This window comes from Bartonella acomydis (genome assembly GCF_039543025.1).
GTDB classification, from domain to species: domain Bacteria; phylum Pseudomonadota; class Alphaproteobacteria; order Rhizobiales; family Rhizobiaceae; genus Bartonella; species Bartonella acomydis.
The window spans coordinates 57,672-115,342 of the sequence record NZ_BAABIY010000097.1; the positions used below are offsets into that span (position 1 = coordinate 57,672).

Sequence of the window (57,671 nt, forward strand, 5' to 3'; positions counted from 1 at the left end):
AAAAGAAACTGTAGGTGAGGGAGCATTCCTTTTGGCTGTTTACGCGTTAGGTCTTGGTGTGCCATTTATATTAGCAGCTTTATTTTCTAGCAGTTTTATGCGATTTTTAGGAGTTTTTCGTATTCATTTAGGAAAAGTTGAAAAAGTTATTGGTATTTTTTTGGTTATTACGGGTGTTTTATTTTTAACAGGCTCTATGCAGGATCTTTCCTTTTGGCTTTTGGAACATTATCCTTCGTTGAGTGATGTTGAAGCTATTCGTTGGCATAATATTGTGAATTTTTTTAGGTTTTCTCGTTAGTCTTATGTGTTTTTATGGTTAGAAATTGTCTTTCTATTGTTCTTGCAGCAGGTGAAGGGACGCGTATGAAATCGTCTCTTCCTAAAGTGCTGCATAAAATTGCTGGTTTGCCTTTTATATGCCATGTCATAAAACAAATAGAATCAGTGGGCACTTCGCAATTGGCAGTTGTTGTGGGATTTGCTGCTAAAGATGTTTGTGAAACTGTTCAATCCTTTGCAAAAAATGCGATGATTTTTGAGCAAAAAGAGCGTTTGGGAACTGCGCATGCTGCTCTTTCTGCGCGTGTAGCTTTGCAGAAAGAGATTGATGATGTGCTCATTGTTTTTGCTGATACTCCTTTGATTGAAAAGGATTCATTGCTACAAATTCGTGCACAACTTGCTGCTGGGGCAGATGTTGTTGTTGCTGGTTTTCGCACTCCAGATCCAACGGGTTATGGGCGTCTTCTTGAGAAAAATGGTAAACTGATAGGGATTGTAGAAGAAAAAGATGCAAGTGATGAAGAAAAGAAGCTTTCTTTTTGTAATGGTGGGATATTTGCTCTTAATGGAAAGTATGCGCTTTCTCTTTTAGAGAAGGTTAGTAATCATAATGTCAAGCGAGAATATTATCTCACAGATATTGTTTCTATTGCAGCACGTGAAGGATTAGATGTTCGTCTCGTTGAAGTGCCTTTTGAAAATATTATAGGGATTAATAACTGTTTTGAACTCTCTAGGGCTGATGCTTTATGGCAAAAGCGTAAAGCACGTGATTTGATGTTATCTGGTGTGACAATTCTTAAACCAGAAACGGTTTATTTTTCTTATGATACAGAGATTGAACCAGGGGTTGTCATTGAGCCAAATGTTTATTTTGGCTTGGGAGTGAAAGTGCAATCTGGTGCAATTATTCATGCATTTAGTTATTTAGAGGGGGCGGTGGTTGGTGTAGATGCACGGATTGGACCTTATGCACGTTTACGTCCTGGAACAGAGTTGGCACGATCCGTAAAGATTGGAAATTTTTGTGAAGTCAAAAAAGCTAAGGTGGGAGAAGCTTCTAAAATTAATCATTTGAGTTATATTGGCGATGCAGAAATTGGTGCACATACCAATATCGGAGCTGGAACGATTACTTGCAATTATGATGGCTTTCACAAATATAAAACGATGATTGGTGATTATGCTTTCATTGGATCTAATTCAGCGCTTGTTGCTCCATTGGTAATAGGGAATGGTTCTTATATTGCTTCAGGAAGTGTTATTACGAAAAATGCTCCTGTAAACAGTATGGTTTTTGGACGTGCACGACAAGTAATAAAAGAAGATTATGCAACAAAACTGCGTACGCGTTTATTAGAGGGTAAACAAAAAAAGTGATCATTTTCGATCTCTTCTATGCTTTATGATAAGCTACCAGTTGTCTTTGGGGCTTATTGTTAAGTATTTGCCGTGCTCTCCATTTGAGTTATTTGGTAGCTTAAAGTTTTACGTGAAGGGTATTTGTTGGTTTTGGTCTATAAATCTGGGATGTGAGTTGGAGCTTTTAAATGTGTGGGATTATCGGAATTCTCGGAAATCGATGTGTTACATCCTCTTTGATTGATGGTTTGAAACGTCTTGAGTACAGAGGCTATGATTCCTCTGGTATTGCAACAATCCATAACGGGTGTCTTTATCGTATGCGCGCTGAGGGGAAGCTTGTTCATTTAGAAGAAAAGTTAAAAAAAACGCCTCTACAAGGAAATTTAGGAATTGGTCATACGCGCTGGGCGACGCATGGAGTTGCTGTAGAACGGAATGCGCATCCTCATGTAACGGAAAAGCTTGCAATTGTTCATAATGGTATTATTGAAAATTTTATAGAATTGCAAAGGGAACTTATTGAAGATGGTTATTGCTTTGAAACAGAAACAGATACGGAGGTTATTGCACATTTAATTACGCGAGCTCTAAACAGTGGGCTCTCTCCGCTGGAAGCTGTGCGTGAAAGTTGGAAAAGATTGCAAGGTGCTTTTGCTATTGCTCTCATTTTCGAAGGTGAAGATAATCTTATGATTGCTGCACGTTCTGGGCCACCTTTGGCAATTGGCTATGGAACGGATGAAGTTTTTATTGGATCTGATGCTATTGCTTTGGCTCCCTTCGTAGATCGTGTTAGTTATATGGAGGATGGAGATTGGGCTGTTTTGACACGAGAGAGTGTCACAATTTACGATGTAAATAATCAATTTGTAAAACGTCCTATTACAACATTGTTTGGAGAAAATTTATTGGTTTCTAAAGGTAATCACCGTCATTTTATGCACAAGGAAATGTTTGAACAACCTGAGGTGATTTCTCATAATTTAGCGCATTATCTTGATCTTGGAAATCATACGGTTCGTTCACTTGAAAATTTGATTGATTGGAAAAATATTAATCGGATCGTTTTTGCAGGCTGTGGGACAGCTTACTATTCGACTTTAGTTGCACGTTACTGGTTTGAACAATTTGCTGCTTTAAGTATCGATAATGATGTTGCTTCGGAGTTTCGTTATCGTGAACCACCTCTTACTGGTGATGTGCTATCAATGTTTGTTTCTCAATCTGGTGAAACGGCTGATACATTGTCGTCTTTGCGTTATTGTCGTGAACATGGTGTGAAAACAGCGACAATTGTTAATGTTGAGCAATCGACAATGGCAAGAGAAGCGGATTTTGTTCTACCAATATTTGCTGGACCAGAAATTGGTGTTGCTTCCACAAAAGCTTTTACTTGTCAGTTATCAACACTTGCTGTCATGGCGCTTGGTGCTGCTAAGCAACGGGGGTATCTTTCAGAGGAAGAAGAGCATCAGTTTGTCCAGCAATTGGCAGAAGTTCCGCGTCTTTTAAATGAAGTTCTAAAGCTGGATGATAAAATTGAACATATTTGTCGTGATTTGGCGCATGCAAAAGGGGTTCTTTATCTTGGGCGTGGGACTTCGTATCCAATTGCTTTGGAGGGAGCACTTAAGCTGAAGGAGCTTTCTTATATTCATGCTGAAGGTTATGCGGCAGGTGAGTTAAAACATGGGCCAATTGCGTTGGTGGATGAGACTATTCCGGTAATTGTTGTAGCCCCTTATGATCGATGGTTTGAAAAAACTTTTTCTAATATGCAAGAGGTGGCAGCGCGAAATGGCCGTATTATTTTGATAACTGATAAAAGAGGGGCAGAAACCGTTCATTTTGAAACTTTATCAACGATTATTTTGCCTGATGTTCCAGAATTTATTACGCCCATTATTTATGCTTTACCTATTCAGTTAATTGCTTATCATACAGCTGTTTTATTAGGAACAGATGTTGATCAACCCCGCAATTTGGCAAAATCAGTTACTGTTGAGTAAAAATAATTTTATGTCTTTAAAATTTTGAAAGAGTAGAGATAACACATTAATGGGGATGCATAATTTATTTTTTACAGATTGGTTAAGGATATTGCATACGAATATTTTCTCATTTTTTCCATTTTGTTTCGGAATCAAAAAAACTTTTCTTGTATGTCAGAAAAGGAATCAGATATGTGAATAGACAAAATTGAAAAAAGCTAAATTTGCTTTTATGAACTGTTGTCATGCAAGGACTAACTAATATTGGAAGTGGGGGTGAAGTGCTAAGATTGGTTTGTTGTTGCTCCATAAGTTTGAAGGTAAAACTAGAGCTTTTAGATGAAATTATTTTTTGAGGGCGATTAATATACATTATAAGAACAAGAGAGTTTTTGATTGATTTCCTCTTTATTCTAAACGACAAAAGTTTTTAACAGTGCTGGTTTATAAACGGCATGGCTTTTCTCAATTTTTTGTTGCTGACCACTTGTATGGTTCACTTTATAGATTCTAAGGGTAAGTCTTGTTCCAAATATTTGTTACGCACTACTTAAAATATTTAATGTATGAAGTTTTACATATCTTATATCTCTATTTTAAATAACAGAATTTTACGGCTCAAAAAGATAAATTATAAGTTTTTTAAATTTATTTGAGTGCTTTTTATTATTATCCTGCTCGCAGTAAACGTGTAGCATCTTCGCGTCCAAAAAGATAAAGAAGTAAACGTAAAGCTTGTCCTTGTTCTGAGGAAAGGTGCGGATCACGTTGTAGGAATAGGCGTGCATTTCTTCTTGCCATTGATAAAAGATCACTATGTACAGCAAGATTTGCTATGTGGAACTCGGGCATGCCAGATTGTCGTGTGCCTAAAAGCTCTCCTTCTCCTCGCAGGCGCCAGTCCTCTTCAGCAATTTTAAAACCATCTTCTGTAGCACGTATAATATTAAGACGTGTTGCAGCCATTTTTGTTAGGGGATCTTTGTAGAGCAAAATACAAGAGGATTTTTTATCTCCCCGTCCTACACGACCACGCAGTTGATGTAGTTGTGAAAGACCAAAATGTTCCGCATGTTCAATGACAATGATCGAAGCATCGGGAATATCTACGCCTACTTCAATGACTGTGGTTGCAACTAAAATATTTATCTTTCCATCTTTAAAGGAAGCCATTGCTGCTGCTTTTTCATCTGTTGACATTTTGCCATGTATTATCCCAACACGCGCTCCAAATCGCTCTTGGAGAAGAGCAAAACGACTTTCAATTGAAGTGAGTTCAAGAGCTGTCGATTCTTCCACTAAAGGACAAATCCAATAGAGCTTTTCTCCTTTTTCTATTGCAAGGGTAATGCGTTCTATGAGTTCATCAATGCGTTTTAAAGAAAGTGTTGCTGTTGTAATGGGCTGTCGTCCCACGGGTTTTTCTGTAAGTTGAGAGACATCCATGTCGCCAAAAGCTGTTAAAACCAGTGTGCGCGGAATTGGAGTAGCAGTCATGACGAGCATATCAGGCTTATGACCTTTTGCTGTAAGGGCAAGACGTTGATGTACACCAAAACGGTGTTGTTCATCGATAATGGTGAGGGAAAGATTATGATAGGAAACATTTTCTTGTATGAGCGCATGGGTTCCGATAATAAGAGAAGCTTGACCTGAGTGAATAGCTTTCAAAATATTTGTACGTACTTTTCCTTTTTCTCTGCCTGTTAAAAGAACTGTTTGTAAGCCAATTTTTTCGGCAAACGAGGTAATTGTTGCAAAGTGTTGCCTAGCAAGAACTTCTGTTGGGGCCATTAAAGCGGATTGTCCTGAATTTTCAGCAATTTGTGCCATTGCCATGAGTGCCACGACGGTTTTTCCTGCTCCTACATCACCTTGAAGAAGTCTTAGCATTGGCTTTGCTGAAGCAAGATCATTGGCAATGTCATGTATTGCTTTTGTTTGTCCATTTGTCAGTTGAAAGGGAAGAACTTGCAGCAATTTTTTAGTGTAAACACCTGTTGGCGGTCGAGATGTTCCAACAAGAGATTTTGTTTGCAAACGCACCAGTCCAAGAGCCAATTGACAAGCAAGCAATTCATCATAGGCGAGACGTTTGCGTGCTGCACTCTCTAGAGTTAAATCATTGGGATCGATGGGGGCATGAATACGGCGTAAAGCAACGGGAAAAGAAGAAAAATTGTGCTGTTTTTTGACACTTTCTTCTATCCATTCTGGTAAAAGAGGAATATAATCAAGGGCATTTTGTATTGCACGTCTTAGGGTTTTTGTCGAAAGGCCAGCAGTAGAGGGGTAAATGGGTTCGACTAAGGGCATTTGGTGTGATTGTTCGCTTGCTATGATATGGTCGGGATGTACCATTGACAGCTGCCCGTTAAAACGTTCAGCTTTGCCTGATACAATGACTTTTTTTCCTTCCGGAAGTTGTTTTCTTAACCAAGTAGATTGAGCATGAAAGAAAACTAAATTTATTTTTCCTGTTAGATCATGTGCTGTGACCCGATAAGGTAATCGATTACGGCCCATTGGTGGTGGCTGATGCTGATCGATAACAATTTCAAGAGTAATGGTAACTCCTTCTTGTGCATCAGCAATAGTTGGACGTATTCTACGATCTATAACGGAATGGGGCATTAATTGAAGAAGATCAATAAGGGTGGGTTCGCGTTGCGTGAGATTTATGTTTAAGACTTTTGCTAACAAGCTATAAACTTTTGGTGTAATCCCAGAAAGGATACGAATAGAATGAAAAAGGGGGACAATAAGGCTTGGAAGCATAAGTAAATTTAGCTTGCTCTTTTTGTTTTTTCTAGTGCTTTGAAAGAGCTTTTTGGGGATAAGTCATAGCAGAAAAATCAAAATTTAAAGAATGCATAAAATAAAAAGTGCAAGAAAGAGTAGCAATATTCATAATATTCTCTATGATTTTCTCTTTTTGTTTTTATCTATTTATTTGCTGTGAATAGAGATATTTTCTTGATGAAAGTCTTTTATAAATAGCAATAAACTGAAACAGCTTGCTCATATGCAGGGGTGATAAACTTATAGATTAAAGGTGAGATAACTGAGCAAGTTCTCTCTTGTTAAGGCAGATAAGAGCTGCGATTTAAACAATTTATTTTGTAGTGGGGTATTGTGAGAGTGGTAGAAGATAAAAGAAAAATAGGAGATAAAAAGAATACCCTTCCTCGCTTTATTCATTTGAGGGTGCATTCTGCTTATTCACTGCTCGAGGGAGCTTTAAAGATTCCGCAAATTGTTCAGCATGCAATTTCAGATCATACACCAGCGATTGCTATTACTGATACAAATAATTTATTTGGTGCTTTAGAATTTTCGCAATATTGTTTCTCTTATGGAATACAACCGATTATTGGTTGCCAGCTTGCAATTGATTTTGCCGATGAAGGTGATAATTTGCTTCCTTCCCAAGGGCACCATCCTGCTGATTTCTGCTCTCTTGTTTTATTCGCTGCAAGTGAGATTGGTTATGCACATTTAGTGCGTCTTGTCAGCCGTGCTTACCTTGAAAAATCTAATACTGATCCGCCTCATATCAAAATCGATTGGCTGTCATCATGTAGTGAAGGAATCATTGCTTTAACAGGTGGTAAGGGAGGACCTATTAATTTTTCTTTAACAGAAGAGAAAAAAGAACGTGCTATTAAACGTTTAACCGATTTAAAAAAAGTTTTTGCCGATCGTCTCTATGTAGAATTACAGCGGCATGGTTCTTTTGATCGACAAATAGAAGCTGCACTTATTGAGTTGGCCTATAAATATGAAATTCCTCTTGTGGCAACCAATGAAGCTTTTTTTCTGAATAAAGAAGGGTATGAGGCTCATGATGCGCTTATGGCGGTTGCGGAAGGACAAATTGTCTCTAATCCAGAGCGTAAGCGTGTGACGCCAGATCATTATTTGAAATCACAAGATGAAATGGTGACATTGTTTTCTGATCTTCCAGAAGCTTTAGAAAACAGTGTTGAAATTGCATTGCGTTGTCATATTGCTACGCCAGTTCGAAAACCAATATTACCTCGTTTTATCGAGAAATCTGTTGATTCAAACTGTAGTTTAGAGGTAGAAGATAGTGAATTGTTAAATCAAGCAAAAGCTGGTTTGAAAATACGCCTCGAGACAATTGGATTGGCTGAAGGATATAGCATTGCAGATTATGAACAGCGGCTTGATTATGAAGTTTCTGTTATTACACGTATGCAATTTTCTGGCTACTTTCTTATCGTTTCAGATTTTATAAAATGGGCGAAAGCTCATGGTATTCCCGTTGGTCCAGGGCGTGGTTCTGGTGCTGGGTCACTTGTGGCTTATGCATTGACTATTACTGATGTTGATCCATTACGTTTTTCTCTTCTCTTTGAACGTTTTCTGAATCCAGATCGTGTATCGATGCCGGATTTTGATATCGACTTTTGTCAAGAGCGGCGCGAAGAAGTGATTCATTATGTGCAGAAAAAATATGGACGTGATCAAGTTGCGCAAATTATTACCTTCGGTAAATTACAAGCACGTGCGGTGTTGCGGGATGTTGGACGTGTTTTGGAAGTTCCTTATCGCCAGGTGGATTATCTTACAAAATTGGTTCCTGCTAAACCTGGTAGTCAAATTGAATTAGCGGATGCTATCAAAGATGAACCTAAATTTGAGGAAGAAAAGAAAAAAGATCCTCTCATTGGACGAACATTAGATATCGCACTTCAGTTGGAGGGGCTTTATCGTCATGCATCAACTCATGCAGCAGGAATTGTGATTGGTGATAGGCCGCTTTCAGAGCTTATCCCGATGTATCGTGATCCGCGTTCCGATATGCCTGTGACACAATTTAACATGAAATATGTGGAACAAGCAGGGCTGGTCAAATTTGATTTTCTTGGATTAAAAACACTTACTGTTTTGAAAATGGCAGTAGATTTTGTTGCACGAAAGGCAGTCAAAATAGATTTGTCGAATATTCCTCTCAATGATGAGGAAACCTATGCTATGATGGCACGTGGTGAAACAGTTGGTGTGTTTCAAGTGGAAAGTGCTGGTATGCGTAAGGCACTGATTGGAATGAGGCCTGATTGTATTGAAGATATTATTGCTCTTGTTGCGCTTTATCGTCCTGGACCAATGGAGAACATCCCAACCTATAACGCACGTAAACATGGAGAAGAGGAAATTGCTTCTATTCATCCTAAAATAGATCATCTGATTAAAGAAACACAAGGTGTTATTGTCTATCAGGAGCAAGTGATGCAGATTGCTCAGGTGCTTGCTGGTTATTCGCTTGGAGAAGCGGATTTATTGCGGCGCGCTATGGGTAAAAAGATTCATAAAGAAATGCAACAACAGCGTACGCGTTTTGTAAATGGAGCCGTTGCTGGTGGTGTTGATAAAGATCAAGCTAATATTATTTTTGATCTTTTAGCAAAATTTGCAGATTATGGTTTTAATAAATCACATGCTGCTGCTTATGCGATTGTTTCTTATCAAACTGCCTATATGAAAGCACATCATCCCGTTGAGTTTTTAGCCGCTTCAATGACTTATGATATGACAAATACGGATAAGTTAAATGATTTTCGGCGTGAAGCATTAAGGTTAGGTATTAAAGTTATTGCTCCTTGTGTGCAAACATCATATCGTGTTTTTGAGGTTGGCGATAACTGTATTTATTATTCTCTTGCTGCCATTAAAGGTGTAGGGGAAGCCGTTGTAGATCATATTGTTGCTTGTCGTGGGAAGAAAGTTTTTAAAGATCTAGAAGATTTTTGTGCGCGTATTGATCCGCGTATTGTAAATAAACGTGCGATGGAAAGTTTGATTTGTGCTGGCGCTTTTGATTGCTTTCATATTGCACGTGAGATTTTATTGGCAAGTCTTGGAACGCTTCATGCACGTGCACTTCGTATTCTCGAAAACAATTCTAGTGGACAAATTGATATATTTGGCATGATGGGGGGATTAAAAGAGCCTTTAGTTTTATCGCAAACGTCTCCGTGGTTACTGGATGAAAAACTGCATCGAGAGTTTCAAGCAATAGGTTTTTACTTTTCTGCGCATCCTTTGGATGAATATCAAACGATTCTTGCTAAAAAACGTGTACAAAGTTGGGCTCATTTTGCCAATGCTGTCAAAGGAGGGGCTACTGCTGCAAGGTTAGCTGGAACTGTTGTGGCAAAACAAGTACGTAAAACAAAGTCTGGTAAGAAAATGGGGATTATTCATTTTTCTGATACGAGTGGGCAGTATGAGACAGTTCTCTTTTCTGAGACACTTTCCGATTATGAAGCGATACTAGAACCTGGAAAATCTTTTATTATTACGGTGAGTGCCGAAAATCGTTCTGAAGGTGTGAATTTGCGATTAGAGACAGCCCACTCTTTGGAAAAGGAAGCATCACAGAATCACAAAATGATGCGCCTCTTTATAAAAACGGTTGATATGCTATCGCAGATTGAGCAAAATTTAAGTCCCGGAGGGAATGGGGAGGTAGGGCTTATTTTGATTCAAGAAGATGGATTACGAGAGGTCGAAATTACACTCCCAAAGCGATATAAGGTTAATTCACGTGTAGCAAGTTCTATGAAAGCTATTCAGGGCATTATTGATGTGGAGTTAACTTAAATCAAGAATTGTAAAGTGAACGCTTGTCTTGAAAGAGATTTTTAGCTTTATGGATGGTTTAGTTTTTTATTGGATTATAAATTCTAAAAATTTTTTCTTTTATTACTGTAAGTTATATTAAATTGCTTGCTCAATCAATAAAGTTGAGAAGATATGCTTTTTGATTTGTATAGCCGAAATGTAGAGGAATTATAAGTTTTTACCATACGCATTTATGGAATTTATAGCATCATAGCTATAAAGCCAATGAAGGTTAGACATGATGCTCTCTGGTGTGCGAATTTTCATGATAAAATTACGTGCAATTGCTATGGGGCCAGTTGCATGGTAGGCTATTCTGTTAAAATCTCCTCGTTTTTTTACGGCTCTCATTCGAGGTGTACGTATTTCTTTATAAAGTGAAAGCCCTTTTGTTAATGAAAGATCTTTATAAGAGAGTATTTCTGCTAATGTGGCCGCATCTTCTATTGCCATAGCAGCACCTTGTGCTGCAAAAGGAAGGGTTGCATGTGCACTATCCCCAACAAACACTTGTCTTTCTAAGCCTAAAAAACGGTGTTGTTTCATTTGAAAGAGTGGCCAATAGCTCCACGCATCAATATGGTCAAAGATTTGCAAAATTTGCATATGCCAATCTTTAAAAAGAGCTTTCAAATTTTCTTTATTTCCTTTATGCGTCCATCCTTCTTTTGAATTTTCTCCATGTGTGATGGCTACAAAATTAAATAGTTCTGCTGATGATTGAAGAGGATAGACAACAAGATGATTTTGAGGTCCCATCCAAGCAGTAATTGTTTTCACATTTTGCAATAAAGAACAAAAATCTTTAGGAAGATTTTTGAATTCTGCTGTAGCACGCCACGCAATAAAGCCACTAAAATCTGCTCTTTCATGAAAAGGTGTTAATTGCCGTAATGTTGACCAAACTCCATCACATCCGATAAGAAGCGGTGCTGAGTAAAATTGCTGTTGTTTTGTTTGATTTGATGCATCTGTTTTGGTCGTTTTTATATGAATGCCACCAGATTCCATAGGAGTAGCTGATATAACAGTTTCGCCTGTTTTATATTTAATAAAAGAATTTCCTATAACAGCGTTGTATAAAATTTTTTGTAAGGCAGCGCGATGAAGTGTAATATAAGGGAACTTCCAATTTTTTTCCGACAAATTGATAAGATCAACACGCAAACGCGTTTTTAAAGATATCCCATCTCTTAATTCAAGGAAATGGGGTATTGTTCCCATTTCCGTAAGTTTATCAAGAATTCCCCATTGAGCAAGTATACGTGTCGCATTTGGAGTAAGCTGAATACCAGCCCCTACAGCTTCAAGCTGTTGACATTTTTCGATAAGAGTACTTGCTATTCCTTTATGGGCGAGTGCCAAAGCGGTGCTTAAACCGGCAATTCCTCCTCCAACGATGATTGGCGATTGATCCATAAGTTTTCTTCATATTGAAAAAGCAGAAAATGCTTTATAATGAATTTTGAGGATGATATAAACATCCTGTTGGGTTCGTTTGATTGTATGATAATGAGGAAACATAACGATAAAGTGTTGAACAATAAGGGCAAATTTTTTCATCAGCTGCCCCCATGTCAATAAAAATATGGGGATGGTCGAACGGTTGTGTAGCACCCACACACATAAATTTTTTTACACCGATCTCGATTATTTTATATCCAAGGTTGTTTTGGAAGTGGGGAATTTTATGATCAGCCATGGTATCAAGCTCCGGATAAAATTGTCTCATCAGGTATGATTTGTACTTTTTACATAGATGAGTTTGTAATAAAGCTTATGATAATGCAAGGTGCTTAAAAAACAAACGCACTGTCTTTTATGTTAATGGGTTCATTCTCTGTTTTTAGCACTTTGCGTATTAGCAATAATTTCAAATATTTAATGTCAATAACATGAGAAAAATGCATTATTAAAGGGTAAGATATTATAAAGTGTTCTATGAGATATTTAATCATAAGAACGTTAGAAAGTATAGAGGAAGCTTAGCTAAACTATATGGAACAGAGGGTGGCAGATCAAATTTCTCTATCGGATATAACAATGAAAAATCCGAAGAGGTTTGTGAATAGAGAATTTTCATGGTTACAATTTAATACACGTGTATTAATGGAGGCGACTAATCCAAGGCATCCTTTATTAGAACGGCTACAATTTCTTTCTATTTCTGCAGCAAATCTTGATGAATTTTTTATGGTTCGTGTTGCTGGACTTGTTGCTCAAATTCGTTCTGGAGTTACAACTTGCAGTGCAGATGGATGTACACCGCAAGAGCAACTTGATTTTGTGTTAGCTGAGATTTCACGATTGCAGACTTATCAATTACAAGAATTGCATATTTTACGTCATGAATTAAAACAGAATAACATTGAAATTATTTGTTTTGATGAGCTTTCAGAAATTGAAAAATTATGGCTCAAAAAATATTTTCTTGATACAATTGCTCCCGTTCTCAAACCTTTATCTGTTAATTCTATTCACTCTTTTCCATTTATTCCTAATTTAGGGCTTTCACTTGCTCTCCAATTGTCTCGGGGTGTTGATCAATCCTCTACTATAGTGTTGTTGCCACTTCCAATGGCGTTAAGGCGTTTTATTCTTCTTCCTCAAGAGGACAGTAATTTTCGTTTTATTGCCTGTGAAGATGTTATTAGTTTTTTTATAGATTATATATTTCCCAATTTTGAAGTTAAGGGAAGCGGTCTATTTAGGGTTATTCGTGATAGTGATATTGAAGTAGAAGAAAAGGCGAGGAACCTTGTTCATTTTTTTGAAACTGCTCTTAAGAGGCGCCGCCGTGGCCAGGTTATTCGAATTGAATTTGATGCGAAAATGCCGGATACTTTACGTCAATTTATAACAAATGGCCTTGTTGTTCCTGGTAATTATAACAGCATTCTTGATGGGCTTTTGGCGCTTAATATGGTCTCAGAGATCGTTTCTATTCCACGTGATGACTTGAAATTTATCCCTTATAATCCTCGTTTTCCTGAATCTATTCGTGTGCATAAGGGAGATTGTTTTGCGGCTATTCGTGAAAATGATATGGTTATTCACCATCCTTATGAATCTTTTGATGTAGTTGTACAATTTTTACGTCAAGCGGCTCACGATCCGAATGTTGTGGAAATCAAACAAACTCTTTATCGTACATCGAATGATAGTCCAATTGTCAGTGCTTTGATTGAGGCTGCTGAACAGGGCAAGTCTGTGACTGCTTTGGTAGAGCTTAAAGCACGTTTTGATGAAGAGGCGAATATTCGTTGGGCACGTGATCTTGAACGTGCCGGTGTTCAAGTTATTTTTGGTTTTGTTACCTTAAAAACACATGCTAAAATGTCACTTATTGTGAGGCGTGAAGGAAAGCGCTTGTGCTCTTATGTTCATCTTGGAACGGGGAACTATCATCCTATTAATGCTAAGGTTTATACCGATCTTTCTTTTTTTACTATTGATGATGATATTGCCCAGGATGTTGCATTATTGTTTAATTATATTGCTCAATATGAACGTCCAAATGAAACAATGAAGATTGCTTTTTCACCTTTAACATTGCGTAGTCGTATTTTAGAGCATATTGAAGGAGAAATTATCAATGCGCAGCGGGGGCGGTTTGCTGCTATTTGGATAAAAGTTAATGCATTGGTAGATCCTGAAATTATTGATGCTTTGTATCGTGCTAGTCAAGCGGGTGTACAGATTGATTTGGTAGTGCGTGGCATATGTTGTTTGCGTCCTGGTATTCCGGGAATTTCGGATAATATTCGTGCAAAGTCAATTGTAGGGCGTTTTCTTGAACATAGTCGTGTGTTTTGTTTTGGTAACGGCGAAGATTTGCCGAATGAAAATGCACTTGTTTACTTGGGGTCTGCTGATATGATGCCTCGCAATCTGGATTACCGTGTTGAAATATTGGTTCCTATTTTGAATAAAATGGTTCGCAAGCAGATTCTTTTACAAATTATGTTGGCTAATATTATTGATAATCAACAAAGCTTTGATATACTCAATAATGGAAAATCAAGACGTATAACACCGCAAAGAGGTGAAAGTCCGTTTAATGCGCAGGAGTATTTTATGGTCAATGCAGGTTCAGCGGGGTGGAAAAAATCTTTTGATTCTTCTGCTTCACGTTTGATGGCGTTGCATCGGCAGCAAGCTAAAGTGCATAGAGACTGAGATCTAATGACATATATAAATGCTCAGGGACGGATTAAAGGGTGTAAACCTATCGCTGTTATCGATATTGGCTCAAATTCTGTTCGGCTTGTTATTTATGAAGGTCTTGTCCGTTCTCCAGCAGTTTTATTTAATGAAAAAGTTCTCTGTGGTCTCGGACAAGGTGTGGCAAAAATTGGTTTTTTAGAAGAAAAATCAATGAAAATGGCGCTGCAAACATTGAAACGATTTCGTGCGCTTTGTCAACAAATTGGAGCAGATGAAATCTATACACTCGCAACAGCAGCAGCGCGAGAAGCAAAAAACGGATCAGTATTTATTCAAAATGCTGAAAATATCTTACACAATAAAATATCTCTTCTTTCAGGAAGTCAAGAGGCTGTTTATTCAGCATACGGGGTTATTTCTACTTTTTACAAACCCAAGGGTATTTCTGGAGATCTTGGTGGTGGAAGTCTGGAGCTTATTGATATTGATGATTCTGCAGTAGGTGAGGGGGTAACACTGCCATTGGGTGGTTTACGCCTACAATATATGTCCAATAATGATATTGCTATTGCCGCAAAAATTGCTCATGAGCAGTTTGGTCAATCTGCTGCCCTTTGTAAGGGAAGGGCACGTTGTTTTTATGCAGTAGGGGGAACATGGCGTAATTTGGCAAAACTGCATATGGTGACCAAACATTATCGGTTACCTGTTATGCACGGCTATGAAGTTGATGCAGCTGAAATGAAAGATTTTTTGCGTTTTGTTGTGAGTGGCAATATTGATAATATGAAAGGAATTACGGCTATTTCAAAAAATCGCCGTCAGCTTTTATCTTATGGGGCTATCATTCTGATGGAACTTATTCAGTCTATGGGATTTGAAAAAATAGTTTTTTCGGGAGCGGGTGTTCGTGAAGGCTTTCTTTATTCACGATTGCCACAAGAGATTCGGATGTTAGATCCTCTCATTGCGGCATGTACGGAAATGGCTATTTTACGAGCGCGTTCACCAAAACAGGCAGAAGAACTCATCGATTTTACGACAAGTGCCTTTAAAGCTTTTGGGATTCTCGAGACTGAAAATGAATACCGTTACCGCAAGGCTGCTTGTCTGCTTGCAGATATTGGTTGGCGCATACACCCAGATTATAGGGGTAATGAGGCGGCCAATCGGATAGCACTAGGATCATATCCGGGAATTTCTCATGAGGGGCGTGCTTATGCTGCTCTCGCTGTTTTTTTTCGCAATACAGGTTTATTAATTGATGAAGAATCTCTTCCTATTTTCCAACTCGCAACTAAAACTCTTATTGAGAAAGCAAGTCTTCTTGGTGAGACTATGCGGATTGCTTATCTTTTTAGTGCTTCTACTGCAGGCATTTTACCTCATTTATCGTGGCATAAAAAAACAGATCATGTTGTCTTGTATATTCCGAGGCGTTATGCTGATTTATTAGGAGAACGTCCTCTCAATAGGTTGAAAAAATTATCAAAAATAATAAAACAGCCTCTGTCTTTTGAAGTTTTTTGATTCTTTATTCTATTGGAGTTGTAAAATTTATTGCTCTATTGTTCGCTATAAGAGTTGTCCTACAAATTCATTTTTTAGCTTTTTAGTTAGTGAGATAGGCTTTTGATACAGCATTTATTCATTTATTATTGTAAACAGAATTGCTATTTTTAGATCTCTTTTGATATACGATCTTCGTATTTAGTTGAGATTCCTTAGAGTTTCATTATTATTTTAAAACAAGTATTGATTAGATTTAGGTGTGATAATTTTAGAATGCAAACGTTGAAAATTTTTTTGTAAATTAAAGCTGTTTTGTGTTTATTTTTCCATTGTCAAAATAAAATCCTATTTGTCCTTTTAGCACTTGTTCGGCTTTTTGCCCAAATATTTCATAGCGCCAGCCATTCATAGCGGGGATATTTTTCTTTATACACCCATTGGCAATTTTTTCTAAGTCATTGGCATTTGCAATAACTTTGGGTGCAATACCATTTTCATTTGCAACGAGTTTTAATAATACTTTGAGAAGGTCAATAACAGCAGTGGATTTTTCATTGAGAGGATTATATTGGGGAAGGGGAGGTAAAGTGGCAAGATCAACCTCTAAGCCCTCGTGGATAGCTTGGATTAATGTTTGTGCTATTGAGAGTTTATTCCAGTTTTTGTTCAGACTGCGTAAACGTTTTAGAGCCATTTCATCTTTTGGCTGTTGGGTCGCGATTTCGATCAGGCACTCATCTTTCATGATATGACGGCGTGGAATATTATATTTTCGTGCTTTACGTTCACGCCAAGCTGCTATTTTTTGTAATACGGCAAGTTCACGTGGTTTTTTGATTTTGCCTTTTACTTTTTTCCATGCCTCATTTTCTGGCATATCATAGGTTTTGGGGGATAAAAGGATTGCTATTTCATCATTCATCCAGTGGGTGCGTTTGTCTTTTTCTAGCTGCTTTTTCAATAAGAGGTAAACGTCTCTGAGGTAGGTTACGTCAGCAAGCGCATAGAGTAGCTGTTTTTCGGAAAGAGGGCGGTAGCTCCAATCTGTAAAACGAGATGATTTATCAAGTTGATGACCTGTGCAACGTTGTACAATTTGATCATAGGAGATAGAATCACCAAATCCGCAAATTGATCCTGCTATTTGTGTATCAAAGAGAGGAGAGGGAATGATGCCTCCAAGATGATAAATCGTTTCGATGTCTTGACGTGCAGCATGAAAAACTTTAACAATTTTTTCATCGAGCATGAGATCAAAAAATGGTTGTAGATCAATATCCTCTGACATTGGATCAATGAGAGCTGTAGTGTCTGGTGATGCCAGCTGAATGAGACACAGTTGTGGCCAGAAAGTGGTTTCACGCATAAATTCAGTATCGATTGTTACAAAATCTGAGGTGCGCAGGCTAGTAAGTGCAATTTTAAGATCTGTTGTTTTTGTAATAAGATTCATCATGCCTTTTATTATAGCAAGATAAATTAAATTTGTCTTTTTTTGACTTTTTTTTTAAGTCTCTACCCTCATATCTTGACAAATGGTTATTAAAAAGCGTTTGTAGCGCATGTGGAATTTTAAAAATAAAGGCGAGAACTATTATGCATCGTTATCGCAGTCATAATTGCGCTGCTCTTCGTAAATGTGATGTAGGAACAAAAGCCCGTCTTTCGGGGTGGGTTCACCGTGTGCGTGATCATGGTGGAATCCTTTTTGTAGATTTGCGTGATCATTTTGGAATCACGCAGATTGTTGCCGATCCTGCTTCACCAGCTTTTAAAGTTATCGAAAAAGTACGTTCTGAATGGGTTATTCGTGTAGATGGGGAAGTGTGTGCACGTTCTGATGAAGCTATTAATACATCTCTTCCAACTGGTGAAATTGAAATTTTTGCCAAAGAGGTGGAAATTCTTTCAAAGTCTGATGAGCTTCCTTTACCCATTTTTGGCGAGCCTGATTATCCAGAAGATATTCGGTTAAAGTATCGTTTTCTTGATTTACGTCGTGAGACTATGCACAAAAATATCATGCGTCGTACAGAAATTATTTCTGCTATCAGACGCTCTATGCAAGAGAATGGTTTTACAGAATTTACCACACCACTTTTAACAGCTTCCTCACCAGAAGGAGCACGCGATTTTTTGGTTCCAAGTCGTGTCCATCAGGGAAAATTTTACGCACTGCCACAAGCACCCCAACAATACAAACAGTTATTGATGATGTCGGGTTTTGATCGTTATTTTCAAATTGCTTCCTGTTTTAGAGATGAAGATCCAAGGGCAGATCGTCTTCCAGGGGAATTTTATCAATTAGATATTGAAATGAGTTTTGTTGAACAGGAGGATGTTTTTGTAACAATGGAGCCCATTATGCGTTCTCTTTTTGAAGAATTTGCAAATGGAAAGCCTGTAACACAAAGTTTTCCTCGTATTTCTTATGATGAGGCAATGCGCAAGTATGGTTCGGATAAGCCTGATTTACGTAACCCGATCATTATGGAAGATGTCTCTCAGCATTTTTATGATTCCGGTTTTAAAGTGTTTGCTCATATTTTAGCAAATGATGAAAATGCACGGGTATGGGCTATTCCAGCGAAAACGGGTGGAAGTCGTGCTTTTTGTGATCGTATGAATGGTTGGGCACAAGGTGAGGGACAAGCTGGGCTTGGCTATATTTTCTGGCGTAAAGAACAAGGAAAGTTTGAAGGTGCTGGTCCTATCGCTAAAAATATTGGTGCGCAAAGGACTGAAGCAATCCGCACACAGCTTGGACTTGAAAGTGGTGATGCTTGCTTTTTCGTGGCGGGAGATCCAAAGAAATTTGCGTCTTTTGCGGGAGCAGCGCGGACACGTGTAGGAGAAGAATTAGGCCTTGTCGATTGCGAGTGTTTTTCTTTAGCATGGATCGTTGATTTTCCATTTTTTGAATGGAATGAAGATGAGAAAAAACTTGATTTTGCCCATAACCCTTTTTCTATGCCTCAGGGGGGGAAAAATGCTCTTGAATGTCAAGATCCTCTTGCTCTTAAAGCATTTCAGTATGATCTTGTTTGTAATGGTTATGAGATTGCATCGGGCGGAATTCGTAATCATTCACCAGAAATGATGCTTAAAGTTTTTAATCTTGCTGGTCTTTCTAAAGAGGTGGTAGAGGATCGTTTTGGCGCTCTTTACCGTGCATTTCATTATGGAGCTCCACCACATGGTGGTATGGCGGCTGGTATCGACCGTATTATTATGCTTTTGCAAGGTGTCAAGAATTTACGTGAGGTTGCTTTATTTCCTATGAATCAGCAAGCGCTTGATCTTTTGATGAATGCTCCATCAGATATCTCGTCTACACAATTGCGTGATTTAGGAATACGAATTGCTTCTACCACCAAAAATAGTTAATAAAGTTGATTGCTATTTTTCTCTTTACAGTAAAGTGTGAATGTTTTTAAATTATTGTATATGTTGTTATAAAAGACTAGCTGTGTGCTTTATTTAACATTTTAAACTTTGTAGGAAATTGCTCTGCAAAATCATATTGTTTAAGCTTGTGGTTTAAGGCATGTAAATTTTATACAAAAGCATATGATAGAGATTTAGGGTAAGGCTTTCCCATGGTGACTTATGAAGTGAATCGCGTGAAGTGGGCAGTTAAGTAAAGTTCGTCGAAAAGAAGCTGGATTTTTATAGATTAGCGATAGTGGGAAAATTTGTCCTTTTAGAATGGGGAGGAAGTTAAGCTTATTAAAGCGCTATAAGCTTAGAGAGTTTTTTTATTATTTGATATTTAGAGAAAGATTCATGATTAAGTATTTCTATGTAGAGTACTGACGCTTAGAGTGCGCGTGTAAATTTTTCAAATTGCTATAATTTTCTGTTCATGTTTTAATCATAGTGGTTATTTTTATATAGTCGATCCATACAAGATTGCACTGAAGAAATCTTATGAAATAATTGCTCATTATTTTGGGAATTGTTATCCTTATACTATGTCTGATAAAATGAATTTACCTTTTGATAAAGAGCATATTGAGCCAATAGAACTACGTTCTGCTTTACAGGAGCGTTATTTAGCTTATGCGCTTTCTACTATTACGCACCGTGCTTTGCCTGATGTCCGGGATGGTTTGAAGCCTGTGCATCGGCGTATTATTCATGTCATGCGTTTACTTAAACTTCATCCAGGTCTGTCTTATGCGAAATGTGCGCGGATTGTTGGTGATGTCATGGGAAAGTTTCATCCTCATGGTGATGCATCTATTTATGATGCATTAGTACGTTTGGCTCAAAGTTTTGCTGTTCGTTATCCTTTGGTTGATGGCCAAGGCAATTTTGGTAATATTGATGGTGATAATGCAGCAGCTATGCGGTATACAGAAGCACGTATGACTGAAGTGGCTGCTTTATTGCTTGAGGGGATTAATGAGAATGCTATTGATTTTCGTTTAACCTATAATGAAGAAGATGAAGAGCCGGTTGTTTTACCTGGTGCTTTTCCTAATCTTTTAGCAAATGGTTCATCTGGCATTGCGGTGGGGATGGCAACATCTATTCCACCCCATAATGTTGCTGAGCTTTGTGATGCAGCGCTCCATTTGATTGCCCATCCGGATGTAAATGATGAGGAATTAAATCAATTCGTACTCGGTCCTGATTTTCCGACAGGGGGCATTTTAGTTGAACCTAAAAAGAGTATTGAAGAATCTTATCGTGTGGGGCGTGGATTTTTTCGCTTGCGTTCACGTTGGCATCAGGAAACCGGTAGTCGTGGTTCTTACGTGATTGTTGTAACCGAAATTCCTTATCAGGTTCAAAAGTCACGTCTTATTGAAAAAACAGCAGAATTATTGCTTGCACGGCGATTGCCAATGCTTGAGGATATCCAAGATGAATCAGCAGAAGATATTCGCATTGTGCTTATTCCTAAAAATCGTACCGTTGATCCGGAGCTTCTTATGGAGTCTCTTTTTAAATTGACGGATTTTGAAGTAAGATTTCCTCTTAATCTGAATGTTTTATCTTTGGGAAAAATACCCAATGTTCTCTCTCTGCGTGAAAGTTTGCAGCAATGGCTCGAACATCGTCAGGAAGTACTTATTCGCCGTTCTCATTATCGGTTTGATCAGATTGATAGCCGATTAGAAATTCTTCATGGGTATCTTCTTGTATATTTAAATCTTGATGAGGTGATTCTTCTTATTCGTGAAGAGAATGAACCTAAAAATAAACTTATGGACCGTTTTCAATTAACAGAAAATCAAGCTGAGGCTATTCTTAATATGCGCTTGCGTTCTTTACGTAAGCTTGAGGAGTTTGAAATTCGTAAGGAATTTGAAAGTTTGAAAATTGAAAAAGAAAAGTTACAAAATTTGTTAGCTTCTCCTACAAAGCAATGGAAAATAATTTCAGGGGAAATCATAAAAGTTCGTAAAACTTTTTCTCCTGATACTCTTTTAGGGAAAAGGCGTACGACATTTGAAGAAGCTCCAAAGCATGATATTGATGATATCCATCAGGCCATGATTGAAAAAGAACCAGTTACGATTGTGATTTCTGAAAAGGGTTGGATGCGCGCTTTGAAGGGTCATTTGAATGATTATAGCGCATTTTCTTTCAAAGAAGGGGACAGTTTGAAATTAGCATTTTCGGCGTTTACCACAGATAAGATCGTTGTATTAAGTACGGGAGGAAAGTTTTTTGCTATTGCTGCAAATAATTTACCTGGAGGACGGGGGCATGGGGAGCCCATTCGTCTTTTAGTCGATATGGATGATGAGCACAATGTTTTGACAGCTTTCGTCTATAAGGCACAGGAAAAATTGCTTTTAATTTCATGCCATGGAAATGGCTTTATTGTACCTGCTATGGAAGTGATTGCTAATACACGAAAAGGAAAGCAGGTTATGAATGTTAAGCTCCCTGATAAAGTAAAGCTTTGTGTTCCAGTAAAAGGTGATCATGTTGCAGTGATTGGTGAAAATCGTAAAATGCTTATTTTTGCCATTGAACAAATACCAGAAATGAGACGCGGTAAAGGTGTTCGTCTCCAACGTTACAAAGAAGGAGGTATTGTTGATGCAAAAACCTTTTATTTATCAGAAGGTTTAAGCTGGCAAGATACAGCTGAACGCTGCTTTAATCGCTGTGCTGATGATCTTCTTGAGTGGATGGGAACACGTGCTGGTATAGGGCGTTTGGTGCCAAAAGGGTTCCCAAAGACAGGAAAATTTATTAATTAAATCTTACAGTATATTTAATTCTCCAAATTATAAGCATAAAAGAGAGAGCTTTATATGGTTTTATTTCTGTGAGGCGCTTATTAACCTTTTCGTAGCAGCATTTATTCGTTAGGATTATGATGATATTGTCTAAAAAGGTGTCCACGTTCGGCCCATAAGACAAGAAGTATGGCGATGATACTGAGAAAGAAAAATGCAGCTGAATTGGGTGTTGTTGTTTCGTTAAATTGTTGTGCAATAAAAAAGCCAAGACCTGTTGCGATAGATGTCTGGAGAAAACCTGATACAGAAGATGCTGTTCCAGCAATTTCACCTACGGATTCGAGAGCAAGTGTATTGAAATTGGCCATAATGCCTCCGCAGGCAAACATCAGTATACAGAATAGCAACATATAAAAAGGAAATAGTATAACGCCATCTGTTAAGAGGGAGCAGATGAACCAGATACATGAAGTGGTGCAAAAGAGAAAAAGCATCGTATGGGCGATGCGTCGCATTCCAAGGCGTCCAACAAGTTGAGAATTTAAAAATGATGAGAGTGCCTGAAAAGCAGCGCCGATGGCAAAGGCAATCGGAAACCAGAGGCCTAGGTTATAAATTCCTTCATATGTTTGCTGTGATGTGTTAACAGAAGTAAAAATACAACCTAAAATAATGGAAGTTGCTAGCGTGTAGCAAAGTGTTGTTCGATTGCTTATGACAATCCAGAGGTTATGCTTGATTGAAGTGAAAGAAAGAGAACGTTGTTCATAAAGCGTTTCGGGTAAGCGTAGTTGAATCCAAATCATCAGCCCAAAACCAATTAATGCCATGAAGATAAAAATAACTTGCCAGTTTCCAAACAATAAAATGAATTGCCCGGTTGCTGGACCAATCATCGGTGCAATGAGAAAAATCATCATGACAATAGACATAACTTCTGCCATTTTTCGACCACTATAAAGATCGCGTACAACAGAAACTGTGAGAACACGCATAGCGGCTCCTCCTATACCTTGCAAAATACGCAAGAAGAGTAACAGAGAAAAATTGGCGACAAAGGCACAACCAATGGCTGCAAATGAATAAAATGCAAGGCCAGTGAGTATAAGCTTACGACGTCCATAACGATCGCTTATTGGACCAAAAAATATCTGTGTTATGCCATAGCTCATCAGATAACCAGAAATAATATAATGTTGATCATTTTCATTAATAACATGTAAGCTATTCAAAATATCAGGCATGGCCGGAAGCATAATATCAACAGCTATAGAATTGATAGCCATAAGCGCACCAATGAGAATAACAAATTCTTTATAGCCAATTTTTTTTCTTAGCGCGTCACTATGCGCTTGTTCGTCGACTGAATATGACATACGGCATCCTTGAAATAAAAATTTCGACTGAACAATGCTCTATAAGAATCTAAGTAAAATAAAAGATACCTATGATTTATTGCAGGGAATATTCTTTTCTTTTAGAAATTCTTGCAACTCATTATTTTGAAACATTTCTTTTACAATATCACAACCTCCAACAAATTCACCTTTAATATAGAGTTGGGGAATTGTTGGCCAATTTGAATAGTCTTTAATTCCTTGACGTAATTCATGAGAAGCTAAGATATTGATTCCTTTATAATTTAACCCTAGATAGTCAAGGATTTGAACAACTTGTCCTGAAAATCCACATTGTGGAGCATCGGGTGTCCCTTTCATGAATAAAACGACATCATTTTTTTTAATTTCGTTGTCAATGAAATTATAAATAGCGGTCATTCTTTATTCCTCGATATTGCAGATTTCTACAAATGTACATTTACATTCATCCTGTTTTTTAATCGTATTGCGTGAATGGATGCAAGAAGAAATTTTAAATTATTTGGGAATATTCGTTTGCAACATTAAAGCATGAAGATCATTACCCATATTACCTTTAAGGGCATCATAGACCATTTTATGTTGTTGGATACGGCTTTTCCCACGAAAACTTTCGGAAATAACTTCAGCAGCATAGTGCTCTCCATCGCCAGCAAGATCACGAATTGTCACAATTGCATCGGGGATGCCTTTGCGAATAAGTATTTCAATTGCATGAGCACTCATTGCCATGATTATCCTCCTTTAATTTATTTTTGTGAATATAGAACAAGTAAAAAGAGGCAAAAAACTCTTTATTTTGCACTCATAAATTGCGGAAACCAACTTTCATAGGCTTGTGTGAGTTTATCTACTGAAAGTGTTAATATTCCATCTATATCAAGAGTATCTCCTTCAACAATACCAAGTTCTGTTAAAGAAACTGCGTTTGTTTGGGCTAGTTTTTTTAAGCTGTCGAGAGCATGAGGTTTAACGCTTAAGAGATAACGCGCTTGATCTTCTCCAAAAAGTTCCGCATGAGGCAGTTGTTTGTTGCTTAATTTGGCTTTGATTCCCTTACCTGATTGAATAATCATCTCTGCAAGTGCTAGGGCTAATCCACCGTCAGAAATATCATGAACGGCATGAACAAAACCATGATGAATGACATCTCTCACAAATTGTCCATGCTTTTTTTCAAGCTGTAAATCCACATGAGGTGGGGCACCTATCGTGATATTCAGAATGTCATGTGCATAGATTGATTGTCCTAAATGAGAGCCACAAGCTCCAATCAAAACAATACTGTCTCCATTTTGCATGCCATTGATTGTTACCATTTTAGACCAATCAGTAAGAAGACCAACACCAGCGATTGTGGGCGTGGGAAGAATTGCTTCCCCATTGGTTTCATTATAAAGAGAGACATTTCCTGAAACGATAGGAAAATCAAGATTTCTGCAAGCTTCACCTATTCCTTTAATGGCAGATACCAATTGTCCCATAATTTCAGGCTTTTCAGGATTACCAAAATTGAGATTATCTGTAGCTGCTAAGGGCATTGCACCTGTTGTACTGATGTTGCGCCAACATTCTGCAACAGCTTGTTTCCCCCCTTCATAAGGATCAGCTTCACAATAACGAGGTGTTACATCCGAGGAAAAAGCAAGGGCCCGTTTGTCGCTATAGCTTACACGGACGACTCCTGCATCACCTCCTGGACGAATAAGTGTATTTCCTTGGATAAGTGTATCATATTGTTCATAAACCCAGCGTCGTGAACTTTGATTGGCAGAATTCAATAATGTTAGGAGTGCATCACCAAGATTCTCAACCTTTCCAATTTCTTCTGCTTTAAGAAATGCCTTTTTTATAGGCTCACTCCAGGGACGATCATACATAGGAGCTTCATTTCCGAGCTTTTTGATGGGAAGATTGACGACTTCTTCTCCTTGATGGAAGATACGAAAACGTAAATCATTGGTTGTTCTGCCAATAACAGAAAAATGAAGCCCCCATTTATGAAAAATAGCTGCTGCTTGTTTTTCTAATTCTGGTTTAAGTATCATGAGCATGCGTTCTTGGCTTTCAGAAAGCATCATTTCATAGGCCGTCATGTTTTCTTCACGAACAGGAACTTTATCAAGATTAAGATGTATTCCTAAATCTCCTTTTGCTCCCATTTCAACTGCAGAAGATGTTAAACCTGCTGCTCCCATGTCTTGAATAGCAACAACAGCTTTTAACTCCATGAGTTCTAAGCAAGCTTCAAGAAGGCATTTTTCTGTGAAGGGATCACCAACTTGGACAGTAGGACGCTTTTCACTGATTGAATTATCAAATTCGGCAGAAGCCATTATTGCTCCACCAACGCCATCACGCCCTGTTTTGGCACCAAGATAAACAACAGGAAGCCCTATTCCTTGCGCTTTTGAGTAAAAAAGAGAGTCTATCTTTGCAATACCAGCGACAAAGGCGTTGACAAGGATATTGCCGTTATACCGCTTGTCAAAATTTACTTCTCCACCAACAGTTGGAACGCCAAAAGCATTGCCATAACCACCGATTCCAGAAACAACACCAGTAACAAGATGGCGTGTTCGAGGATGATTGGGGGCTCCAAATCGTAATGCATTCATAGCAGCAACAGGGCGAGCACCCATTGTAAAAACGTCACGCAAAATGCCTCCTACACCTGTTGCAGCACCTTGATAAGGTTCAATGTAAGAGGGATGATTATGACTTTCCATTTTGAAAACGACACATTGACCTTCACCAATATCAACAACACCAGCATTTTCGCCAGGTCCTTGAATGACACATTTTCCTTCTGTTGGAAGAGTCTTAAGCCATTTTTTAGATGATTTGTAGGAACAATGCTCGTTCCACATTGCAGAAAAAATTCCAAGTTCAGTAAATGTTGGCTCTCTTCCAATTAAGGTGAGAATATGTTGATATTCGTCTTCTTTTAGGCCATGTTCGGCAATTAATTTTGGTGTAATAGTGACGTTATTGCAAGGATTCATGAGTATTTTATCCGTCAAATTAATCGAAATTTAGCATCTTTATTGTTTGAAATCTAGCGGCTTAAATTATAGGTAATGGCTGTTGTTTGATAAGATAAAAGTTTATAAACCAATAATGGAATTGCTATGGAAATGCTGGTTATTTGCTTGAGAGATCCAAAAACCATAAATGGCTTTTGAAGAAGCTTTTGTTTGTTTAAAAAAGCATACTCCATTGTGTGCGTAAAATATTTGATTGGCAAATTTGCAGGGTGAGAGATGATACAGACTTTTGACTTCAAGACAGTGAGGCAGCATAAAATTTTCTTTGTCATCATCCATTTGCCAATTCTAAAGCGCTTTGGAAGAGTAAACGACCATCAGTACCACCATGTGCGGGCTCAATGAAATTTTCAGGATGAGGCATCATACCAAGAATATTACCAGCCTTATTGACGATACCGGCAATATCATTCATTGAACCATTAGGGTTTGTGTTTTCTGCATAGCGAAAAACAATTTGCTCATTTTCTTCTATTTCTTTTAATGTTTCATTGTCGACAAAATAATTTCCATCGTGATGTGCAACAGGGCAACGAATAATTTGCCCTTTGGAATAATAGTGAGAAAATCTCGTGTTGGCGTTGACGATTTCGAGCTTTATTTCACGACATACAAATTTTAATGAAGCGTTACGCATTAAAGCTCCAGGTAATAAACCTGCTTCCAACAAAATCTGAAATCCATTACATATGCCAATTATTGTAACACCTTTTTGTGCTTTTTCATGGACAGCTTGTAAAATGGGTGTTCGTGCACCGATAGCTCCACATCTCAAATAGTCCCCATAAGAAAAACCACCAGGGATCACAATGACATCTACATCTGGAATTGTTGTTTCTGTTTGCCAAATTTTTAATGGCTCAATTCCTGTTATATGATGTAATGCCGCAACCATATCTTTATCGCGATTGAGTCCAGGTAATTGAATGATGGCAGTTTTCATGAAGAGCTCCACTTAAAGAGATTCTATAGTGTAATTTTCAATAACAGTATTTGCGAGTAACTCTTCACACATTTGTTCAAGTTTTTGCTTTGCGGTTTCAGAAGGCTGATCATCGAGCACAATATCAAAAACTTTTCCTTGGCGAATGGAGTGAATACCTTCAAAATCTAAACTTTTTAAAGCACCGACAATTGCTTCTCCTTGTGGATCAAGAACACTATTTTTTAAGGTAACTGTAACGCGTGCTTTCATTTCTTCTTTCCTGTTAACAAAATTTCTCTCCTTGAGAGGCGTATCAATAAAAGTAAGGTGATATAATATCACTTGGTTGTCTATTTTACTAAAACAGGACCACTTGGTCGCGGTGGATCATTTTCATTGATAATCCCAAGACGCTTTGCAACTTCTTGATAAGCATTAATAAGTCCCCCCATATCACGCCGAAAACGATCTTTATCCATTTTTTCTCGTGTTTGCATATCCCATAACCTAGCAGAATCAGGAGAGATTTCATCAGCAAGAACAATGCGCATTGTTTCATCTTCCCATAAGCGACCAAATTCCATTTTGAAATCAATAAGTTGAATATTAATACCTGCAAAAAGCCCAGAAAGAAAATCGTTAATACGAATCGAAAGTTGCATAATATCTTCTACTTCTTGGGGAACAGCCCATCCAAAGGCAGTGATATGTTCTTCCGTTACCATAGGATCATCGAGAGAATCATTTTTGTAATAAAATTCAATGATAGATTGTGAAAGGGCTTTTCCTTCTTCCAATCCTAAACGCTTAGCAAGAGAACCCGCAGCAACATTGCGAACAACAACTTCTAAAGGGATAATTTCAACGGCTTTAATGAGTTGTTCGCGCATATTTATACGCTTGATAAAATGTGTTGGGATACCCAAACGGTTAAGATGGCTGAAGATATGTTCCGAAATGCGGTTATTTAAAACCCCTTTTCCGTCGATGATTTCATGCTTTTTTGCATTAAAGGCAGTTGCATCATCTTTAAAAAACTGAATATAGGTTCCTGGTTCAGGTCCTTCATATAAAATTTTGGCCTTGCCTTCATAAATACGGTGGCGACGATTCATTATGCTTCTCTATTGATTTGAGAGGTTTTAAGTAACACTGATAAGTAATGCTATCCTAATTGATAAAATTTCTCAATGATAGCTATAACACTTTCTAACGTTTTTGTCATTGCTGCTCTTGTCTAATAAGGAATAAAACTACATACATGAAGTTTCAAGTAAAGATGATTGTCTCTCTTGAATTAAATTTTTGCAAGAAAATGGGAGAATACCATAAGCCCTTCGGGCCAAGGTCCATGTCCAGATTCTACATTAATGTGGCCAGATTGTCCTGCATCAACAAAGAGAGATCCCCAACCATTGGCAAGTTTTTCTGCTACTGAGAATTGACAAAATTCATCATTTCGGCTGGCTATCACAACAGAGGGAAAAGAGAGTTTTTTACAATGATAAGGACCAAATGTCATTAAATGTTTGGGACGTATTTTTTCATTGCTTACATCTGGAGGTGTAACAAAAAAAGCGCCACAAACTTTTTCTGCATTTTGTAGGGTTGCATGAAGAGCTGTGGGAACTCCTAATGAATGAGCAATAATCATAACGGGCTTTTGAGCTTGCGCAATGGCGATTTTAACTGCATTAACCCATTCTTCAAAAACAGGTTTTGACCAATGCATTTGTTGAACACGGCGCGCTGTAGACAATTTTTTTTCCCATCGTGTTTGCCAATGATCAGGACCAGATCCTTTGTAACCAGGCACAATAAGAATATCGAGTTGGTTTGCTTTCATGAATTGTTTCTTTCATTATCACAGTTTTGTCTCATAGGAAAAAGACGATGTCTTTGTATTTTATGTGCAATCAATGCAATTTTTGTTATTTTCCAAAAACACGTTGAAAAATTGTATGAATATGTTTGGTATGGTATGAAAGGTCAAATTTTTCGCGAAGTTCTGCTTCAGTGAGAACTTTTGTAACATCTTTATCATTAAGCAATTCTTTAAAAAAATCTTTTCCTTGTTCCCAGACCTTCATCGCATTTCGTTGTACAATCCGATAAGATTCTTCACGACTCATTCCAGCTTGAGTAAGCGCTAAAAGTACCCGCTGTGAATGAACAAGCCCTCGAAATTTATTGAGATTTTTTTGCATATTTTCTGGATAGACAATTAAATTTTCAATGACAGATGTGAGACGAGCAAGAGCAAAATCAAGCGTAATGGTTGCGTCAGGACCAATATAACGCTCAACAGATGAATGGGAAATATCACGCTCGTGCCAAAGGGCTACATTTTCCATGGCAGGGATTGCAAATGCACGTACCATACGTGCTAATCCCGTTAAATTTTCTGTTAAAACTGGATTACGTTTATGTGGCATAGCTGATGAGCCTTTTTGTCCAGGTGAAAAATGCTCTTCTGCTTCTAAAACTTCTGTTCGTTGTAGATGGCGTATTTCTATAGCTAATCTTTCAATAGATGAAGCAATAACACCAAGCGTTGCAAAAAACATCGCATGATGATCACGTGGTATAACTTGAGTGGAAACGGATTCAGCACTTAATCCCAATGCTTTTGCGACATGCTCCTCAACGCGTGGGTCAATATTTGCAAAAGTGCCTACGGCACCTGAAATAGCACAAATAGAAATTTCTTCGCGTGCTGCAAGAAGGCGTTTGCGACAACGGGAGAATTCAGCATATGCAAGGGCAAATTTGACACCAAATGTTGTTGGTTCAGCATGAATGCCATGACTGCGTCCAATGGTGATGGTCTCTTTATGTTCAAAAGCACGTCTTTTTAATGCTTCAAGAAGTTGATCTATATCTTTTAGCAAAATATCACTCGCACGCATCAATTGAATGCTAAGCGTTGTATCGAGAACATCTGAAGATGTCATACCTTGGTGGATAAAACGTGCTTCTGGTCCAATAAATTCAGCTAAGTGGGTTAGAAATGCTATAACGTCATGTTTGGTAATCGCTTCAATTTCATTAATGCGGTTGACATCAAATTTAGCTGCTTTTCCTTTTTCCCAAATGATTTTAGCAGCTTCTTTGGGAATAACCCCTAGTTTAGCTAGGGCATCACAGGCGTGAGCTTCAATTTCAAACCAAATACGATATTTCGTTTCTGGTGACCAAATTGCTACCATTTCAGAGCGGGAATAACGTGTTATCATGATTTTTTCCTTATTGTTTAGAGAGTTGCTGCTTGGCGCAATGTATTGATGCGTGTTTTGTAAAGCTCTTTATTGCCATTTTTATAAATTGCAGAGCCTGCGACAAATACATTTGCACCAGCTTTTGCCGTTACTCCGATTGTATCAACAGTGATACCACCATCAACTTCAAGATCAATTGGCCTATTTCCAATTATGCTTTTAACACGTTTGATTTTATCTTTCATTTCTGGAATAAAATTTTGCCCACCAAAGCCAGGATTGACTGTCATGACGAGGATAAGGTCTAATTGATCAAGCAAATATTCCACGACATGTTCTGGTGTGCTTGGATTAAGTGCAATTCCTGCTTTTTTTCCCATTGCTTTGATTATTTGTAATGAACGATGAAGATGAGGGCTTGCTTCAGCATGAATGGTTATAATATCTGCACCAGCATTTGCAAAAGCTTCTAAATAAGGATCTACAGGTGTGATCATCAAATGAACATCAAATATTGTTTTGGTTAATGGGCGAAGCGTCTTGACTACATCAGGACCGAAAGTAATATTAGGAACAAAGTGACCATCCATGATATCAAGATGGAGCCAATCTGCGCCAGCATCAACAACATCTAATACTTCTTGGCCAAGTTTAGAGAAATCAGAAGCCAAGAGCGAAGGTGAGATGAAATAAGAATGGGGCATTAGCTTCTCCTTGATTGGCTGTTTTTATCACGTTGTTCTGTATACTAAAATATCTTTTGTGTTATGACTTAAAAGAAAAATACTCATAGGTCTTTTATGAAAAGATTATTTGAAATTTTAAAGCTGTATAAGTGAAAGATATGTCAAATCATACAACACATTTAATGCCTAAACTTCAACATAATATTACTGTTTCTTCGCAAGAATATCGAGATGCTATGAGTCATTTTGCAGGAGCTGTGCATATTGTAACAACAGATGGCATAAAAGGAAGGCGCGGGGTAACAGTTTCAGCATGTTGTTCTTTATCTGATGAGCCCCCAACACTGCTTGTTTGTCTCATGCGTCATAACCTCAAGAATCAGTTGTTTATGGAGAATGGAAATTTTTGCGTTAATAGTTTGGCAGGAAAACATCGTTTATTAGCAGATATTTTTTCTAGACGTTGTAATATCACACAAAGTGAACATTTTGATATAGCACAATGGGGGACTTTGGTGACTGGTGCGCCTAGTCTTTCAGATGCTTTGGCGTCTTTTGATTGTCGTTTGATTTGTTGGCATGAACATGCAACCCATTGTGTTTTGATTGGTGAAGTTGTTGCTATTAACCGTAATCAAGAAAAAGATGCTTTGGTATATTTAAATCGTGGATATCACACTCTTCCTCTATAGGGATTTTAAATTTTTTGCATATTGAGATGATTTGTTGTTGATACAATTAAGATTTTGTCCAATCACTGGGTAAGGTTCTTGCGTACCGCACTAAAATATATGTCTTTTTTGTTTATAGGCTTGCGGTTGTGGCTAAATTAGGGGATAGATAAGTTATGATCAAGTGATTTTATCTTGAAAACAGATACTATGCAAAAAAGTCATGAAGATTGCAATTATATCTTTAAGCAGATTCGTGAAGAGGTAGAAAAAAGTATTTTATACTTGTGTTGATTGGTGTTGCACAATATATAGTCCGCACATACCATATATGGAGGTTTTTTATGGCATGAGCGAAGAGTTTGATGATCAATATCGCCCTAGTGAGGATGAGCCTTTTATGAATGAGCGACAAAAGGCTTATTTTCGTGCTAGATTGGTTTCTTGGAAGAATGATATCTTAAGAGAAGCGCGTGATACTTTGGAAAATTTGCAAGAAGAGAATGTTGGTCAACCGGATTTGACGGATAGAGCATCTTGTGAAACTGATCGCACAATTGAATTACGTGCCCGTGATCGTCAGAGAAAACTCATTTCAAAAATAGATGCTGCTTTGGAGCGCATTGATAATGGAACTTACGGTTTTTGTGAGGAAACTGGCGAACCCATTAGTTTAAAACGTCTTGAGGCTAGACCAATTGCGGTTTTATCATTGGAAGCACAAGAGCGCCATGAACGACGAGAAAGAGTTTATCGCGACGATTAAAACCAATAGGGATGATTTTAAAACACTCAGTGTTAGAATTTGGCTTTTTATTTATTTTGAGCAGGAATAAATAAAGAGGGTTCTTGCCGTCCTTCAATTTCGGCGGTGATTGCTGAATCTTTTACATTTTGATTCGTAAAAGGAGCGTTGTTGTTACTTTGCTCTTGCTCTCTTTTATCTAAAGGAAAAGTTCTTTTTTCTGTAGGATTCTGGTTTGAATCGATTTTTTTTGTTGTTAATGTTGGCTGTATTTCTTGCGTTTGTATAATTGCACCAGTAATATCCGCTTCTACAACAATGTCTGTAAATCCACCAGTAAGAAGCAAATGCTCTTTATTATCACAACGCACTAAAACAAGACGACGTGTACGATCGATAGCAATGGTTTCGCAGAGAGTTAATCGCGATGGATGCTGTTTTCTTTTAAGTCTTCTTTTATTTAAACGGTGTAAAAGAAAGATAATCACAGTAATAGCTGTAAGTGTTATAATGAAAAACACAAAGCTTGTTGTTATATCAGCAGTGAGTGTAGCTATTTTGCTTGTTAACCAGACATACATAAAATTTCTTTCATTTTAGAATGGAAATATTATTTTTTATTGAAATAAGTTCGTAAATATACCCTTAAAACATTCATTTAATATAATATAAAAAATCTTTTAAAATTGCGTGATTGTTTTGGGGAGATATTGTTGTTGGTATATACTTCATAAAAATACTTATAGAAGTAATTTAGGCTATAAAAACAGCTATAATCAAGGCAAAGTGAGATGGATAAAGATTTTGAAAATAGTAAAAAATCATCGGCTTTTTCTGTATATCGAGGAGGTATGATTCTTCGTGTTGTTTTTGTAATCGTTTTTATCTTCATTTTAGGTATTGTAGTTTTTTCTTATCCACAGAGTTCTTTTCAAAAAGCTTGGGTGGTATCTTTTGGGGCTTTGGCGGTTATAGGGATTGCTGCATTTGTGCTGAGTAGAAAGGGTTTTTTAAGATATAGAGAGGTGCAGTTATATGATAACTTTGATTTGAGTATTTTTGATACTAGTGATGATGCAATTATAGTTTCTGATTTATCCGGTTTTGTTTATTATTCTAATCAAAGTTATCAAAAAATTCTTACCTATAATCCTCAGTCCTCTTGTTATATGGTGATTGCTGAGCTTCCTGGTGCTGGTGCTCTGGCTTATCGTTTAAAAGTTGCAGCATATAGTCATCTTGCCGCGCAAGAAGAATTAAGGGTTGAACAGTCAATTTTTGCTCATTCTACACAAAAAAAACCTGTTTGGTATAATATCTCTGTTCAACCGATCAGAAAGCGGAGACAAAGGTTTTTATTTTGGCGCATTAGCAATATTTCACATTTACAGGAATGTCGTGAAGTTTTTTTCTCGAATCTTCAAGAAGCTATCAATCATTTAGATCAAGCACCCGTTGGATTTTTATCCGTTAATACACAAGGAACTATTCTTTATGCAAATGCAATTTTTGCTGAATGGTTCTCAATTGATTTGGCAAATTTTACCGTTGGTCAATATAGTTTTGATCAATTATTTGATAGCGTTGGAGAAAATAGCGCATGGAGTGACATTTGTTTGCAAAACGACAGACATCAAAGTTCAGGTTACTCTTTGCCTTATAGGTTTTCATTGTGTTTAAATGCAGAGACCGGTGTTGAGAAAATATTGAATTGTTTTATGTCTGCTTCTTCTTTCTTAGAGGACGAAGCCATTTATCGTATTGTGATAATCCCACAACAAGTACAAAGACAAGAGAACGATGAGCAAGTACAATTGCCCAGTATCTTAGTAGAGTATTTTGATGCGAATCCATTTGCAATAGCAGTGGTGAATCAGAAGGGGCAATTGGTTCATATGAATGATGCTTTTTCATCCCTTACGGGATGTGTAGGCAAGACTTTTCTTGATCTCTATAATGTTATATCGCATCGTGATCGTGCACAATTAGAACGTGCATTTCAAAAAATTACGACAAATAAAAGTTATACAGTTTCGATAGAAACTGTTTTAGAAAACAATGAAGAGCGCCATTTGCGTCTCCATCTCATGCCTATAAAGTCCTATTGTGATGATCCTTTACGGGATTTTGTCATTATTTCCGTTATGGAAACGACAGAACAAAAAACGCTTGAAGATAAGATGATACAAAATCAAAAAATGCAAGCTGTTGGGCAATTGGCAGGCGGTATTGCTCATGATTTTAATAATGTTTTAACAGCAATTTTAATGTCGTGTGATCTCCTTTTAAATACGCACCGTAGTTCTGATCCTGCACATGCTGACCTTATGAATATCAAAAACAATGCCAATCGTGCAGCGGCACTTGTACAGCAGTTACTTGCTTTTTCTAGGAAGCAAACACTTCGACCTGAAGAAGTTGATTTTACAGAATTTTTATCAGATATCCGCAATCTTATTTTACCCCTTTTAGGCAATAATATTCAGTTAAAAATTATCCATGGAAGAGATTTATGGAGCGTTGAAATTGATCAAGCATCTTTTCAGCGTGTAATTATGAACTTGGTTATTAATGCGCGTGATGCCATGCCTAATGGAGGGATTGTTACGATTGCAACAAACAATATTACAAAACAACAAAGTGCTGAATTCGATCATGTTGGCTTTGGAATTGGTGAGTATGTGCAATTGTCTGTTTCAGATACAGGAATGGGAATATCATCTTCTATACAAGAAAAAATGTTTGAACCATTTTTTACAACAAAAGAAGTTGGAAAAGGAACAGGTCTTGGTTTATCAATGGTTTATGGAATTATCAAACAGACAGGGGGATATATTTACTGTGAGAGTAGAGAGGGGGAAGGAGCGGTATTTCATATTTTTCTCCCTCGTTATATTCCTAGTACTTACGGTGAAACTTCTCAGCAGATAAAAAAAGATGAAGAACAAGACAAAAATGTGGATTTAACAGGATCTGCAACTGTTTTGTTGGTTGAAGATGAAGATGCTGTCAGAATGGGTGGGGTAAGAGCTCTTCAAATGAGAGGATATAAGGTTTTAGAGGCGGCAAGTGGGGCGGAAGCTATTGCTATTCTTGAGGAAAATAACGGGGCTGTTGATATTATTGTTTCTGATGTGGTGATGCCAGAAATGGATGGTCCAACATTGCTTAAGGAAGCACGTAAAAATTATCCTGATATCAAATTTCTTTTTGTTTCTGGATATGCAAAAGATGCATTTGCTAAAAACCTTCCACAAGATGCTGTTTTTGGCTTTTTATCTAAGCCATTTACACTTAAACAATTAGCTTTAACAGTTAAAGAAACACTTGCAGAATAAAATGAAAATTGTGTTATAAAATACTTATTGTTTAGGGAAAAAGGTGTATAAAAAATTTATAGATGAGCTGTTTTTATTAGTCGTAGAGACAAGTGTTTAGGGTAGCTTATGTTCGAAATACCTATGAAGTAAAGTACATGAAGTGGTTAATCGTGGAATTCCGCGAAAAGAATCTAGATTATCTATGACTTTTGTGCTAGGGAAGCTGCGTCCTTTAGAAGGAGGAGGAGGGCAATTTTAAAAGATTATTAAGATAAAAATTGAGAGTATCTTGAAAAATAAACATAGAAGTGCGTAAAATGATTGCACTGAATACGTGATAGTTGTTTAGAAGTTTATTGTTAGCATTTAAAATGGAAAAGTACTTTATACTTTAATAAAATTATTCATGAAGATACGTAGATTCTATTTATTAGTTTAGAAGAGTGATATTGATACACATTTTAAATACAATATTGAAAAAAACCAATGATACACTCAAAAGGACAAAAGTTGTTGTTGCGTATCTATATTTTTATTTTGCCCTTCAATGAAGAATTTTAAAGCCTGTGGGTAAAGTTTATGTTCTGCTTTCAGAACTCTCTGTGCTAAGTCATCAGTGGTATCATTGGGACAGACTGGAACGGCTGCTTGAGCAAGAATTTTTCCTGCATCCATGTCTTTTGTCACAAGGTGAACAGTGCAACCAGTGATTTTAACGCCTGCCTGTAAAACTCTTTCATGCGTATTTAAACCTTTAAATGAAGGTAAAAGAGAAGGATGAATGTTTAAAATTCGTCCTTCATAAAGTTTTACAAAATGCGCTGAAATAAGGCGCATATAGCCTGCAAAGCAGAGAAGATCCGGTTGATATTGGGCTAAAATCTTAAAGATAGCTTCTTCATGCGTTTGTTTTGTTGGATAATTTTTACGATCAACAACATGAACAGGTAAGTTATGGTGATAAGCCTTTTCAATGCCAGCAGCATGGGGATTATCACAAATAACTGCAACGATTTCAGCAGGGTATTCCTTTTGCTTGCTGGCTTTGGCAAGAGCAGTCATATTGGAACCATTGCCAGAGATAAAAACAACGATTTGTTTTTTCATAAGTGAAGTGTACCTTTATAGAGTATTCCTTTGTTTTGGCGTTTTGTTAAAATGCCAAGAGAGGTAACGTTTTCTCCCTGTATTTCAAGTGTTTGCGTAATTTTTTCAACGGCGTGTTGTGCTACGATAACAATCATGCCAATGCCACAATTAAATGTGCGTAGCATTTCAGTTTCTTCTATTCTACCCTGTTTGGCTATCCATGAAAAGATGGGTGGAACATGAATGGCAGAAAGATTGATTTCAGCGCAGAGAGAAGATGGAAGTATTCGTGGAATGTTTTCAGGAAAGCCTCCCCCCGTGATATGAGCAAGAGCTTTGATTCCTTTATAATTTCGTATAATAGGGAGGAGTGATTTTACATAAATGCGTGTTGGTGTGAGAAACGCTTCACCAAGGCTCATCTGAGGATTAAAAGGGGCAGGATCTTCCCACTTTAGGTGATTCTGTTCAATGATTCGCCTTATAAGAGAAAAACCATTGGAGTGAACTCCAGATGCACTAAGACCTAAAATGATGTCACCTTCTGTAAGATCTTTTGCAGGGAGTAATGCGCCACGTTCACATGCTCCTACGGAAAAGCCGGCTAAATCATAGTCACCTTCTGCATACATACTTGGCATTTCTGCAGTCTCTCCTCCAATAAGAGCAGCACCTGCTTGTTTACAACCCTCTGCAATACCAGAGATAATTGCAGCACCTTGTTCAGGATCAAGTTTACCCGTTGCAAAATAATCGAGAAAAAAGAGAGGTTCAGCACCTTGTACGAGTAAATCATTAACGCACATGGCGACAAGATCAATACCCACAGTATTATGGTAACCTACTTCAATGGCAATTTTCAATTTTGTTCCTACACCATCATTGGCTGCAACAAGAATGGGATCTGTAAAGCCGGCTGCTTTTAAATCAAAAAGGCCACCAAAACCGCCAATTTCTCCATCTGCTCCTGCTCGTTTTGTCCCACGTATAAAGGGTTTAATTTTTTCTACCATGGTATTGCCTGCATCGATGTTAACACCAGCTTGTGCGTAGGTAAGACCACATTTAGATTTATCATTTATAAGATCGTGATTGCTCATTGGAGCCTTCCTTATGGAAAATCAGATTTTGATGTTATGCAATGCCATGATAGAGTTATCTCTGCAAGAGAAATTGATATTTACCATTTTTAGAAAATAAGCAACTCTGCTTGTGCCCCATATTGAAGAAGTTTATAATCTTTGTGAAGAATTTTTTAGGATATTTTATGAGCAAGATACCAGATAATCAGGGGCAGTCGTTTTGGCAGCCTATGAAAAAAAAAGTGTGTGAGAATGGATCTCGTGATCGTTATAAAACTTATGTACCAGCTTACACTCAAGTGCCATTACCAAGTAATATGAAAAAACAAATTTTTTTCTGGCTTGGTACATTGGTTTTTTTCATTCTTTTTATGTTTGTTTTTGGATCTGTTTTACTTCCTTTTGTAGCAGGGATTGTATTGGCTTATTTCCTTAATCCCATTGTTCAATTGCTTGAAAAGTTTGGTATTCGTCGTGTTTTTGGCACTATCCTCATTACTTTGTTTATTATTGTTATCTTTGTTGCGGCTTTAATTATTTTAATTCCTATTATTAGTTGGCAAATACAGCAATTTATGAGTAATGGTTTGCCCGTTTATATTAATCGTATTCAAACTTTTTTCGTTGAACATGATTTTGATTGGGTTCGGCGCTATTTTGGGAGTGATCCAAATGAATTACAGAGTAATATTAAAGGGCTTTTAGGAAAAAGTTCTGATTTTATTACATCTCTTTTAAATTCACTTTTAAAGTCAGGAAAATCTATCGTTAATCTTGTCAGCTTGTTTGTGGTGGCACCTGTAGTGACATTTTATATGTTATTAGATTGGCCTCGTATGGTTTCAGCAATTGATTCGTTGATACCACGAGATCATCTTGAAACCGTTCGTAGTATTTTTCATGAAATGGATAGAGCTATCGCTGGCTTTGTGCGTGGACAAGGCACAGTCTGCCTTATATTGGGAGGCTACTATGCTATTGGTCTTACTATTACAGGTCTCAATTTTGGTCTTTTGATTGGTATGTTTATTGGCATTATAAGCTTTGTTCCTTATATTGGCACGATGAGTGGTTTTGTACTCTCTGTTGGTGTTGCATGGGTCCAGTTTTATCCGGATAACTGGGTGTGGATTGTCATTATCATGATACTCTTTTTAATTGGTCAATTTGTTGAAGGCTATATTCTTCAGCCAAAACTTGTCGGATCATCAGTAGGATTACATCCCGTGTGGTTGATGTTTGCACTTTTTGCTTTTTCTTCGCTTTTTGGTTTTACTGGTATGCTTGTTGCTGTACCTGCCGCAGCGGCTGTTGCTGTTTTGGTTCGTTTTGCTCTTCATACTTATCTTAATTCTCAAATGTATTCGCGAAGTGGAAACTCGGAGTCGCTAGAATGAATGGCCGTGAAAAGCAATTACCTTTAAATTTTTCTTATAATCCGGTTTTCCAATTTGATGATTTAGTTGTGACGGAAAGCAATCTTATAGCTTTTCAGCTTATTGATCATTGGCCAAATTGGGTCTTTCCTATAGCGGTTTTGGTTGGAAAAGAAGGATCTGGGAAAACGCACTTTTCTAGTGTATGGGCACAAAAAGCGGATGCTTTAAGTCTTCATCGCAATGAAATTGATCAGGTTGTTGCTATGGCTTCTTCAGGGCGATCATTTTTAATTGAAGATATTGATGCAGATGAAATTAATGAGACGGGGCTTTTTCACTTGATTAATAGTGTTAAGCAAGCGAATCTTAATACAGGTCAAGCGACTGTGTTGATTACTGCTCGTACAGTTCCATCAGCGTGGAATTTAAAGTTAAATGATTTAAAAAGTCGACTTAATTCAGTTATGTTGGTTGCAATTAATCAGCCTGATGATGCATTGTTAAGAGCTGTTGCTTTCAAACTTTTTTCTGATAAGCAAATTATTGTTCATCCGGATGCTGTTCACTACCTTGTAAGCCGTTGTGAACGTTCCTTATTTGCCTTGAGGCATGTTATTGATTCTGTTGATCGCTTAGCATTACAGAGAAAGAGCAAAATAACACGTGCTGTCATTAGTGAAGTGCTTAATATGAAAGTTCAGTAGGAACTGCTTTTTAGCATATTGCATTTTATAACTTTGGAATTTTTTGAGATGACAAGTTTGTGTGTTAGAATTTTATTCACTCATAGTGTTATGAAGTTTTTGAAGCTATATATGAATTGTAGAATTCCTATAGAGAGGCTCTGTATTTGTTAAAGTGGATTTACTTGCCCCTTTGCATTAGACATTCTCTTTTTATTTTTGTTAATGAGGATATCATTTGAAGGTATATTATTTAGAAGAATAAAAAGTTGGAAAATTTTTCTTGTAAAGAAATACAACAAAATTAAAAAAAAATGTGTTTTCCTCTTGCACTTCTGTTGTGAAAATTTTAGGGAATGTTCATCAAATAAATGTAAATGGCGGAGCGTAGCGCAGCCTGGTAGCGCACCTGATTTGGGATCAGGGGGTCGTAGGTTCGAATCCTATCGCTCCGACCATATTTGGTTTTATGTGAGAGAATGTTACAATCGTATATCTGTGGTGAGAAATTATCATTTAATGGTTGTATATTCTAAAGGGAAGTAATTATGGTTGCGCGTATTTATAGTCCTGCTAAGACGGCAATGCAGTCAGGTAGAAGGAATATTGGTTTTTGGATTTTGCAATATGAGCCGTTACAGGCAAAAATGCTCGAGCCTCTTATGGGGTATACGGCAACTTCTGATATGACTAGTCAGATAAAAATTCGTTTTAGTAGTAAAGAAGAAGCAATTTCTTTTGCATGTAAGAATGCTATCCCTTACCGTGTAGAAAAAACACATAAAGCGATTCGGCGTGCTGTTTCTTATTCTGATAATTTTCGCAGCGATAGGCAGCAATCTTGGACGCATTAGTTATGTTATTTTAATTGAGAGAATCTCAGTTGGTCCCGTAGCTCAGCTGGATAGAGCAACGGCCTTCTAAGCCGTGGGTCACAGGTTCGAATCCTGTCGGGATCACCATGTTTAAATGATATGAAGAGATTATACAAAAGTTCGGAAATTTTTGGTTGTTTTGATTCTATTAGCTTATTTTTTTGTATGCTCCGAACTTTTTTGAATTTTTCTGATTGATTTTATTATGAGTTTTTTTCGGCTGTTTTAGTAGGGAAGGGTGTTATGTTATTTTCAGAGCAGTCAATAGCGCTTGAAGTTTAATGTAGCACTTGCATTAAAAGTACGTGTTGCTATGCATTTTTCATCTATATACTAATTTTTTAATTTCTGCTTGGTTATATACTTCAAAAAACAGATTATTTTACAACTTATCTTTAACAAGCTTATTTCTACTTTTTCTACAAATGAAGATTTTATCTCCAATGATTTAATTGAAAGGGGGATGACTAATGCAGGTAAAATAGGAAGAAAACATTTATTTTGAATTGGTGGTTTTCTATTTTTCAGTGATGATATTAATAGAGATATCTTTTATTCATATCACTCTCATACAAACTTATACAGAGAAGATATCAATCTTTAAAGATAAATTCTAGGCGATGAGAGAAGGTCCTATTGGTCGATTTTTTTATTTATGATATAATAAAGGCTTTCATATTTTTTGAGAAAGTGAAGATTTTTGTTTAAAAGAGAGTATTATTATTTTTCAAATTAAAAAAGTTTCTTTTGGTAGTTAAAAAATATTTTCCCAAGCAGGGAAAAGAGAAATACAACATATAATATTTTCCTTCTTGAAGCAGCTTGAAACATTCAAATAATTTTCACTTTTGGATGGACATTACAAAGCTAAATTAGAGCAAAAAGGCCTTTTATTTAGAAATTTTATTGTTGTTATAAGAGACCCATCACATTGATTTATAAGGATAACTAAGTGTCTTCATGTTAAGTGGTAGGCATTCATGGTGTAATATTTTCTCGCGTTTGTTTATGCATCTTACATGTCTAAAAACATATAGAAAACCAATAAATTATTTGCAAAATAAAAAAAATGGTGGGCGTGACAGGGATTGAACCTGTGACCCCTACGATGTCAACGTAGTGCTCTCCCGCTGAGCTACACGCCCATTTATTGATGTTGCATACACCATATAGAATGACAAACGTCAATGCCTAATTTAGTTTTCTATTTAATTAGACAAAAATAATTCAAAAAATATTCTTTAAGCAGCTATAAGTATTTTTTCAACTTCATTTACAAGCTCACGCAAATGAAAAGGTTTAGAAAGTATTTTTGCATCAGGAGGAGCATCGCTATTTGAATTGAGTGCAACTGCTGCAAATCCTGTAATAAACATTATCCGTAAATCAGGATCAATTTCAGTAGCACGTCGTGCTAGCTCAATTCCATCCATTTCTGGCATTACTATATCAGTAAGGAGAAGAGAAAATGGTTCTTCTTGTAAACGTTCATATGCGCTAGCGCCATTATCAAAGTCAGCGACTTCGTAGCCTGCACGTTCTAAGGCTTTTACGAGAAAGCGGCGCATATCGTTATCATCTTCTGCGAGCAGGATTCGTTTCATGATTATATTCCAATGGCTCCGTTCTTCAGGGTTTTTGCCATATTAATTATACAATATAGAGTTTTATACAAAAGATGATAAAATGCTCATGATTGAAATAAATGGCAAAATGATTAATTCTTACATTCTTGTCAAGAATACAGCATATTCGTTGTGAGTTAGTTAAATTTGAAATGGATTGGCATTAAAAGAAAAAAGCAATGTATGAATATTTTAAGCATGATGGCGTAAATTTTGCTTCTTTTTACTTTCATCTAACCTCCATTAAAAGATTTACGTGGGTATTCATTTTATAAACTGTCTCTGTTAGGAAATCAGAGAGATGTATTATTGCTTTGTAGTTTTTGACTCTGAGGAGTTATACGACAAGGCAGAATTTTTAGGGCTGTTTATTGTCTGCATAGCTGCACGGGGGGGTATATCTGTAAACAATGAGTTATTATAGTCTTGACGTTTTCTTGAGAGGATTATGTCATATTGTACTAATGTATTTCCATTATTTGTCAATTTTATATTTCAAAGAATCATTCTAAATTTAAAACTAAGGTGATATTTATTTTAAGTTTTTAGCTATGTACGTGAAATTTTATAAAAACTTTTATGAAATGTCATATTTTTACTTTGAAAGTTAACTCATAGATATATCACTAGAAATAAATGCATCAAATATAGCCCAAAATTGTTTTTTATAATCATCTTTATACATGATTGTATCAAGTTTGGCTCCTGTAATGGTGATACTGTCTAATAGGCGCGTATGTTGGCATAATTGTCGCACTTCAATGTTGTTTACAATATTATTTTGGCTGGCAAGGATACACAGTGTCGGAATTTTTAAATTTCCATGAAGAATACTTTGTTTCATGGAAGCAATTGCATTAAGTGCTGATGCCATCCATTGGGATGTTGGAGGCCTGATAAGGGAAAAAGCTTCTTTATGAGGGGGTGCCAACAATTGCATATTTTTTTGTTTTATTTGTTTGAGCTTTTTTTCTCCTTTAGCAGGTAAGAAACCTAGACCTATATCAGAAAGAAATTGTGTTAATTTATGTTGAAAACCATTTATTTTGTTGCCCAAAGGCGCAAAAAGGGGAGAAACGCAAAGCATTTTATTAAATCGATAGTTAAGAAGATCCAATCCACTCAGTGCTATCAATCCCCCCATTTCATAGGCTAATATATAGTAAGGTGGTGGACAATCGGAATAGACTATCTTTTTAAGAAATTCATCTAAATCATTAATATCATTATTAATATTAAAATAGCGGTGTCGATGCTGTTTTTTTTTGTTGAAAGATAATTTTTCTCTACCAAACCAGTCAAATATTGCGGTATGAAAACCGCGTTTAGACAATTCATTCATTGATAAAAAATATTCTTCTAAAATATTTGCATAGCTTTCGAGAATAACAACTGTTCCCTTCGATTTTTTTATTTCAGGATATGTTATTGCAAAACGAATTTCTCGATCTATAGCTGTTGTAAGGTAGCTATTGCAGATATTGTGAGGAGGGGGATTCCTATATGTGGGATAAAGAGGGATATCCAATTGGCATCCTTTGAAGTGTATTTTTGCAACTTAGTGCAAAATAAGATAACGAGAATACTGACATCTATGTAATGGTGAAGAAGAGTTAAAAAATAGTTATATTGCTTCCTATATATTTTTATGAATTTAAGCACAAAAGAGTTGAAATAACATAGAAAGATTACCAGATAATAATATGCAGTTGCCATAGTGGGACTGCCGGTTCACTAAAAATTGGCCATTGGGAAGTTTAGTGAATCAATGATAGATTATAGTCGCTCTAGAGGAGGGCCGTGTTTATGCGTCAAGTAGATTTTTCACCATTTTATCGTTCCACAGTAGGTTTTGATCATCTTTTCAATTGGTTTGATTCTAGAACTCAACTCGATGATGTTTCTTCTTATCCACCCTATAACATTGAGCGTTTAACTGAAGATTCTTATAGGATTTCTATGGCTGTTGCGGGTTTTTCTCAAGATGAAATCGATATTGAAACGCATTGTAATCAATTAATCATTAAGGGTGAAAGAAAGCTTGAAAATGATGATGAAGAACGAGAGTTTCTGTATAGGGGTATCGCTTCGCGCGCTTTTGAGCGGCGTTTTCATTTAGCTGATCATGTTATGGTTATTGGAGCAGAACTTGGTGATGGTCTTCTTCATATTCAGCTTAAAAGAGAAATGCCTGCTGAATTAAAACCTAAAAAAATAACTGTGCAGACATCATCATCTGCGATGAAAAATGATAACAGTTCAGAATAGGCGTAAGGCGAATTTAAAGACTGACAACATTGGATAATCATCAATTTTTTTGAAATCGTAGAATGACGCGAGACAAAGGTCTCGCGTTTTTAATATCTTTTATTGACGAGTAGTTTTTTTATTCCCTCTTTGCATCATGGGATAGTAAATCAATTCAAAAATGCAGGTATATTTTGTATCTAACTTATATTTCTTTTAAAAAAAACTGGTCGGAGCGGCGGGATTCGAACCCACGACCCCTTGACCCCCAGTCAAGTGCGCTACCAGGCTGCGCTACGCTCCGAACTGTGTAAAACGACTAAACGACAGTCTCTTCAAAGGCAAGAGAAAAATAACCAGAGACGGACCTAAAATGCTCTCTAATACTTTTAAAAAGGCTTGCATTTGTAAAATAAAACTGTGTATTTTGATATTTCGTGCTGTTTAAAATAAATAATTAAGCTGTTTAGTTTGATTCTTCTCTACATCTGCATCTTTAGTCAACTATTTTACGTGTGCTATGAAAAGACATAATACCAAAGCTTTGCAGGTCTCAAACTATTTATTTTAAAAAGATACTTCATGCGAAAAGAAAATGATATCTTGTTAGGGTTTTTATTTGTTCTTCGAAAGTTTTTTAGATAAGTATTTTTATAAATATGGTTACAGATGTATGAAAATGTTTTTCTCATTGTTGGCTTTTGTAAAAAGCATTTTGTATAGGTTATGCGTTTACAGTAAAATAGAAATCGTAGATTACATAATCGGCAATTCCAAATTGTTGGATATGAGGCTTTTATTGCAATGAAAAATGATCGAAATATTTTATGAAGTCTTGTGATTTTGTTTCTGGTACATCAAATAAATAACATATCAGAGATGAATACTTTTAAAGTTTTTATTTTACAAGAAAAGAGTTAATTATGAGCCGTTTTTCGATAATGAGTTTGACGGAAGCTGCAGTAAATCGTGTTAAAGCGATTATGAAAGCAAAAGATGCCTATGGTATTCTTATTGGGATCAAGAAAGGTGGCTGTGCAGGGATGGAATATAGCATTACCCTTGTAAAGGAAGAAGGGATAGATGCAGATGTTGTTGAAGTGAATGGTGCTCGTGTTTTTATAGCACATGATGCAGTGTTATTTTTATTAGGAACGCAGGTGGATTATGAGGTAACAACACTTCGTTCCGGTTTTGTCTTTAAAAATCCTAACCAAGTTTCAGCATGTGGATGCGGAGAATCAGTGGAGCTTCATCCTGCTTCACAAAGTCAGTTAAATGAAACATATAAAGTCAATCGAGCTTCGTGAAATTTTATTAAGTAATTCGAGAGATCATTGACTGTTTAGGTTGATAAAGCTTGTTGTTTTTATTTCCTGTTTTTAGCTTCATTCCAAAGGGATTCCATTTCACTTAAAGATGCATCAGTTGGTATTTTAGATTGAGTGGATAGGGTTTCTTCAATATAGGCAAAACGATTTCGAAATTTTGTATTTGTTTTTTTTAGTGCTTTTTGTGAATCAATATTCAAGTTGTGTGCAAGATTGAGGAGGATAAAATAGAGATCTCCGAATTCTGCTTCTATATCTGATGTTTTATTCTCTTTAATTGCTTCTTTAAGTTCATTGAGTTCTTCTTCGATTTTTGCAAAAATTTTATGATTCTCGCGCCAATCAAACCCCACTTTAGCTGCTGCTTTTTGTAAAGCGAGAGCTTCTTGATCTGCTGGCTGGATCTTTTTTACTTTTGTTAGAATGCTTTTGTTGGAATCATGTGATAAGCTTGTATTCTTGCAGCATTGTTTTTGTTCAGCACGTTCTTGTTTTTTTATATCTTCCCATTCTTCTGCTATAAAACCACGTTTTTTTTGTTCTGCATCTCCAAAAACGTGGGGATGACGGCGAATCATTTTTGCAGAGATTGTGTAAACAACATCTTCAAAGGTAAAACTGCCTTCTTCTTGTGCAATGGTAGCATGATAGATGACTTGTAAAAGAAGATCACCAAGTTCATTACAAAGATCAACTCGATTTCCCCGTTCAATAGCATCGATGACTTCGTAAACTTCTTCGAGCATATAGGGCATGAGCGATTCAAATGTTTGTTTTATATTCCAAATACATCCGCTGTCACGATTTCGTAATGCTGTAACAATTGCGATAAGATCATTAATATCGTTTGAGGCCCGCATTTATGCTTTTCCTATAAGTGCTGTAAATATTTCAGTCATCCCAACGTCTGTGTAACCAGGTCCATTGTCCTGGATATTCCCGTATCCAACTTTCAACAATGTCATTTAATTTTTGTGCGGAAGCGGCTATATCGATTTCATTTTTTTCATCAAGTGGAAGCTTTACACGTTCATATAGTTCTAAACGATGACGTCCTCCAGCTAAACGAATACAACGTGCTGGGTAAATATCACAATCATATTGTCGCGCAAGTTTTATAATTAAAGGATTTGTTTTAAGTGGTCGATTAAAAAATGTTCCTAAAACTCCTCGGCGAAATTTTTGATCAACCAGCATACCAACATTTTTACCTTCTGCTAATTTGGCTGCTAATGCCCAAGCTGCACCGGCTTTAGAGGGCACGAGATGTCCCATGGAAGTTTGCCGAGTTTTAAGGACACGTTTTGCAATATAGGGATTATTGGGTGGCCTAAATAACACCGTAATATTAAGATCAAAACTTTGGGCACATATAGGGAGGAGTTCGAAATTTCCGGTATGTGCTGTGAAAAAAATATGCGGTTTTTGTTCTTCTTTTAATCGCTGAAATATTTCAATACCTTTAACTTCAATGAGACCTGGTTGGTCTGCGTGAGGATCAAAATCAAAAATTTTATCAAGAAAAATATATTCTGCCACAAAATATCCTATATTCTCCCACATTTCTAATGCGATAGCTTGAAGTTGTTCTTCAGTTTTTTCTGGATAAGCAGCTCTCAGATTCGCAAGCGCAATTTGATGACGATGTAAAAGGGGACCAAATGTTTTTGCTAACCAAGAAAAGGAAGAAAATCCAATATGAACTGGAAAATATTTTAAAAGAGATAAAGTCCCAATGAGCAAATATCCCCACAAAAAATAAAATGATTTTTTTGCTATCATTTTAATACGATAGATAAGAATTTTAGTATGAAATTTCATCATAATTTAATCAGTTTTAAGAATAATTTTACCAAAAACATCACGGTTTTCCATGCGTTTTAAAGCTGTATCAATTTCATCAAATCCAACAATTGTATCAATGACAGGGTGTACAACGTTTTGTGCCATTTTCTGCATAGCGTTTTGCATATTTTCTATACGGCAGCCAAAGGAACCGAATATTTTCAGTTGTTGTTGAAAGAGCTGCATGAGATTGAGTGGAGCTGTAACTCCTGAGGTAGAGCCACAAGTGACTAAGCGTGCTCCTCGTTTCATACACAACAAAGAACCGCTCCATGTCTCGGCTCCTACGTGCTCAAAAACAACATCAACGCCTTGTTTTTTGGTTAATTTACGCACAACACCTTCAAAACGATCTTTACGGTAATTAATAACGTGGTCTGCTCCAAGAGATTGCGCTTTTGCAATTTTTTCATCGGAGCCTACAGTTGTGATAACTGTACATCCTATATGTTTTGCAAGTTGAATGGCTGCTGAGCCGATACCAGAACCACCTGCTTGTATGAGGACTGTTTCTCCTGTTTGTAGTTTTGCATTATCGAAAAGCATATGTTCTACAGTGCCAAAAGTAATTGGAGCAACAGCGGCTTGCAGTTCATCACATTTTTGAGGTGCTGGGACTAATAAACGTGCTGGTAAATTGACAAGTTCACAGGCAAATCCATCAAGATGAAAACCGTAAATTCCTTGTACATGACTGCAAAGATTATCACGTCCTTCACGACAAGCTTGGCATATTCCACAGGTATGGGCACCATAGATTGAAACGATTTGTCCAAGGTGTAAAGTTGTAATATGGCTTCCCAGTTGGGTAATTTCACCTGAAGCTTCTGCGCCAATGATGAGAGGCATTTTTCTTTTTGCAAAAGCCATCCCACGCCAGCCCCATACATCAATATGATTGAGAGCAACCGCTTTTATACGCACTGTTACTTCATCGGGGAGTGGAGGAGGTGGTGGTGCAATATTGGTAATTTCAAGCTGGCGTTCATTTAGCAGTTGTAGCGCACGCATTATTAACCTTCTTCTGTTTATATGAGCTATTAGCTTCAGTATGATTAAGTTTAATCAGTAAGATTATCCTCTATAGGCTGTAATAACAAGACTGCTATTTTGACCGCCAAATCCAAATGAGTTTGATAAAACTGCATTAACACAGGCTTTACGACTATGATTTGGAACAACGTCTAAAGGGATAGCAGGATCAGGATCATCATAATTGATTGTAGGGGGAAGTATCCCGGATTGAATCGTTAAAAGAGAAAAAATAGCCTCTATGGCACCAGCAGCAGTTAATGTGTGTCCAATCATTGATTTATTTGAGGAAACTGGAATGTGTTCTAAAATATCACCAAAGACTGTAGACAATGCAAGATACTCCATTTTTTCATTTTCAGGAGTTGAGGTTCCGTGTGCATTAATATAGTCAATTTCACTGATGGTTATTTTCGCATCATTTAAGGCTCTACGAACAGCTTCAATTGCTGGAGATGCATCGGGTTTTGAACGGGTACGGTGAAAATCATCTGCTGTTTCTCCACAACCTGCCAAAATTCCTAAAATTATCGCATTACGATCTAGAGCGCTTTTAAGGGATTCAAGAACAAGAGCACCAGATCCTTCTGCCATAACAAAACCATCTCGGTCACGGCTAAAAGGTTTTGCTGCTTTTTCTGCAGGATCATTCTGGGTTGAAAGAGCTGATAATAATGAAAAGCGGATAAGAGATTCTGCTGAAACTGAGCCATCTGTAGCAATTGTGAGTGCACGATTTGTTTCTTCCCGTCGAATGGCTTCAACAGCAAGTTGAATTGCTGTTGCACCAGATGCACAAGCAGTGGAAAGTGTGATAGGAAGTCCTGTTGTGCCAAATTTTTTTTGAAGTTTTTCTGCAATTGTACCAAATTGTGTGGCTTCAAAGAGCGTCTCATGGGAGGTACGGCTGCAGACTTCAAGAAGATTTGCGTAGGAAGGCTCATTCTTGCATGCTCCCTCTTGATCAAGGGTAAAGCGTGCTGTCCACTCAAGTTCAACAGGAGGAGCTGCTAAAAAGAGTGGTCCCTTAAAGTTTGTTTTATCAAGCGCTGCTTGTTCTAAAGCTTCTTCTGCGGCAAGATCAGCAAGCTTTTCAGAGAGAGCTGAAGCACCAAGCGTACTTTCTTTAAGAAAATCAACTGTTCCAGCGATAGATGTGTTTAATCCCTCGAAGGGAAAACGCGTTATTTTATGGATGCCACTAACACCATTGATTAATTTTTGCCAATTTTCCTGTTTACCTTGTCCCAATGATGTTACAATTCCTGCTCCAGTTATTGCAACTAGTGGACGCCCAAAATGATCATTATATTTCACTATAGAAATTCTCCTCAAGCAGCCGTGAGACGAATTATACCTTCAGCTCTTTTAATGCCAATGGTCGTAACAAACGCTTCACGTACTTCTTTAGAAAAAGGTTTTTCATGTGTACTTAATACTGGAAAACTGCGTTTTTTATCAACAGCGATTGCTGCAAGTGCAAGTGCTAAAGGAAATTGCGCTTCCCGCATATAACCAAATAATGTTGTAATACCACGGTAAAATATATCAGCAGCATCAAGAGCATTTTGTTCTGCTTTTGTCACTTCGTGAAATCCTGATGCTGCTGAAATAACTAAAGAAGATTTCGCTTTTATTGTTTTCAACATTGATAAAATTGATTTTTCAAGCGAGACTTTTGTTCTATCTGTTTGATCAGTGATGATTTGGCTAATTTCAGCATAAGCATGTGCATTACGTTTTCTTGCATGCTCCTCACTTTCAAGAACCAAAAAGACACCACCAGAACCTGTTATAACACCGCCACCAGAATAATTTTTACGATCCCATATCGGTGTCCATCCACTTTGGGTTAAGAGCCCTCCAAGTTCATGTGCTAAGAGCATATCGTAGCTTTGCGCATTGTAAGAGCTTCCTACTAGTGCATGGGTGCTTTGTCCTGCGCGAATACGTGCTACAGCAATTTGAATTGCAGAAAGTCCGCTGCCTTCTTCTCCCATGAATGTGCGAGAAGATCCCGTTACTTTGTGAACAATTGAAATATTTCCAGCCAAGAGATTTGAGAGTTGTGCCAAAAATAAAGTTGGACGAAGTTCAGTCGAAAGAACTGAATTTAACATGGAGGCACGATCAGTTGTTGTACGTGCCTGTGAGAGAATTTGCGTATCAACAAGAATATCACGTTCCCCACCACTTGCTGCAACGATCATATCCATTGTCGAAGTGAATTGCTTATTATCTTTCATGCCTGCATCATCAAGAGCAAGACCTGCTGCATAGGTACCAAGACGTTGCCATGTCCCCATTTGCCGTTGATCACTTTTTTTAGGAATTTGTAAATTCCAATCAATTTCAGGCAATTTATGAACAATGTAGGGCGAAAAAGTTGAACAATCAAGATTTGGTGCGCGTGTTGGATTATTCAAAAGATCCCAATGACGATCAACGCCTTCACCAAGAGAACTTATAAGTCCTATACCAGTGATAAATACAGCTTGATGATGCATGATAAAAGAATTATTCCGCCTGTTTTAATGCAACGAGTTCATCAATTTTTGCACAAAGATTTTTAAGAACAAAGTATTCTTCTGTTGCAATAGTACCTTCATTGACTTCCTGCGTCCATTGTTCTAGCGGGATTTTAATGCCAAAGGCTTTATCAATAGCAAAAACAATATCCAGAAAATCAAGGCTATCAATTCCCAAATCATCAATTGTATGGCTTTCAGGTGTGATTATGCTGCGATCAATTTCACTGATTTCTGCGATAATATCAGCAACTTTATCAAACGTAGAGGACAATGTACGATTCCTTATATAGAGTTAGTAAATTCAAAATACACTTAATGCACTTCTTCTAGCTTTTTTTCCTCTAAAAAAAAAGACTTAATCTAGAATCAGCTGCCTTTATCATATAGCAAACACGCTTACAGTGTATAAAATGTTATATTTCAAGATTTTGAAAAACTTTGAAATTTTATTGTGAGGTGGCGTATTTTTATTTACCTTGTTCTGGAGGTTTTTCTATTTGCAGCAAGAACTGCAAGAGCTGTCATATTAACCACTCCTCGTGAAGTTACTGAGGGTGTTAAGATATGTGCAGGACGTGAGGCTCCGATTAAAATAGGGCCTACATGCAGTGCGTTGGTAAGATTCTTTACGAGATTGAGTGTTATATTAGCAGCATCAAGCGTTGGAAAGACAAGCAAATTCGCTTCTCCTTTGAGACGTGAATTAGGAAAAACACGATCACGAAAAACCTTAGAAAGTGCAGCGTCGCCGTGCATTTCTCCATCAGCTTCTAAGTTTGGATATAATTTAGCCAGAATTTCTGTTGCACGGCGCATTTTACGTGCACTTTCTGTATTTTTTGAACCAAAGTTTGAGTGTGATAATAATGCTGCTTTTGGTGTTATACCAAAGGCTTCAATTTCTTGCGCTGCTAATACTGTCATTTCTGCTATTTCTTCTGCAGAAGGATCTTCATTGACGTAAGTATCGGTTAAAAAAAGAGTACGACGTGGAGAAATGAGCAAACTCACAGCAGAAAAATGACGAACATTTGAATCAAGTCCAATAACTTGTTCGATTAATTCAAGATGGCGTTCAAAACGTCCTTCTAAGCCACAAATCATTGCATCAGCTTCTTCACGCATTACGGCGAGGGCTGCAATGGCTGTTGTTGATGTTCTGACAATTGTTTTGGCAACTTCTGGTGAAACACCACGTCTTCCCGTATAACGAAGAAATAAATTAACATAATCACGAAAACGTGGATCATTTTCTGGATTTGTAAGTTCAAAATCTATACCGGGGCGAATTCTTAAACCAAAGCGCTTTAATCTCGCTTCTACAACATGTGGGCGGCCGATAAGGAGAGGAGTTGCTGTTTGTTCTTCAAGTACAATTTGGGCAGCTCGAAGAACACGTTCGTCTTCACCATTGGCATAAATGATACGCTTACGTTTAGCTGTTTTTGCGGCAGCAAAAACAGGCTTCATTGTTAATCCTGAGCGAAAAACAAATCGATTAAGAAGATCATAATAAGCTTCCATATCTTCAATCGGCCGAATCGCAACACCAGTTTCCATTGCTGCTTTAGCAACAGCAGGAGCAATGCGTAGTATTAAGCGTGGATCAAAGGGAGAGGGAATAAGGTAGTCTGGTCCAAAACGAGGTGGTTTTTTTGAGTATGCACGTGCTGCAATATCTGAAGTCTCTTCACGAGCGAGAGCCGCAATCGCATGAACTGCAGCCATTTTCATTTCTTCATTAATTGCTGTAGCTCCTACATCTAATGCACCACGAAAGATATAGGGAAAGCAAAGAACATTATTGACTTGATTGGGATAATCAGAGCGCCCTGTGCAGATCATTGCATCTGGTCGCACAGAATGTGCTTCTTCTGGCATAATTTCTGGTATTGGATTAGCAAGCGCTAAAATGAGTGGATTGGGAGCCATTTTTTTTAGATATTCAGCTTTTAAAACACCTCCTGCTGAAACGCCTAGAAAAATATCTACATTATCAATAATCTCAGACAATGTTCGTGCTTTCGTTTTTTGCGCATAATTAATTTTCCAACGATCCATAAGAGTTTTGCGACCTTCATAAACAACACCTTCTAAATCGCAAAGCCAAATATTTTCAACTTTTGCCCCAAGACGGACCAAAAGATTAATACAAGCTAAAGCTGCAGCGCCCGCACCTGAGGAAACTATTTTTGCATTTTCAATTTTTTTCCCAGAAAGATTTAAAGCATTTAATACGGCTGCAGAAACAATAATGGCGGTTCCATGTTGGTCATCATGAAAAACCGGAATATTCATTCGAGAACGAAGTTTTTCTTCGATTTCAAAACATTCAGGAGCTTTTATATCTTCAAGATTAATACCACCAAATGTAGGCTCTAAGGCAGATACAGTTTCTACCATTTGTTCAATATTAGGAGCATCGATTTCAATATCAAAGACATCAATATTGGCAAACTTTTTAAATAAAACAGCTTTGCCTTCCATAACTGGTTTGGAGGCGAGGGGACCAATATTCCCTAATCCAAGAACAGCAGTTCCATTTGATATAACGGCTACTAAATTAGAACGGGAAGTATACTGAGCCGCAAGATTGGGATCTTCATGAATTGCAAGACATGGCGCTGCAACACCGGGAGAATAAGCAAGAGCCAAATCACGTTGATTATCAAGAGGTGTTGTTGCTTGTATTTCTAATTTTCCAGGCTTTGGATGTTGATGGTAAAAAAGTGAGGCACTATCAAGTTCAGCTTTTTGTAAACTGAAGTCGCTATTTCGTTCTGTAGACATTTTTGTGGTATCCAAGTCTATGTATGTTTATATGAGATGTTCCATCTACGATAATTTCTTTCACTGATAGATCTTTATTTCTCTGAAGGTAATCATGTATGAGAAAATTTGTCTAGATCGTTAATCAGCATAATCTTTCTTTGTATTAGTGCTTATTAACAATTTTATTGATGTCAACACAATTAGATCTTTACTCCTTAAACAAAAATTCGCAGAAATTGGTTAGTAAAATAACAAGTAAGAATGCTTATAGAAATTACATTTATTTTTTTCGCAATGTTGGTGAGATAAAGGAAAAAGTATGAGACTTAGTTATCATAAGGATATGCTTTATTCGTATTTTTGTAAGTAAGTATAATGTTTACAGACCATTATTGTCTATATGAAAAAGTGAAAGAGGCTTATAAGCGATTAAAGAAGGTGTTATATTTATCCTATTATGTAGTCTCATCATTGATCATACATATTTCAAATAGATTTATTGCTAAAATACCATGAAATGCAATGTTAATTATCTATTCAACTTTTGATATAATATTGCCATCAGTGTATTATGTGATGACAATAAAAAAATCCTCATTGAAAGAAATGGAAAAAATACTTTACCTATTTCTTTTGTTATTTATTGGATACGTCCACTCGCATGAGCAAGCATAGTGTAGACTTTTCCAGTATCCGATGTCAGATATTTCCGAGTCGCGTTTGCAGAACTAGAACTGCGGGATACATCACGTAATAGCTTTTCAAAATCCATAACGTACTGATTAACAGAGCGTTTAAAATTAAGATCGCTCATATATTTTCTCTTAATCATGTCAAATATTTTTTTTCCATTCAAAGTATAAAGGTGCTCTGTTATGATATTTTTTTGTCCGCGACGATAATGATCCCACAGCTCAATAATAGCATTGTGATTCATGGCTTTTACTATACCTGCTGCTAAAGAATTAAGAGACTCATTTGCAGAGCACGGTTTTGTTTGTACCGATGCAAAAACAGTATCATGAGGCATTTCATTATACCAAGTTTCTTCACGTGAAGCTCCTTCTAGGAGATTTGATACCCATTTATTTTGCCGTTTTTTGCTTTGATCTTGTTGCAAAACAGGTTTCGGTGGCACTATTTTCTTAATGACTTCAGGAGAAATATTCTCATTTCTCTTCAATGTTGATGATGTAGGAATTGCTGGCATTAACTGCCCATTTGCATTCTTTTGATTATTCTTTTCTATAATGCCTACTAAGTCTTTTAATGCTATAATTTGTTCATTTAAAGCAGAGCGGATTGTTTGCGTTGTTTCTTTCGTTTTTTCTGGAAGCTTTTGCACATTCTCATTAATATCATTATTAATTTTTGAAAGTTCTAAACGAACTTCATCAGCTGAGCGGCGTATATCTTTTGCTGCTCCTGAAAAACGCATTGAAGCTTCACTAATAAGCTGATTAAGTGATTGTTGGAGTGAATGGGTGGAATTCCGAGCATTTTTATCAGTGCGTTCTAGTGCTAAGTTGAGAACATTTTCATAATGTTCAATCATTTGATTGATTTCATTAGATTTTGAAACAAGAGCATTGCTTAATACAGAGAGCATGTTGTGTTTTTCTTCAAGTGTTGCACTGAGTGAATTTTCGGATTGCTCGAGAACATGAACAGCTTCAGAAAGTGTTTTCGCATGTTTACCAAAACTACTTGTGATATGATTAATCTGCTCAAACGTATTTTGTGAGAGTCCTTGCAAAACCTCAACGTTATTATTGAGCGCTTGATTTGAAGCTGATAAATGCTCTGCTACTTGGTTGGTATTGTGGAAAAAATTATTTGCAGCCTCACTAAATTGGCCATCAATATTTTGGACCGCTGATAATAAAACATTACTATTTTCGTGAAAACTATAAATTGATTGATTTAGTTGTGCAACAATAGATGAGACGTTGTTGACAAGTTCTTCTTTCATAGCAGTTACTGCTTGAAGTGTTTCAGAGTTGGTTTGTGTTAGGTTATTTACTAAAGATTCATTGTATGCATAAATCTTTTGTTCAGCATCTTGTGTTGAGAGAGAGAGTTGTTCACCAATATGCTGTGTCAAATAACCTATTGATTCTGTTGTGTTTTGCGCAGCTTGATTTAAGTAATTCGTTAGTTCTGCAATTTTCCCAACATGTTCTGAAATTTGCGTTGCTGTTTGATTTTTTGCTTCTTCCAAACGGCTACTTACGTCAGAAAGTTGATGTCCTAAATTATTTTTCATATTTTGCATGGAATGATGAAGAACATTGCAGCGTTCATTGAGGACTTCTTCAATTGCTATTGTTGAAGTGTGAATTGTCTCATTCAACAATGCTTGTGCATTATGGCTGGCCGTTGTAAAGGCTTCAATAGTATTGGCTGTTTGTTCAGAGAGAACAGATAAAACTTTTTCATTGGTATCGTAAAACGTTTGTTTAACGTTTGATACAATACGATTGCCAGATTCCGAGAGAATGTTTTCTGCCTTTGTGGTAATATTTTCTACAGATGAAACTATTTGTTCACTTGTGGAAGAAAGAACATTGGAGGCTTTTACAATTTTGTCATGCAAGCTTCCTGTAACTGTATTAACGGAATCCTCTAAGGTCACTCGTATATTATCAACGCTTGCTTCTAACGCTTGTTGAATCGCTTGGTTTTGTTCATTATTAAGAATGATAGATGTCTGTAATGAATCAGAGTGTTTTTCAAGGATAGATGTTTGCATCTCTATAGTTTCGCATACTTGACCAAGTTTCTCTGAAAATGTTTCTTCTAGGGTGGTGGCACGCTCAAAAATTTGGCGCGCACGGTTTTCTAAATTCTCGTCGAATGATTCTATATGTGTTTCAAAGGCTTCAAAGAATGTGCCTTTAGATTGAGAAAGAATATTTCTCAAAACTTCAGCTTGTCCTTCAAGATTTTTAATATGACTTTGAACAGTTTCGGTAATGTTTTTATTGTTAGTAGCAATTGCATCTTCAACGA

At 37.0% G+C, this 57,671-nt stretch carries 43 protein-coding genes and 4 tRNA genes (2 of these 47 cut by a window edge); 18 read left to right on the top strand and 29 right to left on the bottom strand.

The genetic code is table 11. The features are described from left to right. The 3 genes from ABD909_RS08280 to glmS all read left to right on the top strand — a co-directional run. On the top strand, window positions 1-301 hold the 3' portion of the coding sequence (locus ABD909_RS08280; protein WP_345097447.1) for a cytochrome c biogenesis CcdA family protein. 488 nt of this gene lie to the left of the window's left edge; only the last 301 of its 789 coding nucleotides appear in the window; its start codon lies beyond the left edge, outside the window; the stop codon is at window positions 299-301. Between the two features lie 14 nt (window positions 302-315). Beyond that, a complete protein-coding gene (gene glmU / locus ABD909_RS08285; RefSeq protein ID WP_345097448.1) occupies window positions 316-1,665 on the top strand; it encodes a bifunctional UDP-N-acetylglucosamine diphosphorylase/glucosamine-1-phosphate N-acetyltransferase GlmU in 1,350 nt (449 codons plus the stop codon). A gap of 170 nt (window positions 1,666-1,835) precedes the next feature. Further along, a complete protein-coding gene (glmS, locus tag ABD909_RS08290) occupies window positions 1,836-3,659 on the top strand; it encodes a glutamine--fructose-6-phosphate transaminase (isomerizing) (protein ID WP_345097449.1) in 1,824 nt (607 codons plus the stop codon). Between the two features lie 651 nt (window positions 3,660-4,310). On the opposite strand, the gene recG is transcribed toward glmS, so the two are convergent. Continuing rightward, entirely contained in the window at window positions 4,311-6,419 is a 2,109-nt protein-coding gene (gene recG / locus ABD909_RS08295; protein ID WP_345097450.1) for an ATP-dependent DNA helicase RecG, read from the bottom strand. Window positions 6,420-6,782: 363 nt separating this feature from the next. Between recG and dnaE the strand changes: the two genes are divergently transcribed. After that, complete coding sequence (dnaE, locus tag ABD909_RS08300; RefSeq protein WP_345097451.1) at window positions 6,783-10,271, top strand: DNA polymerase III subunit alpha; 3,489 nt, start codon at window positions 6,783-6,785, stop codon at window positions 10,269-10,271. A 189-nt stretch (window positions 10,272-10,460) separates the two neighbouring features. Here the strand turns inward: dnaE and ABD909_RS08305 are convergent, their stop codons facing one another. Further along, window positions 10,461-11,711, bottom strand: coding sequence for an FAD-binding protein (locus ABD909_RS08305; RefSeq protein WP_345097452.1), 1,251 nt, complete (start codon window positions 11,709-11,711; stop codon window positions 10,461-10,463). A gap of 34 nt (window positions 11,712-11,745) precedes the next feature. Beyond that, window positions 11,746-11,994, bottom strand: coding sequence for a zinc-finger domain-containing protein (locus tag ABD909_RS08310; RefSeq protein WP_345097453.1), 249 nt, complete (start codon window positions 11,992-11,994; stop codon window positions 11,746-11,748). 296 nt (window positions 11,995-12,290) lie between these two features. Between ABD909_RS08310 and ABD909_RS08315 the strand changes: the two genes are divergently transcribed. Together ABD909_RS08315 and ppx are read left to right on the top strand one after the other, a co-directional pair. Continuing rightward, window positions 12,291-14,471 carry an RNA degradosome polyphosphate kinase gene (locus ABD909_RS08315; RefSeq protein WP_345097454.1) on the top strand — a complete coding sequence of 727 codons (2,181 nt, stop codon included), beginning with the start codon at window positions 12,291-12,293 and terminating at the stop codon, window positions 14,469-14,471. A 6-nt stretch (window positions 14,472-14,477) separates the two neighbouring features. Then, on the top strand, window positions 14,478-15,989 hold the full coding sequence (ppx, locus tag ABD909_RS08320; RefSeq protein WP_345097456.1) for an exopolyphosphatase: 1,512 nt from the start codon (window positions 14,478-14,480) through the stop codon (window positions 15,987-15,989). A gap of 283 nt (window positions 15,990-16,272) precedes the next feature. Here ppx and rnd read toward each other — a convergent pair whose 3' ends face one another. Then, complete coding sequence (gene rnd / locus ABD909_RS08325; RefSeq protein ID WP_345097457.1) at window positions 16,273-17,427, bottom strand: ribonuclease D; 1,155 nt, start codon at window positions 17,425-17,427, stop codon at window positions 16,273-16,275. A 140-nt stretch (window positions 17,428-17,567) separates the two neighbouring features. On the opposite strand from rnd, the gene aspS reads away from it, so the two are divergent. Next, entirely contained in the window at window positions 17,568-19,358 is a 1,791-nt protein-coding gene (gene aspS, locus ABD909_RS08330; RefSeq protein ID WP_345097459.1) for an aspartate--tRNA ligase, read from the top strand. A 587-nt stretch (window positions 19,359-19,945) separates the two neighbouring features. After that, on the top strand, window positions 19,946-22,195 hold the full coding sequence (gene parC, locus ABD909_RS08335) for a DNA topoisomerase IV subunit A (protein WP_345097460.1): 2,250 nt from the start codon (window positions 19,946-19,948) through the stop codon (window positions 22,193-22,195). A gap of 101 nt (window positions 22,196-22,296) precedes the next feature. On the opposite strand, the gene ABD909_RS08340 is transcribed toward parC, so the two are convergent. The 10 genes from ABD909_RS08340 to rpe all read right to left on the bottom strand — a co-directional run bounded on the left by ABD909_RS08340 (window position 22,297) and on the right by rpe (window position 31,450). Beyond that, window positions 22,297-23,553 carry a multidrug effflux MFS transporter gene (locus ABD909_RS08340; protein WP_345097461.1) on the bottom strand — a complete coding sequence of 419 codons (1,257 nt, stop codon included), beginning with the start codon at window positions 23,551-23,553 and terminating at the stop codon, window positions 22,297-22,299. 69 nt (window positions 23,554-23,622) lie between these two features. Beyond that, complete coding sequence (grxD, locus tag ABD909_RS08345; RefSeq protein ID WP_345097462.1) at window positions 23,623-23,955, bottom strand: Grx4 family monothiol glutaredoxin; 333 nt, start codon at window positions 23,953-23,955, stop codon at window positions 23,623-23,625. Between the two features lie 99 nt (window positions 23,956-24,054). Continuing rightward, window positions 24,055-24,288, bottom strand: coding sequence for a BolA/IbaG family iron-sulfur metabolism protein (locus ABD909_RS08350; RefSeq protein WP_345097463.1), 234 nt, complete (start codon window positions 24,286-24,288; stop codon window positions 24,055-24,057). Window positions 24,289-24,350: 62 nt separating this feature from the next. Then, on the bottom strand, window positions 24,351-26,561 hold the full coding sequence (purL, locus tag ABD909_RS08355; RefSeq protein ID WP_345097464.1) for a phosphoribosylformylglycinamidine synthase subunit PurL: 2,211 nt from the start codon (window positions 26,559-26,561) through the stop codon (window positions 24,351-24,353). Between the two features lie 313 nt (window positions 26,562-26,874). Next, window positions 26,875-27,546 carry a phosphoribosylformylglycinamidine synthase subunit PurQ gene (gene purQ / locus ABD909_RS08360; protein ID WP_345097465.1) on the bottom strand — a complete coding sequence of 224 codons (672 nt, stop codon included), beginning with the start codon at window positions 27,544-27,546 and terminating at the stop codon, window positions 26,875-26,877. Window positions 27,547-27,558: 12 nt separating this feature from the next. Next, window positions 27,559-27,798 carry a phosphoribosylformylglycinamidine synthase subunit PurS gene (gene purS / locus ABD909_RS08365; protein ID WP_345097466.1) on the bottom strand — a complete coding sequence of 80 codons (240 nt, stop codon included), beginning with the start codon at window positions 27,796-27,798 and terminating at the stop codon, window positions 27,559-27,561. 80 nt (window positions 27,799-27,878) lie between these two features. After that, entirely contained in the window at window positions 27,879-28,643 is a 765-nt protein-coding gene (gene purC, locus ABD909_RS08370) for a phosphoribosylaminoimidazolesuccinocarboxamide synthase (protein ID WP_345097467.1), read from the bottom strand. Between the two features lie 182 nt (window positions 28,644-28,825). Next, complete coding sequence (locus ABD909_RS08375) at window positions 28,826-29,374, bottom strand: alpha/beta hydrolase (protein ID WP_345097468.1); 549 nt, start codon at window positions 29,372-29,374, stop codon at window positions 28,826-28,828. Window positions 29,375-29,459: 85 nt separating this feature from the next. Then, on the bottom strand, window positions 29,460-30,764 hold the full coding sequence (gene purB, locus ABD909_RS08380) for an adenylosuccinate lyase (RefSeq protein ID WP_345097469.1): 1,305 nt from the start codon (window positions 30,762-30,764) through the stop codon (window positions 29,460-29,462). Window positions 30,765-30,781: 17 nt separating this feature from the next. Then, the gene (rpe, locus tag ABD909_RS08385) at window positions 30,782-31,450 is read right to left on the bottom strand and encodes a ribulose-phosphate 3-epimerase (protein WP_345097470.1); all 669 of its coding nucleotides are present in this window, start codon (window positions 31,448-31,450) and stop codon (window positions 30,782-30,784) included. Between the two features lie 140 nt (window positions 31,451-31,590). On the opposite strand from rpe, the gene ABD909_RS08390 reads away from it, so the two are divergent. Both ABD909_RS08390 and dksA read left to right on the top strand, forming a co-directional pair. After that, on the top strand, window positions 31,591-32,124 hold the full coding sequence (locus ABD909_RS08390; RefSeq protein ID WP_345097471.1) for a flavin reductase: 534 nt from the start codon (window positions 31,591-31,593) through the stop codon (window positions 32,122-32,124). Window positions 32,125-32,452: 328 nt separating this feature from the next. Continuing rightward, window positions 32,453-32,869, top strand: coding sequence for an RNA polymerase-binding protein DksA (gene dksA, locus ABD909_RS08395; protein WP_345097472.1), 417 nt, complete (start codon window positions 32,453-32,455; stop codon window positions 32,867-32,869). A 47-nt stretch (window positions 32,870-32,916) separates the two neighbouring features. Here the strand turns inward: dksA and ABD909_RS08400 are convergent, their stop codons facing one another. Continuing rightward, a complete protein-coding gene (locus tag ABD909_RS08400) occupies window positions 32,917-33,429 on the bottom strand; it encodes a hypothetical protein (protein ID WP_345097474.1) in 513 nt (170 codons plus the stop codon). A 210-nt stretch (window positions 33,430-33,639) separates the two neighbouring features. Between ABD909_RS08400 and ABD909_RS08405 the strand changes: the two genes are divergently transcribed. Beyond that, window positions 33,640-36,186 carry a response regulator gene (locus ABD909_RS08405; protein ID WP_345097475.1) on the top strand — a complete coding sequence of 849 codons (2,547 nt, stop codon included), beginning with the start codon at window positions 33,640-33,642 and terminating at the stop codon, window positions 36,184-36,186. 477 nt (window positions 36,187-36,663) lie between these two features. On the opposite strand, the gene purN is transcribed toward ABD909_RS08405, so the two are convergent. Further along, on the bottom strand, window positions 36,664-37,275 hold the full coding sequence (gene purN, locus ABD909_RS08410; RefSeq protein ID WP_345097476.1) for a phosphoribosylglycinamide formyltransferase: 612 nt from the start codon (window positions 37,273-37,275) through the stop codon (window positions 36,664-36,666). Next, window positions 37,272-38,357: a phosphoribosylformylglycinamidine cyclo-ligase gene (purM, locus tag ABD909_RS08415; RefSeq protein WP_345097477.1), complete on the bottom strand. Its 1,086-nt coding sequence runs from the start codon at window positions 38,355-38,357 to the stop codon at window positions 37,272-37,274. The genes purN and purM overlap by 4 nt, the downstream gene beginning before the upstream one ends. Window positions 38,358-38,524: 167 nt before the next feature. Between purM and ABD909_RS08420 the strand changes: the two genes are divergently transcribed. The 5 genes from ABD909_RS08420 (at window position 38,525) to ABD909_RS08440 (ending at window position 41,363) form a co-directional block, all read left to right on the top strand. Beyond that, window positions 38,525-39,736 (top strand): AI-2E family transporter, encoded by a 1,212-nt coding sequence (locus tag ABD909_RS08420; RefSeq protein ID WP_345097478.1) that lies wholly within the window; start codon window positions 38,525-38,527, stop codon window positions 39,734-39,736. Beyond that, window positions 39,733-40,422, top strand: a complete 690-nt coding sequence (gene hdaA, locus ABD909_RS08425; protein ID WP_345097479.1) for a DnaA regulatory inactivator HdaA — start codon at window positions 39,733-39,735, stop codon at window positions 40,420-40,422. Before ABD909_RS08420 ends, hdaA begins: the two co-directional genes overlap by 4 nt. 360 nt (window positions 40,423-40,782) lie before the next feature. Next, window positions 40,783-40,859, top strand: a tRNA-Pro gene (locus ABD909_RS08430). A gap of 90 nt (window positions 40,860-40,949) precedes the next feature. Next, a complete protein-coding gene (locus tag ABD909_RS08435; RefSeq protein ID WP_345097480.1) occupies window positions 40,950-41,255 on the top strand; it encodes an ETC complex I subunit in 306 nt (101 codons plus the stop codon). 31 nt (window positions 41,256-41,286) lie between these two features. Continuing rightward, window positions 41,287-41,363 (top strand) — tRNA-Arg (locus ABD909_RS08440). A gap of 983 nt (window positions 41,364-42,346) precedes the next feature. Here the strand turns inward: ABD909_RS08440 and ABD909_RS08445 are convergent. The 3 genes from ABD909_RS08445 to ABD909_RS08455 all read right to left on the bottom strand — a co-directional run bounded on the left by ABD909_RS08445 (window position 42,347) and on the right by ABD909_RS08455 (window position 44,429). Further along, window positions 42,347-42,421: transfer RNA gene (locus ABD909_RS08445), tRNA-Val, on the bottom strand. Between the two features lie 96 nt (window positions 42,422-42,517). Beyond that, complete coding sequence (cpdR, locus tag ABD909_RS08450; RefSeq protein WP_345097481.1) at window positions 42,518-42,880, bottom strand: cell cycle two-component system response regulator CpdR; 363 nt, start codon at window positions 42,878-42,880, stop codon at window positions 42,518-42,520. Window positions 42,881-43,508: 628 nt separating this feature from the next. Beyond that, window positions 43,509-44,429, bottom strand: coding sequence for a serine aminopeptidase domain-containing protein (locus tag ABD909_RS08455; RefSeq protein ID WP_345097482.1), 921 nt, complete (start codon window positions 44,427-44,429; stop codon window positions 43,509-43,511). Window positions 44,430-44,707: 278 nt separating this feature from the next. Here ABD909_RS08455 and ABD909_RS08460 point away from each other — a divergent pair, with 278 nt between their 5' ends. Then, window positions 44,708-45,169, top strand: a complete 462-nt coding sequence (locus ABD909_RS08460; RefSeq protein ID WP_345097483.1) for an Hsp20 family protein — start codon at window positions 44,708-44,710, stop codon at window positions 45,167-45,169. A 206-nt stretch (window positions 45,170-45,375) separates the two neighbouring features. Here ABD909_RS08460 and ABD909_RS08465 read toward each other — a convergent pair. Then, a tRNA-Pro gene (locus ABD909_RS08465) sits at window positions 45,376-45,452 on the bottom strand. A 619-nt stretch (window positions 45,453-46,071) separates the two neighbouring features. On the opposite strand from ABD909_RS08465, the gene ABD909_RS08470 reads away from it, so the two are divergent. Further along, a complete protein-coding gene (locus tag ABD909_RS08470; RefSeq protein ID WP_345097484.1) occupies window positions 46,072-46,458 on the top strand; it encodes an iron-sulfur cluster assembly accessory protein in 387 nt (128 codons plus the stop codon). A gap of 59 nt (window positions 46,459-46,517) precedes the next feature. On the opposite strand, the gene mazG is transcribed toward ABD909_RS08470, so the two are convergent. The 8 genes from mazG to ABD909_RS08510 all read right to left on the bottom strand — a co-directional run. Further along, window positions 46,518-47,339, bottom strand: coding sequence for a nucleoside triphosphate pyrophosphohydrolase (gene mazG / locus ABD909_RS08475; protein ID WP_345097485.1), 822 nt, complete (start codon window positions 47,337-47,339; stop codon window positions 46,518-46,520). A 31-nt stretch (window positions 47,340-47,370) separates the two neighbouring features. Then, the gene (locus tag ABD909_RS08480) at window positions 47,371-48,300 is read right to left on the bottom strand and encodes a lipid A biosynthesis lauroyl acyltransferase (RefSeq protein ID WP_345097508.1); all 930 of its coding nucleotides are present in this window, start codon (window positions 48,298-48,300) and stop codon (window positions 47,371-47,373) included. A gap of 6 nt (window positions 48,301-48,306) precedes the next feature. Further along, on the bottom strand, window positions 48,307-49,335 hold the full coding sequence (locus ABD909_RS08485) for a zinc-binding dehydrogenase (RefSeq protein WP_345097486.1): 1,029 nt from the start codon (window positions 49,333-49,335) through the stop codon (window positions 48,307-48,309). Between the two features lie 63 nt (window positions 49,336-49,398). After that, the gene (locus tag ABD909_RS08490) at window positions 49,399-50,673 is read right to left on the bottom strand and encodes a beta-ketoacyl-ACP synthase (RefSeq protein WP_345097487.1); all 1,275 of its coding nucleotides are present in this window, start codon (window positions 50,671-50,673) and stop codon (window positions 49,399-49,401) included. A gap of 14 nt (window positions 50,674-50,687) precedes the next feature. Then, a complete protein-coding gene (locus ABD909_RS08495; RefSeq protein ID WP_345097489.1) occupies window positions 50,688-51,863 on the bottom strand; it encodes a beta-ketoacyl-ACP synthase in 1,176 nt (391 codons plus the stop codon). A 10-nt stretch (window positions 51,864-51,873) separates the two neighbouring features. Then, on the bottom strand, window positions 51,874-52,158 hold the full coding sequence (locus tag ABD909_RS08500) for an acyl carrier protein (RefSeq protein ID WP_345097490.1): 285 nt from the start codon (window positions 52,156-52,158) through the stop codon (window positions 51,874-51,876). A gap of 200 nt (window positions 52,159-52,358) precedes the next feature. Beyond that, window positions 52,359-54,677 (bottom strand): NADP-dependent malic enzyme, encoded by a 2,319-nt coding sequence (locus tag ABD909_RS08505; protein ID WP_345097491.1) that lies wholly within the window; start codon window positions 54,675-54,677, stop codon window positions 52,359-52,361. Window positions 54,678-55,299: 622 nt separating this feature from the next. Next, window positions 55,300-57,671: the 3' portion of a coiled-coil domain-containing protein gene (locus ABD909_RS08510; RefSeq protein ID WP_345097492.1), read on the bottom strand. The gene runs 2,191 nt beyond the window's last position; 2,372 of the gene's 4,563 nt are visible here — the last part of the coding sequence; the start codon falls outside the window, past its right edge; it ends in the stop codon at window positions 55,300-55,302.

Bases quoted from the DNA above. Each gene is read 5' to 3' on its own strand.
- rnd (WP_345097457.1), bottom strand. From the start codon at position 17,427: ATGATGAATCTTATTACAAAAACAACAGATCTTAAAATTGCACTTACT.
- dksA (WP_345097472.1), top strand. From the start codon at position 32,453: ATGAGCGAAGAGTTTGATGATCAATATCGCCCTAGTGAGGATGAGCCT.
- glmU (WP_345097448.1), top strand. From the start codon at position 316: ATGGTTAGAAATTGTCTTTCTATTGTTCTTGCAGCAGGTGAAGGGACG.
- ABD909_RS08460 (WP_345097483.1), top strand. From the start codon at position 44,708: ATGCGTCAAGTAGATTTTTCACCATTTTATCGTTCCACAGTAGGTTTT.
- ABD909_RS08305 (WP_345097452.1), bottom strand. From the start codon at position 11,711: ATGGATCAATCGCCAATCATCGTTGGAGGAGGAATTGCCGGTTTAAGC.
- ppx (WP_345097456.1), top strand. From the start codon at position 14,478: ATGACATATATAAATGCTCAGGGACGGATTAAAGGGTGTAAACCTATC.
- ABD909_RS08315 (WP_345097454.1), top strand. From the start codon at position 12,291: ATGGAACAGAGGGTGGCAGATCAAATTTCTCTATCGGATATAACAATG.
- ABD909_RS08505 (WP_345097491.1), bottom strand. From the start codon at position 54,677: ATGTCTACAGAACGAAATAGCGACTTCAGTTTACAAAAAGCTGAACTT.
- ABD909_RS08405 (WP_345097475.1), top strand. From the start codon at position 33,640: ATGGATAAAGATTTTGAAAATAGTAAAAAATCATCGGCTTTTTCTGTA.
- ABD909_RS08340 (WP_345097461.1), bottom strand. From the start codon at position 23,553: ATGTCATATTCAGTCGACGAACAAGCGCATAGTGACGCGCTAAGAAAA.
- glmS (WP_345097449.1), top strand. From the start codon at position 1,836: ATGTGTGGGATTATCGGAATTCTCGGAAATCGATGTGTTACATCCTCT.
- purM (WP_345097477.1), bottom strand. From the start codon at position 38,357: ATGAGCAATCACGATCTTATAAATGATAAATCTAAATGTGGTCTTACC.
- purQ (WP_345097465.1), bottom strand. From the start codon at position 27,546: ATGAAAACTGCCATCATTCAATTACCTGGACTCAATCGCGATAAAGAT.
- grxD (WP_345097462.1), bottom strand. From the start codon at position 23,955: ATGACCGCTATTTATAATTTCATTGACAACGAAATTAAAAAAAATGAT.
- purN (WP_345097476.1), bottom strand. From the start codon at position 37,275: ATGAAAAAACAAATCGTTGTTTTTATCTCTGGCAATGGTTCCAATATG.
- ABD909_RS08400 (WP_345097474.1), bottom strand. From the start codon at position 33,429: ATGTATGTCTGGTTAACAAGCAAAATAGCTACACTCACTGCTGATATA.
- hdaA (WP_345097479.1), top strand. From the start codon at position 39,733: ATGAATGGCCGTGAAAAGCAATTACCTTTAAATTTTTCTTATAATCCG.
- ABD909_RS08435 (WP_345097480.1), top strand. From the start codon at position 40,950: ATGGTTGCGCGTATTTATAGTCCTGCTAAGACGGCAATGCAGTCAGGT.
- ABD909_RS08480 (WP_345097508.1), bottom strand. From the start codon at position 48,300: ATGAAATTTCATACTAAAATTCTTATCTATCGTATTAAAATGATAGCA.
- ABD909_RS08495 (WP_345097489.1), bottom strand. From the start codon at position 51,863: ATGCATCATCAAGCTGTATTTATCACTGGTATAGGACTTATAAGTTCT.
- ABD909_RS08390 (WP_345097471.1), top strand. From the start codon at position 31,591: ATGTCAAATCATACAACACATTTAATGCCTAAACTTCAACATAATATT.
- purC (WP_345097467.1), bottom strand. From the start codon at position 28,643: ATGAATCGTCGCCACCGTATTTATGAAGGCAAGGCCAAAATTTTATAT.
- purB (WP_345097469.1), bottom strand. From the start codon at position 30,764: ATGATAACACGTTATTCCCGCTCTGAAATGGTAGCAATTTGGTCACCA.
- ABD909_RS08350 (WP_345097463.1), bottom strand. From the start codon at position 24,288: ATGGCAATGAGTGCTCATGCAATTGAAATACTTATTCGCAAAGGCATC.
- purL (WP_345097464.1), bottom strand. From the start codon at position 26,561: ATGAATCCTTGCAATAACGTCACTATTACACCAAAATTAATTGCCGAA.
- ABD909_RS08420 (WP_345097478.1), top strand. From the start codon at position 38,525: ATGAGCAAGATACCAGATAATCAGGGGCAGTCGTTTTGGCAGCCTATG.
- parC (WP_345097460.1), top strand. From the start codon at position 19,946: ATGTCTGATAAAATGAATTTACCTTTTGATAAAGAGCATATTGAGCCA.
- ABD909_RS08310 (WP_345097453.1), bottom strand. From the start codon at position 11,994: ATGGCTGATCATAAAATTCCCCACTTCCAAAACAACCTTGGATATAAA.
- aspS (WP_345097459.1), top strand. From the start codon at position 17,568: ATGCATCGTTATCGCAGTCATAATTGCGCTGCTCTTCGTAAATGTGAT.
- recG (WP_345097450.1), bottom strand. From the start codon at position 6,419: ATGCTTCCAAGCCTTATTGTCCCCCTTTTTCATTCTATTCGTATCCTT.
- ABD909_RS08485 (WP_345097486.1), bottom strand. From the start codon at position 49,335: ATGCGTGCGCTACAACTGCTAAATGAACGCCAGCTTGAAATTACCAAT.
- purS (WP_345097466.1), bottom strand. From the start codon at position 27,798: ATGAAAGCACGCGTTACAGTTACCTTAAAAAATAGTGTTCTTGATCCA.
- ABD909_RS08470 (WP_345097484.1), top strand. From the start codon at position 46,072: ATGAGCCGTTTTTCGATAATGAGTTTGACGGAAGCTGCAGTAAATCGT.
- rpe (WP_345097470.1), bottom strand. From the start codon at position 31,450: ATGCCCCATTCTTATTTCATCTCACCTTCGCTCTTGGCTTCTGATTTC.
- mazG (WP_345097485.1), bottom strand. From the start codon at position 47,339: ATGCGGGCCTCAAACGATATTAATGATCTTATCGCAATTGTTACAGCA.
- cpdR (WP_345097481.1), bottom strand. From the start codon at position 42,880: ATGAAACGAATCCTGCTCGCAGAAGATGATAACGATATGCGCCGCTTT.
- ABD909_RS08375 (WP_345097468.1), bottom strand. From the start codon at position 29,374: ATGAAAGCAAACCAACTCGATATTCTTATTGTGCCTGGTTACAAAGGA.